Raw genomic sequence first — 53,769 nt, 5'->3', positions numbered from 1 at the left:
GCTGAAGCTGGCCCACCAGCTGAACCGCCACGATACGATCGGCATCGACCTGGTCGCCATGTGCGTGAACGACGTGCTGGTGCAGGGTGCCGAGCCCCTGTTCTTCCTGGACTACTTCGCCACCGGCAAGCTGGACATCGACACCGCCGCAGCGGTCGTGGGCGGCATCGCCAACGGCTGCACCGAGGCCGGCTGCGCGCTGATCGGCGGTGAAACCGCTGAAATGCCCGACATGTATGCCCCGGGCGAGTACGACCTGGCCGGCTTCACCGTCGCCGCAGTCGAGAAGAGCGAGCTGAAGGACGGCGCCAGCGTGGCCGCAGGCGACGTGCTGATCGGCATCGCCTCGTCCGGCCCGCACTCCAACGGCTACTCGCTGGTACGCCGCATCTACGACCGCGCCGGCCGCCCGGCCGACCTGGAGCTGGAAGGCGGGGTGAAGCTGGTCGACGCGCTGATGGCACCGACCCGCCTCTATGTGAAGCCGATCCTGGCGCTGCTGAAGTCGCACGGGGCCGCCATCCACGGCATGGCCCACATCACCGGTGGCGGCCTGACCGAGAACATCATCCGCGTGGTGCCCGATGGCCTCGGCCTGGACATCCAGGCCTCGTCCTGGACCCTGCCGCCGGTGTTCCAGTGGCTGCAGAAGGAAGGCGCGGTGGCCGACAGCGAGATGTGGCGCACCTTCAACTGCGGCATCGGCTTCGTGCTGATCGTGGCCGCCGACCAGGTCGCTGCGGTGTCCGAGGCGGTCAAGGCGCAGGGCCTGGACCATTGGACCATCGGCCAGGTGGTGACCGCTGAAGGCGCCGAGCGCGTCCACATCGGCTGAACCCGGCCCCGAGGAGCCCGCATGGACGCAATGCCCCCCGTGTCGCCCGCCCCCGCACCCGTGCCGCCGCGGCTGGCGACGGTACCGGCGTTCAGCGTCCAGGATGCCGACCACCTGCGCATGCTGGCCATCGCGCACTACGTGGTTGGTGGCCTGATCGTGCTGTTCTCGATGATCTTCATCCTGCACATCGTGATCGGCATCGCTGCGTTGAGCGGCGCGCTGCCGTTCGAGTCCGACGGGCAGACCGCCTCGCAGCAGGAGCAGCGTCTGGTCGGCTGGGTGTTCACGCTGATGGGCTGCGCGATCGTGTTCGGCGGCATAACCTTGGGGACATTCGTGATCTATGCCGGCCGCTGCCTGGCCCGCCGTCGCCGTCACCTGCTGTGCCTGATCGCGGCCGGCCTGGCCTGCCTGTTCACGCCGGTCGGCACGGTGCTGGGGGTGTTCAGCCTGATCACCCTGCTGCGCCCGCAGGTCAAGGCCGCGTTCGACGCTCCGGCCACGGCCGCATGACCGCCTCCGGCAATCCACCGCCGCTGCCGCATCAGACCCTGGCGCACCTGCAGCTGGCCAGCCACCTGCAGACGCTGAAGGTACTGTTCTACGCGCTGGCGGTTTTCCACTGGGTGGCCGCGCTGGCCTTCCTCGGTTTCATCGGCCTGGTCGCCAGCGCGCGCGGGCTGGACGATGGCGCGGTACTGGCCACCGTGTACGGCGTCGTTTCAGTGCTGGCTGCCGCGCTTGGCTTCGTGCAGCTGCACACCGCGCGCCTGCTGTCGCGCCGCACCGGGCTGGCCTGGTGCCAGCGCGCGGCCTGGCTGGCGGTACTGGCCGGCCCGCTGGGCATGGCCCTGACCGCCTATGCCTGGGTGTTCCTGTCCAGGCCGGACATGGCCGCCCTTTTCGACCGCGGCGACCATCTCCGCGTCTGAGCTTGCCGGCAGACGCTCCGCCCTCCCCTGATCGACTCCCCATGTCCGCGCCCGCGCTACCGACGACCGCCCCGCCCACCGCCTCCCGTTTCCCGGGCCCCAAGCGGCTGGCCTTTGCCGCCGTACTGGCAGTGTTCGCAATCAGCTGGATCCATCCGCTCTGGCCCACCGAGCAGGCCCTGCACAGCACGCTGACCGTGGTCGGGCTAGCCGCCCTGCTGTGGGTCGACCGCCGTGGTGGCTGGCTGGGCAACGGCGCGTTCATCGCGATCTGCGGCTTCATCGCGCTGCATTGCGTGGCGGCGCGCTGGCTGTACTCGAACGTGCCCTACGACGCGTGGGCGCAGGCGCTGACCGGCTGGTCGCCCAACGCGGCGTTCGGCTGGCAGCGCAATCATTTCGACCGCCTCATCCACTTCCTGTTCGGCGTCTGCTTCACGCCGGCGCTGCTGCAGCTGGCACGCCACGCGTGGCCGGCCCTGCGTCGGGGCCAGGCCTTCATCCTGGCGGTGATGACGGTGATGTGCGCCAGCCTGGTCTACGAGTGGTTCGAGTGGGCCATCGCGCTGGCCCTGTCGCCGGATGCCGCCGAGGCCTACAACGGGCAGCAGGGTGACATGTGGGACGCGCACGCCGACATGCTGTTGGCCACCGTGGGCAGCCTGCTGACCTGGCCGCTGATCCGCCGGAGCGCCCGGCAATGACCACGCCCACCCGCATTGCGGTGCTTGCCTCCGGCCGTGGCAGCAACCTGCAGGCCATCCTCGATGCGATTGCCGGCGGCCGCCTGCCCGCCGAGGTCGTCGGCGTGTTCTCCGACCGCCCCGCTGCCGCCGCGCTGCAGCGGGTCGACGCTGCCCTGCGCTGGGCGCATGCGCCGAAGGAATTCCAGGACCGCGCGGCCTACGAGCAGGCGTTGGGCGATGCACTGGCCGCCGTCGCGCCGGACTGGATCGTCTGCGCCGGCTACATGCGCATTCTCGGCGCCGCCTTCGTGCAGCGCTTCAATGGCCGCCTGGTCAACATCCACCCCTCCCTGCTGCCGCTGCACAAGGGGCTGGACACGCATGCGCGGGCACTGGACGCCGGCGACGCCGAGCACGGTGCCAGCGTGCACCTGGTCGTACCCGAGCTGGACGCCGGCGCCGTGCTGGCCCAGGTGCGGGTACCGGTGCTGCCCGGCGATGACGCCAACACCCTGGCCACGCGCGTGCTGGCGGTGGAGCATCCCCTGCTGATCGCCACGCTGCAGCTGCTGTGCGCCGGCCGCCTGACTGAACGGGAGGGCCAGCCGCAACTGGACGGTCACCCCCTGTTTAGCCCGCTGGCCCTAGATTCCGCCGGGAACCTGAACCGGTAACGCCCACGCACACGCCCCGCTGACTGCGGGGCTGGCATCCTGCCCACCTCCTGCGGCTCCTCTCTTCCATGAAGACCACGACCCTGCTGTCCACTTCACTGCTGCTGTCGCTCGTCGTGCTTCCCGGCGTGGGTTGGGGCCAGGCGCAGGCGCCTGCCGCCTCGCCCGCTCCGGCGCCGGTGCCAGCGGTGCAGCCGCCGGCCGAAGCGGCGGCCCCGGCCCTGCCGGCATTGGCGTGGGAACCGCCGCCACTGCAGCCGTTCAGCGCCACCTACCAGGCCTTCTACAAGGGCAAGGAGGCCGGCGATGCCAGCATGCAGGTCACCCATACCGGCGGCAACCAGTGGCGGGTCGACATGCAGGTGGTCGGCCGCCGCGGGTTCGCCAGCGTGCTGGGCCTGAACATCGAGCAGAGCACGGTCTTCGAGGAGCGCGCCGGCGCCTATGCACCGCTGAGCCAGAGCACGGTGCGCAAGGGCCTGTTCCTCGGCAAGAAGGCGGTCGGCACGTACAACTGGCAGGCCGGTACCGCGCAGTGGAGCGGCGACGTCGAGAAGAAGCGTGCGCAGCCGATTCCGCTGCAGCCGGGCGACCAGAGTGCCCTGCTGATCAATCTGGCGATCATGCGCGACGCCCGTCCGGGTGCCACCATGCACTACCGCTACGTGGACATGGGCAAGGTCCGCCAGCATGACTACCAGGCCGCGCCGCAGACCGAGAACGTCGAAGTCGGCGACCTGTCCTACAACGCGCTGCGGGTCTACCGGACCAACGGCGGCAACAATGAAACCATCCTCTGGATCGCCAACGGAGTTCCCACCCCGGTGCGCATCCTGCAACGCGAAGACGGCGAAGACCGCGTCGATCTGCGCCTGATCGAATACCAAGGAGTCTGAGCATGAGCACCCTGACCCGCCCCCTCGCCTGGATCGCTGCGGCCGCCCTGTCGGTGGCCAGCCTGCCGGCCATGGCCCTGCAGCCGTTCAAGGCCGACTATCTCGCCAGCTACATGGGCATGCAGGCCAATGGCAGCATGACCCTGAGCAGCGAGGGCGCCAACAAGTGGCGCTACACGCTGCAGGTGAAGAACCAGCTGGCGGACCTGAGCCAGAGCACCGTGTTCGAGGAAGTACGCGGCCAGCTGCGCCCGCTCAGCAGCCAGGACCGTTCGGCGCTGCTGGTCAAGAAGCGCAACGTGCAGGCCACCTACAACTGGACCAGCAACCAGGCCACCTGGACCGGCGACATCAAGCCGGACCGGGCCGGCCCGATCGCGCTGAAGGCCGGTGACATGGATGCCCTGCTGATCAACCTGGCGATCGCCCGCGACCTGGCAGCCGGCAAGCCGTTGACCTATCGCATGGTCGACGAAGGCCGCATCAAGAACATGACCTATCGCGTGGTCGGCAAGGAGTCGATCACCGTGGGCGGCAAGAGCTACGAAGCCACCAAGGTCTCGCGTGCCGACGGCAACAAGGAGCTGATCGCCTGGATCGTGCCGGAATTCCCGGTGCCGGCGCGCATGCTGCAGCGTGAGAGTGGCCGTGACGCGCTGGACCTGACCATCAAGGCGATGAACTGAGCGCCGGGGTCGGAGCCCTTTCCGATGGAAAGGGATCCGGCCCCAGGCACCGCGCAAAGAAAACGCCCGCTTTCGCGGGCGTTTTTCTTACTTCTTTTCCTCGGCCGCGGCCGGCTTGAACTCGGTGCGGCAGTCCACGCGGATCTGCTCGCCGGTGCTGCGCCAGACGAAGGTGCGGCAATGGCGGTTGCCCTCCTGGCTGTCGTTCACTGCAACGGCATAGAACGACTCGATGATCTCGTCGCGCGAGACCGTGCCATCGCCATTCCAGTCCATGTCCTTCTGCTCGATGCCCTGGGTGATGGCGATGTTGGCGTACCAGGCGTAGCCCAGCCACGCCAGCACGATCAGGACCAGGGCCAGCAGCGCCTTGCGGCGCGGGCTGAACTTGCCACGCAGGATCATGGCACGCGCCGGATGGTGGCGCCGAGCGAAGACAGCTTCTCTTCGATGTTCTCGTAGCCACGGTCAAGGTGGTAGATGCGGTCGATGGTGGTCTCGCCGCGGGCCATCAGCCCGGCCAGGATCAGCGACGCCGAGGCACGCAGGTCGGTGGCCATCACCGGCGCACCGCTGAGGTGATCGCTGCCGCGCACGATGGCGGTATGGCCTTCGACCTGGATGTCCGCGCCCAGGCGCAGCAGTTCGTTGACGTGCATGAAACGGTTCTCGAAGATCGTTTCATTGATCACGCCAACGCCGTCGGCCACGCAGTTGAGCGCCATGAACTGCGCCTGCATGTCGGTCGGGAAGGCCGGGTACGGCGCGGTGGTCAGGTTGACCGCCTTCGGCCGCTTGCCCTGCATGTCCAGGGTGATGGTGTCGTCGGTGGTCTCGATCTTCGCACCGGCCTCGACCAGCTTGGACAGCACCGCGTCCATGGTGTTCGGGCGCGCACGGTTGACCGTCACCTTGCCACCGGTCATCGCTGCGGCCACCAGGAAGGTGCCGGTCTCGATGCGATCGGGCAGCACTTCGTGGCGGCCACCGGACAGGCGCTCGACGCCTTCGATGACCAGGCGCGCGGTGCCCAGGCCTTCGATCTTCGCGCCCAGCGCGATCAGGCAATGCGCCAGATCGGTCACTTCCGGTTCCATCGCGCAGTTGTCGAGGATGGTGGTGCCTTCGGCCAGCACCGCGCCCATCAGCACGTTCTCGGTGCCGGTCACGCTGACCATGTCGAAGGTGAAATGGCCACCCTTCAGGCGCTTGGCCGTGGCCTTGATGAAGCCGTTCTCGACCACGATCTCGGCACCCAGCGCCTGCAGGCCCTTGATGTGCTGGTCGACCGGGCGCGAACCGATCGCGCAGCCGCCGGGCAGCGACACTTCGGCCGCGCCGAAGCGGGCCAGCAGCGGGCCCAGCACCAGGATCGAGGCGCGCATGGTCTTGACCAGCTCGTACGGTGCGACGTGCTGGTTGACCGGGCGCGGATCGACCACGATCGCGCTGCCGCGCGACAGCGTGCCCTGGTCGATGGTGACCTTGGCGCCCAGTTCGCCCAGCAGCTTCACCGTGGTGACCACGTCGTGCAGGTGCGGCACGTTGGTGATCTCCACCGGCTCATCGGCCAGCAGGGTCGCGCAGAGAATGGGGAGGACGGCGTTCTTGGCGCCGGAGATGCTCACTTCACCGTGCAGCGCAGCGCCGCCGGTCACAACGATCTTGGCCATGTATTGGGGATCTTCTGCGGTTCAGCCGGCTTCGGCCGGGGTCACGGTTTTCAGCGCCAGCGCGTGGATCGCGCCGCCCATCAGGTCGCCGAGGGTGGCATAGACCATCCGGTGGCGGGCCAGCGGCATCTTGCCGGCAAAGGCCTCGCAGACCACGGTCGCTTCGAAATGCACGCCATCGTCGCCACGCACGTCGGCGCGGGCGCCGGGCAGGCCGGTTTCGATCAGGTTGCGGATGGTGTCGGCGTCCAACGGGCTTTCCTAATAAAATGAGCGCTCATTCTACTTCCGCTGCGTGGCGTCCGCATGGCCGAGTCCCTCCTGCCCCCCCGTTCCGTCGATCCGGCCAGCCTGGTCGCCAGTGGCCGCCGCGTCTTCGAGATCGAACAGCAGGCCCTCGACGCGGTCGCCACCCGCCTCGGCGAGGCCTTCCAGCAGGCCTGCCAGGCGATCCTGGCCAGTCGCGGCCGGGTGGTTGCCACCGGCATGGGCAAGTCCGGGCACATCGCCCGCAAGATCGCCGCCACCCTGGCCTCCACCGGCACACCGGCGTTCTACGTGCACCCCGGTGAAGCCGGCCACGGCGACCTGGGCATGATCACCGAGGACGACGTGGTGCTGGCACTGTCCTACTCGGGTGAGTCGGACGAGCTGCTGATGCTGCTGCCGGTGCTCAAGCGCCAGGGCAACCTGCTGATTTCCATGACCGGCCGCCCGCAGTCCAGCCTGGCCACCGCCGCCGACATCCACCTGGACGTGAGCGTGCCGGCCGAGGCCTGCCCGCTGGCACTGGCGCCGACCTCCAGCACCACCGCTTCGCTGGCGATGGGCGATGCGCTGGCCGTGGCCCTGCTCGATGCACGCGGCTTCACCGCCGACGACTTCGCCCGCTCGCACCCGGCCGGCAGCCTCGGCCGCCGCCTGCTGCTGCACATCACCGACGTCATGCACACCGGTGAGGACCTGCCCAGCGTGGGTGCCGACGCCAGCCTCAGCGAGGCGCTGGTCGAAATGAGCCGCAAACGGCTGGGCATGACCGCCGTGGTCGATGCCGACGGTGTGCTGATCGGCCTGTTCACCGACGGTGACCTGCGCCGGGCGCTGGACAGCGCGCTGGACGTGCGGACCGCGAAGATCGCCGATGTGATGACCCGCAACCCCCGCACCATCGGCGCCGACCAGCTGGCCGTGGAGGCCGCCCGGCAGATGGAAACCCAGAAAATCAATGGCCTGATCGTGGTCGATGGCCAGGGCCGCGCGGTCGGCGCCCTGAACATTCATGACCTGTTGCGGGCCCGGGTGGTTTAACCGACAGTCCGTAGACCCCATTCAGTCTGTAACGCCCCACCCGAATCCACCGAGCCCGCCCCCCTGATGCCCTGGTCCCCCCTGCCCGCCTTCCCCGCCCACCTGCATGCCGCAGCGGCCCGCATCCGCCTGGCCTGCTTCGACGTGGACGGTACCCTCACCGACGGTCGGCTGTACTACGACAAGGACGGCAACGAGAGCAAGGCGTACTTCGTGCAGGATGGCCTGGGCCTGAAACTGCTGCAGCAGCACGGTATCCACCCCGTGCTGATCACCGCGCGCAACAGCCAGTCCGCGCTCAAGCGCGGCGCCGACCTCGGCATCGACACCCAGATCGCCGTGGGCGACAAGCTGGCCAGCGTGCAGGCGCTGTGCGCGCAGCATGGCATCGGCCTGGAGCAGGTGGCCTTCATGGGCGACGACCTGCCGGACCTGGCGCCGCTGGGTGCGGTCGGCCTGGCAGTGGCCCCGGCCAATGCCCACCCGTGGATCGCCGAGCGCGTCCATTGGCAGACGCGCGCCGATGGCGGCCGTGGCGCGGCACGTGAGCTGTGCGACATCCTGCTGGCTGCCCAGGGCCATGTGGACGCGGTGCTGGCGAGGTTCGGCGCATGAACCTGCCGACCCTGAACTGGCGCACCGTGCTTGGCATCGGCCTGCTGCTGGCCGCGCTGCTCAGCAGCTGGGCGGCCCTGCGCAACCGCGACAAGGGCGCGGCCGCGGCCGGCCAGGACGTCGGCGTGGACTACATCCTGCACGACTTCCAGATCGTCGCGCTGGATGAGCAGGGCAAGGAATCGACCACCCTGCGCGCGCCGTTGCTGGAACGCCAGCGTGGCGACCAGACCATCAACATCGCCACGCCGCTGTTCGAGATGCCGGACAAGGATGGCAAGCACTGGACCCTGCGCGCGGAGACCGGCTGGCTCAGCGCCAAGGGCGACCAGATGAAGCTGCGCGGCAATGTCGCCGGCGACAGCCCGGCCGGTCCGGGCGTGGTGCCGACCACCTTCCGCACCGACCACCTGGATGTCTTCCCGAAGGAGAATCGTGCCCGCACCGACGCGCGGGTGGTCATGACCCGCCCCGGCATGGAACAGTCCGGCGTCGGCTTCGAGGTGGATTCGAAGAACAACACGTATCATTTCCTCAGCCAGTCCAAGGGCCGTTACACGCCCCGACGCTGATTCCGCCGCCCTCCTGCGACGTCCCCGGACCGGCGCAAGGAAGGCAGCTCCCCCACCCGCCCCCGGGTTTCCGGGCGGCCCCACCGGTAGAACGGACCCCGATGAAGATTCCCTTTGCAGCCGTACTCGCGCTCGGTCTCCTTGTTCCCAGCGCAGCCTTTGCCAAGTCGACCGACCGCAACGAGAACATGAACATCGACGCCGGCGCCCAGTCGGGCGTGCTGACCGGCGACGGCAAGACCGTGCTGTCGCAGGGGGTGACCGTCACCCAGGGCACGCTGGACCTCCGCTCGTCCGAAGCCGAGATCTACCTGAAGGATGGCGAAGCCGTGCGTGCGGTGTTCACCGGCAAGCAGGCCACGATGAAGCAGCAGCTCGACGATGGCACCTGGATGGACGCGGTGGCCGATCGCATCGACTACGACATCAAGACCGAGATCATCACCCTGACCGGCAACTACAAGGTCACCAGCGCGCGCGGCACCAATGCCGGCCAGCGCATGGTCTACAACACCCGCAGCGGCGAGATGAACTCCGGTGGCGATGGCAGCCGCGTGCGCACGGTCATTCCGCCGAAGAACAAGAACGCGGCTGCACAGCCGGCCGCTGCGCCCAAGGCGGCGGCTCCGGCCAGCACGCCGGCCAAGCCGACCGGGAGCAAGAAGTAATGCTCGTCGCCAAGGGCCTGCGCAAGCGCTACAAGCAGCGCGAAGTCGTCAAGGACTTCGGGCTCACCCTCGACGCTGGCGAAGTGGTCGGCCTGCTCGGCCCCAACGGCGCCGGCAAGACCACCTGCTTCTACATGATCGTCGGCCTGGTCGCCGCCGATGCAGGCAGCATCGTGCTCGACGGCAAGGACATCACCGGCGACCCGATGTATACCCGTGCCAAGCAGGGCGTGGGCTACCTGCCGCAGGAACCCTCGGTGTTCCGCAAGCTGACCGTGGCCGACAACCTGCGGCTGGTGCTGGAGCTGCGCGAAGACCTGGATTCGGCCGGCCGCGAACGCGAATTGAACAGCCTGCTCGACGAACTGCAGCTGGGCCATGTGGCCGACCAGCTCGGTGCCAGCCTGTCCGGTGGCGAACGCCGCCGCTGCGAGATCGCCCGCGCCCTGGCCGCGCAGCCGCGCCTGATCCTGCTCGACGAACCGTTCGCCGGTGTCGACCCGATCTCGGTGGGCGAAATCCAGCGCATCGTCACCCATCTGAAGCAGCGCGGCATCGGCGTGTTGATCACCGACCACAATGTGCGCGAGACCTTGGGAATCTGCGACCGCGCGTATATCCTCGCCGAGGGCACCGTGCTGGCCCAGGGCTCGCCGGAGGCGATCCTGGACAACGCCGACGTACGTCGCGTCTACCTTGGGGATTCCTTCAAGTTGTGACCGCAGGCGCCGGGGCCCTTACCTTCCGTTCGGCACAGGCATGAAGACTCGGCTGCAGACATCGTTGGGACAGCAGCTGGTGCTCACGCCCCAGCTGCAGCAGGCCATCAAGCTGCTGCAGATGTCCACGACCGAACTGGAGCTTGAGATCGCCCAGGCGGTGGAGAGCAATCCGCTGCTGGACTGGGCCGACAGCAACGACAGCAGCACCGCCGATGACGGCGGCGGCAGCACCGGGGCCGACGCACCCGCCGAACGCACCGACACCGGCGACGACTGGGCGCCGGCCGAGCTCGACTGGAGCGCCGCCGGTAGTGGCGGCAGCTTCGACGATGACGATGACACCGGCAGCGCGGCCGAGCGCGTGGCCGAAACCGAGACGCTGGCCGACCACCTGCTGTGGCAGCTGCACCTGTCGCATCTGTCCGCACGCGACCGCAGTATCGGTGCGGCCTTGATCGATGCACTGGACGACGATGGTTACCTGCGCGAACCGTTGGCCACGATCGCGGAAACGCTGTTGCCAACGATCCATGCCGACGAGGACGAGATCCTGGCGGTGCTGCACCGCATCCAGCGCTTCGACCCGGTCGGTGTTGCCGCGCGCACGCTCGGCGAGTGCCTGCTGCTGCAGCTGGACGTGATGCCTGGCGACACGCCGGGGCTGGCGCTGGCGCGACAGATTGCCGCAGGCCCGCTGGAACGGCTGCCACGCAGTGGCGTCGCCGGGCTGGCCCATGAACTGAAACAGCCGCTGGACGAGGTCGAGACCGCAGTGACCCTGCTGCGCTCGCTGGACCCGCGCCCGGGCACGCAGGTTGCGCCGCTTTCGCAGGATACCTACGTGGTACCCGACGTGGTGGTGTGGCGGCAGAACGGCATCTGGCGCGCGGCGCTGGCCGGCCATGCCGGGCCGAGGGTAGTGATCCATCGTGGCTACGAACAGCTGATCCGACGTTGTGGCGAGGCCGACGCCGGTTACCTGCGCGCCCAGCTGCAGGAAGCGCGCTGGCTGCTGAAGGGACTGCAGCAGCGCGGCGAAACCCTGCTGCGCGTGGTGCGCAGCCTGATCCTGCAACAGGCCGGGTTCCTCGAATTCGGCGAGCAGGCACTGCGTCCGCTGACCCTGCGCGAGATCGCCGCCGAACTGGGCCTGCACGAATCCACCGTGTCGCGTGCGATCGCCCGCAAGTACGTGCGCACCCCGCGCGGCACCCTGCCACTGCGCGCCTTCTTCGCCTCCGGCATCGATACCGAAGGCGGCGGCGAGGCGTCCAGTACCGCCATCCAGGCGATGATCCGGCGCCTGATCGACGATGAGAACCCGCGCAAGCCGCTTTCTGACGCCAAGCTGGCTGAGCTGCTCAAATCGTCGGGAATTCCAGTAGCGCGGCGCACCGTGGCGAAGTATCGTGAAGCCATGAACATCTCCGCCTCGCACGAAAGGGTCAGAATCGCTTGACGCGCCGCCGCGCCCGGCGGAGAGGTTCATTGGCACATCCGAACACAGGAGAAACCCGATGCGCATCGAAACGTTTGGCAAAGACGTCGAAGTCACCCCGGCCCTGCAGTCCTATGTAGAGGAGAAGCTGGCCCGGATCGGAAAGCACTTCGACCAGCACTGCGAAGCGCGGGTGACCCTCAAGCTGCAGAAGACCGAACACCACGTCGACGCCAGCCTCAACATCCCCGGGCAGACCCTGCACGCCGAGGCCGGTGGCCAGACCATGTATGCCGCGATCGACCTGCTTGCGGACAAGCTTGACCGCCTGGTCATCAAGCACAAGGAGAAAAAACAGCAGCACGCACCGCTGCCGGTGGGCGACAATGGTGGCTGATCGCCACCGTTCCCCGCAGACATGCCCCTGACTGACCTCCTGGCGGCCGTGCAGACCCAGCTCTGCACGGCCTCCGACCGTGACAGCGTCCTGCAGGCCGCCGCCGGGTTGCTGGCCTGCCGCCAGGCCAATGCCGAACAGATCTATCTGAACCTGTGCCAGCGCGAAGCCCTGGGCAGCACCGCGATCGGCCACGGCATCGCCATCCCCCATGGCCGCGCGCCGGCCCTGGACCGCCCCCGTGGCGCCCTGCTGCGACTGGCGGCCCCGGTCGACTTCGGCGGCGACGAGCCGGTGGACCTGGTGTTTGCGATGGCCGTCCCGGCCCACTACACCCACCAGCACCTGATGCTGCTGTCCGAGCTGGCCGAGCTGTTCTCCGTGCCCGACATCCGCCAAGCCCTGCGTGAAGCGGGCGATGCCCGCGCGCTGCGCGAGGCGCTGGACATGACCCCTCCTGCGAGTGCCGCATGAATACCAGCATCACCGCCCGTGAACTGTTCGAACAGCAGCGCGAGCGGCTGGGACTGCGCTGGGCCGCCGGCAAATCCGGTGAGAAGCGCGAGCTGGAGGCCGGCAACACGGTCTCGCGGCGCCCTTCGCTGGCCGGCTACCTCAACGCCATCTATCCCAACAAGGTGCAGATCCTGGGCACCGAGGAACTGTCCTGGCTGGACGCGCTGGAACCGCGGCAGCGGTGGGAGACCATCGAGAAGATCATGCAGTCGCATCCGCTGGCGCTGGTGCTGACCCGCAACCAGGCGTGCCCGGAAGACCTGCGTGCCGCCGCCGATGAATCCGGCACGCCGCTGTGGCTGTCGCCCAAGCGCGGCCACGAACTGCTCAACCACCTGTCCTACCACCTGGCGCGCACGCTGGCACCCCGCGTGATCCTGCATGGCGTGTTCATGGAGATCTACTCGATCGGCGTGCTGATCACCGGCGAGGCCGGGTCGGGCAAGAGCGAGCTGGCGCTGGAACTGCTCAGCCGCGGGCACCGCCTGGTCGCCGACGATGCCCCCGAGTTCACCCAGATCGCCCCGGACGTGCTCGACGGCACCTGCCCCGAGCTGCTGCAGGACCTGCTGGAAGTGCGCGGCCTGGGCGTGCTGAACGTGCGCGAGATGTTCGGCGATACGGCTGTAAAGAAGAACAAGTACCTTCGGCTGATCGTCCACCTGACCAAGCCGATGACCGAACCCACCCCGCATGGCTACGAGCGCCTGACCGGCGACTCGGGTACCCGCCATGTGCTGGACCTGGATGTCCCGCTGATCACCCTGCCGGTGATGCCCGGCCGCAACCTGGCCGTGCTGACCGAGGCCGCGACCCGCCTGCATATCCTGCGCACCAAGGGCATTGATCCGGCGGCGATGTTCATCGCCCGCCACAGCAACCTGCTGGAACGGCGCACCCCCTGATTCCCCTGCCCCGCGAAGAGCCTGTCCATGAGCACCGCACCCCCTACCGCCCCGACCCTGATCATCGTCAGTGGCCTGTCCGGCTCGGGTAAATCCGTCGCCCTGAAGACCTTCGAAGACCAGGACTACTACTGCTCGGACAACCTGCCCATCCAACTGCTGCCGGACTTCGTGCGCAGCCTGCTGGCCAACCATGACGGCAGCGCGCCGCGCCGGCTGGCGGTAGGCATCGACGTCCGCGGCCAGGCCGACCTGAGCCAACTGGGCAACTGGCGGCAGCTGGCCACCGATGCCGGCGTGGAAGTGAAGGTGCTGTTCTTCGAAGCCAGTGACGAGGCGGTGCTCAAGCGCTACGCCGACACCCGTCGCCGCCATCCACTGAGCCAGCTGCGGCTGTCATTGCCCGAGGCCATCGCCCGCGAACGCGAACTGACCGCGCCGCTGCGCCGTGAGGCCGATGCGGTGATCGATACCAGCCACCTCAACGTGCACCAGCTGCGGCGGCGGATCATCACCGAGTTCGCGATGGGCCATGCCACCGGCCTGTCGCTGCTGTTCGAATCGTTCGCCTACAAGCGCGGCGTACCGGCCGAGGCGGACTTCGTGTTCGACGCGCGTGTGCTGCCCAATCCGCACTGGGACCCGGACCTGCGCGCGCTCAGCGGCCGTGAGCCCGGCGTGCGCGACTACCTGGAGGCACAACCGGACGTGCAGCGCTACCTGGCCCAGCTGATGGATTTCCTGGATACCTGGCTGCCGAAACTGGGCGATGGCACGCGCAGCTACGTGACCGTGGCGTTCGGCTGCACCGGCGGCAAGCATCGCTCGGTGTACCTGGCCGAGCGCATGGCCCGGCATGCGCGCGAGAAGGGCTGGGAAGACGTGGCCACCTACCACCGCGAACAGGATTGAGGGGGTCGGCCGGGCTGCGCCCGGCACCCGCCGGTAGTGCCGGCCGCTGGCCGGTAACAGCAACAGCAAAAGCGGCATTCCGTGGGATGGCGGGGCGGTGTGGGCAGGCAGGACACGCCGTGAACCCCTCCCTGGGGGCTCGATGGCGCCATCCATGGCGCCAACGGTCCTGCCTGCCCACACCGCCCCGCCTCTGACAGATTCCGTGTGCTGTTGGTGGGTGTCGACCTTGGTCGACACGGTAGATCCACGCCATGCGTGGATGAATCGCTTTCAGGCCTCGAAAAACGGATGGCGTCGGATCTCTTTTTCAGCGAAAAAGGGCTCGCCAGCGAGCAACACTGAATACGGGACACAGTACCCCTCGCCTGCTGCTATCGCCAATTCACCTTGACCTGTTAACGTGCGGTAATGACCTGTGGCATTCTCCTCGTAACACATCCCGGGGTCGGGACCGCCCTGCTAGACGTGGCGACCCGGCTGCTGCGGCAATTGCCGCTGAAAACCGAAGCTTTCGAAGTACCGTTCGACGCAGACCTGGACGCCCTGCTGCCACTTGCCTCGGCCGCCCTGCGGCGGGTCGACGGCGGTGAAGGCGTGCTGATCCTGACCGACCTGTACGGCGCCAGCCCCGCCAACCTTGCCGGGCAGCTGGCCCGGCTGGGGACCCCGGTTCGCCGGGTGTCGGCGCTGAGCCTGCCGATGTTGCTGCGGGTGATGAATTATCCGGAACAGGGACTGGATCAACTGCCCGCCACAGCCGCGGCGGGTACCCGTAATGGAGCGATAGTCGACGATGCTTGAACGAGAACTCACCGTCAGCAACCGCCTGGGCCTGCATGCCCGGGCCACCGCCAAGCTGGTGCAGACCCTGGCACCGTTCCGCTGCAACGTGACCATGGCCGCCAAGGGCCGTGAAATCAACGCCAAGAGCATCATGGGCGTGATGCTGCTGGCCGCGGGCCAAGGCACTCCGGTCACGGTCCGCATCAACGGCGAGGACGAAGCCGCCGCGATGGAGGCGGTGGTCGGCCTGTTCGAACGCCGCTTCGACGAGGACAGCTGAGCGTGCCACGCGCACGCGCCGGCCAGCTTCCCCCGGGCCAGCGGCCGGTACAACGGCTGGCCGGGCACGGCGCCGCCCGTGGTACGGCGATGGGCCGGGCCCGGGTGCGCCTGCCGCATGCGCTGGAAGTGGCCGAACAACGTGTCGCCCCCCACCAGGTCGAGGCCGAGCTGGCGCGCCTGCACCATGCCGTGGATGCCGCGCGCATGGAAATGCACGAGCTGCGGCAGCGCCTGCATGGCGCACTGAACCAGGAAGTGGGCGAGTTCCTGGACCTGCACGCGCTGCTGCTGGACGACCCCGAGCTGTTGTATGGCCTGGACGAACTGATCCGCAGCGGCCCGTACAGTGCCGGTTACGCCCTGCGCCTGCAGCGCGACCGCCTGGCCAAGGTCTTCGATGGCATGGACGATGCCTACCTGAAGAGCCGCATGGACGACCTGGACCATGTGATCGGCCGTATCCATGCCTTCCTGCAACCCGAACGCGCGCCGGCGATGAAGGGCCTGGCAGGCGAGATCCTGGTCTGCGACAACATCGCTCCGTCCGAGCTGGCGCAGCTGCAGGCGCAAGGCGTGGTCGGCATCGTCACCGCCGCCGGCAGCGCGCTGTCGCACAGCGCGATCCTGGCACGCAGCCTGCACCTGCCGCTGATCGTCAACGTCCCGCAGCTGCTCAGCCGCATCGCCGACGGCGACGTGCTGATCATCGACGGCGCCGACGGCAGCATCACCGCCAACCCGTTGGCGGACAACCTGCGTGACTACCGCACGCGCCTGAAGGAGCACGCACGCGAGCAGCGCGAGCTTGGCCGCCTGCGCAGCAAGCCCAGCCGCACCCGCGACCAGGTCGACATCGCCCTGCTGGCCAATGCCGAGTCGCTGGAAGACGTCACCCAGGCGCATGCGCTGGGTGCGCAGGGGCTGGGCCTGTACCGCACCGAATTCCTGTTCCTGCAGCGCAACGAGCTGCCGGACGAAGAAGAACAGTTCCAGACCTACCGGGATGCCGCGCTGGGCATGAGCGGCCGGCCCGTCACCATCCGCACGCTCGACCTGGGTGCGGACAAGGCCGATCGCACCGGCCTGACCCTGAGCAACGAAGAGAATCCGGCGCTGGGCCTGCGCGGCGTGCGCCTGTCGCTGGCCCGACCCAAAGTGGCCGACACCCAGCTGCGCGCGATCCTGCGCGCCTCCGCCTACGGCAAGCTGCGCGTGCTGGTGCCGATGATCAGCACCCGCGAGGAACTGCTGGCGGTGCGCCGGCGCATGCTCAAGCTGAGCGAACAGCTGCGCGCCGAAGGCCACATGGTGGCCGAACACGTGCCGCTGGGCGCGATGATCGAAGTGCCGGCGGCTGCACTGGCGCTGGAGAGCTTCATCGATCTGGTCGACTTCCTGTCGATCGGCACCAACGACCTGGTGCAGTACCTGCTGGCCGCCGACCGCAACAACGAGGCGCTGGGCGAGTTGTACTCACCGCTGCATCCCGCCGTGCTGCGGCTGCTGCAGATGGTGATCGAGACCGGCGCACGCCACCGTATTCCGGTCGCGGTCTGCGGCGAAATGGCCGGTGATGCGCGGATGACGCCGCTGCTGCTGGCACTGGGCCTGAGCGAGTTCAGCCTGCACCCCGGCACCCTGCTGGAAGTGCGCCGCGCGATCCGCGACGCTGACCTGGGCGCACTGCGCGCCCGCGCACCGAAACTGCTGGCCGCGCGTGACCGCCGTGCCATCGAACGCTGGCTGGCGCTGGTGGCCGATACGCCCTGATACCACCCGCTCGCCGGGCATGCATGCCTGGGGTCAGATCGCTTTTCCGCGGGAGAAGGATCTGATCCCGTCCCGTCGAAGGCCAAGAGGTTGCCGGCCAGCGGCCGGCACTACCGCCACCCGGCGGCTATGCGCTGAAACATCCCCTTGCGATAATGACGCGCTGAACACCCCTGTTGCCGCATCCTTGCCGGGATCGCGGCTTTTCTTATCCCGCGGGAGCTGCGATGGCTGAAGCCGTACGCCACGACAAGACTGCGCGCCAACTGCGGATGTTGTCCGATGCACTGGACAGCGGCCGGCTGGGCCCGGTGCGTCGGCTGGTCAATACCCTGGCCCCGGCCGAGATCGGCAACCTGCTTGAATCGCTGCCGCCGGGCAAGCGCGAAGTGGTGTGGGGCCTGGTGGATCCGGACGATGACGGCGAGGTGCTGGTCCACGTCGGCGACGACGTGCGCGAAAGCCTGCTCGCGGACATGGACCCGGACGAAATCATCGCCGCGGTCGAAGACCTGGACATCGACGATCTGGCCGACCTGGTCGAAGACCTGCCGGATACGGTCATCGACGAAGTCCTCAAGTCGATGGACCGCGAGAACCGCGAGCGCCTGGAACAGGTGCTGTCCTATCCCGAGGACAGCGCCGGCCGCCTGATGAACCCGGACGTGGTGACCGTGCGCGCCGACGTCAACGTCGACGTGGTGCTGCGCTACCTGCGCCTGCGCGGCGAACTGCCCGACCACACCGACCACCTGTTCGTGGTCAGCCGGCGCCATCAATACCTCGGCCGGGTGTCGCTGGCGGCCCTGGTGACCCACGAGGACACCACCCCGATCAACCGCCTGATCGATGACGAGCAGCCGGCCATCGACGTCGGCGAGAGCGACCAGGAGGTCGCCCGCCAGTTTTCCGACCACGACTGGATTTCCGCCCCGGTGGTGGATGAGAACAACATCCTGGTCGGTCGCATCACCATCGATGACGTGGTCGACATCATCCGTGGCCAGGCCGAGCACCAGGCGCTGGGCGCCGCCGGCCTGGACGAGGACGAGGACCTGTTCAGCCCGGTCTGGCGCGCGATGCGCCGCCGCCTGATGTGGCTGTCGGTGAACCTGTGCACGGCCTTCCTGGCCTCCAGCGTGGTCGGCCACTTCGAAGGCACGATCGACAAGCTGGTGGCGCTGGCCGTGCTGATGCCGATCGTGGCCGGCCTGGGTGGCAATGCCGGCACCCAGGTGCTGGCGCTGATGGTGCGCGGCCTGGCGCTGGGCCAGGTGGGCGCCTCCAACGCGCGCACGCTGCTGTGGAAGGAAGTGCGGGTGGCCGCGCTCAATGGCCTGCTGCTGGGCTCGATCCTGGGCATGATCGTGCTGGTCTGGTTCCACTCGCCGGGGCTGTCGGCGGTGATCGCCATCGCGCTGACCTGCAACCTGCTGTTCGCCGCACTGGCCGGCGTGCTGGTGCCGCTGACCCTGAAACGCTTTGGGTTCGACCCGGCGCTGGCCAGTGGCATCTTCCTGACCGCCGTGACCGACTCGATGGGCTTCTTCACCTTCCTCGGCCTGGCCACGCTGGTGCTGCTGCACTGATCCCTGCCGGGCCGGATCCCCGCAACGCGGAGCTCCGACCCACGCCCAAACCCAGGGTCGGATCCCCGCTGCGCGGGGCTCTGACCCGATTCCAACTGGACCCCCATGGCCACCACGATCGAAAACTATTTCCAGCCCGGCTGGCGCGACCAGCAGCACACCTGCCCGGCCTGCGAATGGAAGGGCAGTTCGCGCGCCATGGAGATGGAACTGGACGAGGACGCGACCGAGTACGCCTGCCCGGTCTGCGAAAACCCGTTGCTGGTGGTGCTGCACCCGGACCTGGCGCAGGTGCAGGCCGCCGCCGCCGAGGGCAACGCCGAGGCACAGGAGCAGCTGGCCATCATCGCCAGCGTGCCGCGGCCGCAGTGACGCAGCGCACGATGCCACGTTGACCTGCGCGGACTACGATGCGGCTGAACCCACCGCTTCTGGAACGCCGATGGTCCGTAGGATGATGCGCTGGCTGCCGATGCTGGCGGTCCTGATGATGGCCGGCTGCGCCTCGCAGCCGGACAGCGCGCGCGGCCGCTTCGAATCGCGTGCAGTGAAAGTGGATGGGCGTACCGCCTATTACCAGGTGTTCATTCCGGCAACCGCGGCGCGCACGCCTGGCGCACTGCCGGTGGTGCTGTTCCTGCATGGATCCGGCGAGCGTGGCGGCGACGGTGTCAAGCAGACCCATGCGGGGCTCGGGCCGCACCTGCGCAGGCACGCGGCCGACTTCCCCGCATTGGCCGTATTCCCGCAGGTGCCGGGCCACCAGGAATGGAGCGGGCGCAACAATCGCGTCGCGCTGGCCGCCCTGGACGCCACCATCGCCGAGTTCGGTGCCGATTCCTCACGGCAGTACCTGACCGGAATGTCGATGGGCGGCTATGGCAGCTGGAACATCGCGCTGGATGCCCCCGGGCGCTTCGCCGCGATCGTGCCCGTGTGCGGCGCGGTGCTGGCGCCGCGCGCGGTGCGCCCGACCCTGTTCGTCGAACGGGTGGCCCACGAAGCCGATCCGTATGCGGCCATCGCCCAGCGCCTGAGAGGCACGCCGATCTGGATCTTCCACGGTGCGCTGGATGACGTGGTGCCGCCGGATGACGACCGCCGGCTGCACGCCGCATTCCAGAGCGCCAACGCACGCGACGTGCGCTACACCGAATATCCGGACGGCAACCACAACGCCTGGGATGCCACCTACGCCGACCCGGCGATGTGGGACTGGCTGTTCGCGCAGAAGCGCTGAACCACGACGTCCGGTGGTTGCCCACCAAGGTTGGAACCCGCTTTCGGTGGGTGCCAACCTTGGTTGGGCACTATCTGCCCGCCCTGATCGGATTCGCCATCACATGCATTGCGTGCCGGAACAGCGATTCATGGGTAAGACCTTCCAGATCCAGACGCTGGAACGCCTGCATGGCGGTAACCGCAACGGCGTCATTGGCGAACAGAGCCGCCCGGCCAAGCACGTTCGTGGTGAGGATGTAGCTCTGGCCGATACTGGAATGACGGCCTGGCAGGAGACGGGTGCTGTTCATGCAGAAGAGCATGGGCGGGCGCATGTTCCCTGAACATCGGGAAATCACCTTCGCCCGGGTGGGCCAGTGCCAACCAAGGTTGGCACCCACCCCACCAGCAGTGCCAACCAAGATTGGCACCTGCCAAGGCGGGTCAGCCCAGCAGGGTTTCCAGCACGGCCATGCGCACGGCGACGCCGTTGGCGACCTGGCGCAGCACCCACGACTGCGGGCCGTCGGCCACGTCGTCGGTGACTTCCACGCCGCGGTTGATCGGGCCCGGGTGCAGCACTGCAGCGTCCTTGCCGGCGCGGGCCAGGCGCTCGCGGGTCAGGCCGTACTGGGCGTGGTACTGCTCCAGCGACGGCACCAGGCCTTCCTCCATGCGCTCGCGCTGCAGGCGCAGCATCATCAGCGCGTCGACGCCTTCGAGCATCGCGTCGAAGTCATCGCCGACCACGCAGCCCTTCAGGGTCTCGTCATCCGGCAGCAGCGACTGCGGGCCGCAGACGCGGATCTCGCCCACGCCCAGCGTACGCAGCGCATGCAGGTCGGTGCGGGCCACGCGCGAGTGCTTCACGTCGCCGACGATCACGACCTTCAACTTCGAGAAATCCGCGCCCTTGGCCTGGCGCAGGGTCAGCATGTCCAGCAGGCCCTGGGTCGGATGCGAACTGCGGCCGTCACCGGCGTTGATCAGTGCAGTGCCCTCGCCCGCCGCCTCGGCCAGTGCGGCCACGGCGCCATCATCGGGATGGCGTACCACGAAGCCGCGTACGCCCATTGCCTCCAGGTTGCGCAGCGTGTCGCAGGCGGTTTCGCCCTTGCGGGTGGACGACGTCGACGCATCGAAGTTCAGCACGTCGGCGCCCAGGCGCTGTGCGGCCAGCTGGAACGAGCTGCGGGTGCGCGTGGACGGCTCGAAGAACAGCGTGCACACCGCCGAGCCGGCCAGCACGTGGCGCTTGTTGCCAACGCGGCCGACCGCGGCGTCGCGGATCTGTCCGGCCCGATCAAGCAGTTGCAGCAGGGTTTCGCGCGGCAGGCCCTCCAGGGTCAGCAGGTGGCGCAGGCGTCCGGAGGCATCGATTTGCTGGGCGGTCATGGCGGGAGTCGTGCAGTCAGGGAATGGGGGTGGCGTCGTCCGGCGACGACAGCCAGCGGTCGATGATCACCGCTGCGGCCACGGCATCGAGGGCGGCCGCATCGCGGCGGCGCTTGCGCCCTTCGGCGCGCTCGACGGCGAAGCGGCGCGCGGCCTCGACCGAGCTGGAACGCTCGTCGATCATCACCACCGGCAGCTTGAAGCGTTCCCGCAGCTGGCGGGCAAAGCCCTGCGCGCGCTTGCGGTTGGGCTGGTCCTGGCCATCCAGCGTCAGCGGATCGCCGACCACCAGGCCGTCGGGCTTCCATTCCTTGAGCAGGCGCTCGATCGCGGTCCAGTCCGGGCCGTTGCCGTGCACATCGACCACGGCCACTGCGCGCGCATGCGCGGCGAAGGCACTGCCGATGGCCACGCCGATCCGGCGCGAGCCGACATCAAATCCCAGAACCGTGCCGTCGCGGCGGATGGCCGGAGCCGGAGGCGCCGCCGCGGGCGTGGTCGGCTCAGACATGGCCGCTGTAGTCGGTCAGCCGGAACAGGTCGACGCCGATGCGCGAGGCCGCTCCCTGCCAGCGCTGTTCCAGCGGCAGCTGGAACACCAGCTCGGCATCGGCCGGTACGGTCAGCCAGCTGTTCTCGGCCAGCTCGGTTTCCAGCTGGCCTGCCCCCCAACCGGCACAGCCGAGGGTAACCACGGCGTTGGCCGGGCCTTCGCCGCGCGCCATCGCTTCGAGGATGTCGCGCGAGGTGGTCAGGTACAGCCCTTCGCCGACGATCAGGCTGGAGTCCCACGCCCTTGCATCGTCATGGATGACGAAGCCACGTTCGGGATGCACCGGGCCGCCGTTGAGCACCATGCGCGCCTGCAGCTCACCATCGCCGGTGGCGATGTCCATCTGCGCGAGCACTTCGCCCAGCGTGTACTCGGACGGCTGGTTGACCAGCACGCCCATCGCCCCGTTCTCGTCGTGCTGGCAGATCAGCGCGACACTGCGGGCAAAGGTCGCGTCGAGCAGCGACGGCAGCGCGACGAGCAGGTGATCGGCAAGGGAGGTCGGCGTTACAGGCATGGCTGACATTCTAGCGGCTGGGCGCGCCGGGCGCCTCCACCCGGCGGTCACGGCGCGCATAATGACCTCCCCCCGCGCAGGAGTTCGACGTGTCCGGTTACTGCCTCATCGCCCCGGGCCATCCGGTGCACGACGACTACCACGCCAACGAATACGGCTTTCCGCAGCGCGACGAGCGCGAGCTGTTCGAGCGGCTGGTGCTGGAAATCAACCAGGCCGGGCTCAGCTGGGAAACGATCCTGAAGAAGCGCGAGGGCTTCCGCGCGGCCTACGACGGCTTCGAGGTGGACCGCGTGGCGGCGTATGCCGAGCAGGACATCGAACGCCTGCTGTCGGACCCGGGCATCATCCGCAACCGCCTGAAGGTGCTGGCGGCGATCCACAACGCGCAGGTGATCCAGCAGCTGCGGGCCAGCCATGGCAGCTTCGCGGGGTGGCTGGACGCACATCATCCGCGCAGCAAGGCCGACTGGGTGAAGCTGTTCAAGAAGACATTCCGCTTCACCGGCGGCGAGATCACCGGCGAGTTCCTGATGAGCCTGGGCTACCTGCCCGGCGCGCACGCCGCAGACTGCCCGGTGCATGCGCGGCTGCTGACACTGTCACCACCTTGGTTGCAGGCCACCGCACGCTGATGGATATCCGCCGGGCATGGCCCGGCGTCATCACCCGCGGCGTTCCGGGGTTGCCGGCCAGTGGCCGGCACTACCGTCGGATCGTCACACGCCCATGTAGCGGCCGGGGCGATGGTTGAACATCAGCACCAGGCTGAGCACCACCGCGCCGATGGCCGAGTACAGCACCTTCGACGGCGACAGCACGAAGAACGCGGCCACCATCAGGCAGGCGTCGTAGGACATCTGCACCTTGCCCGCGCTCCAGCCACGGGTGCGCTGCAGGTACACCGCCAGGATGCCGATGCCGCCGAGGCTGGCACGATGGCGGATGAAGAACAGGATGCCCAGGCCCGACAACGCGCCACCGACGATCGCCGAGTACAGCGGGTTGATGTGCGAGAAGTCGATCCAGCGCGGCAACAGGTCGGTCAGCACGCCACAGGCGGTGACCGCAGCGAAGGTCTTCAGGGTGAATTCCCAGCCCATGCGCCGCAGCGCCACCCAGTAGAACGGCAGGTTGACCAGCACGAACACCAGGCCGAAGTTCCAGCCCATCGCGTAGTGCAGCAGGAACGCCAGGCCGGCCATGCCGCCGATCATCAGCCCACCCTTGGCGAAGATGGCCAGGCCCAGCGAGGCCACCATCGTGGCCAGCACCATGCCCTGCACGTCCTCGGCGATCGAGTGACGCAGCGCTTTCTCATCGGCGGTGGTGCCGGCACTGTCGGGCGGAGGGGTCAGCGGACCAGCGGTGACCAGGTGGCCGTCAGCGTCGTCGCACGGCGCGGGGCCATGGGAAGGAAGGGACATGCGGGTGGGGGAACAGCAGGTGGGGAGCGGTATTAGACACGATCTGCATGACAGTTGCAGATGAAATCGTTCAGCTGAATGCGCCCCACTGTGCCCGCTCCGGCGCGGCTCAGCCCCTGCCGGCCAGATGGTGCGCCACCAGCGCGTTCGCATGGCCATGGCCCAGCCCATGCTCACTTTTCAGGAAGCTGACCAGTTCCATGTGTTTCAGGCCCGTCTGTCCCGCCAGCAGCCCCAGCCAGTGCGCCACCGGCTGCCCGTAAGTCCTCTCGATGGAGGGGAAGTAGGAGGCCGGGCCCTTGGGCTTGGTGTCAGCGCTCATGCGAAAGCTCCTTGCGTTGGATGTACCGTTACGACGAGCCGGGGATCCGGAAATCGACAGATCCGTTCAATCCGGGAGCCGTATCATCCCTGCATGCCCCGTGAAAACCTCAACGACCTGCAGGCCTTCGTCCACGTCGCCCGCGAGGGCAGCTTCACCAAGGCCGCCGCCCAGCTGGGCGTGTCCCAGTCCGCGCTCAGCCATGCCATGCGCGGCCTGGAACAGCGCCTTGGCGTGCGCCTGCTGACCCGCACCACCCGCAGCGTAGCGACCACCGAAGCCGGCGCGCGCCTGCTCGACACCCTTGGCCCACGCCTGGCCGAGATCGAGGACGGCCTGGCCGCGCTGGCCGAGTACCGCGAGCGCCCGGCCGGCACCATCCGCATCAATGCCACCGGCCATGCGGCCGAGTACATTGCCTGGCCACGGCTCGCGCCCCTCCTGCAGCAGTATCCGGAGCTGAAAGTGGAACTGGCCGCCGATTACGGGCTGGCCGATATCGTGGCCGAACGTTATGACATCGGCATCCGCCTCGGCGAGCGGCTGGCGCGCGACATGATCGCGGTGCCGATCAGCCCGCCGCTGCGCATGCGCGTGGTCGGCGCGCCCCGCTACTTCCGCCAGCACGTGGCGCCACGGCATCCGCACGAGCTGGCCGACCACAACTGCGTGACCCTGCGCCTGCCCACGCACGGCGGGTTGATGCCGTGGGATTTCGGCCAGGACGGCAACGAACTGAGCGTGCGCGTGAGCGGCCAGTGGACCTTCAACACCATGGGCATGACCCGCGCCGCAGCGCTGGCCGGCAGTGGACTGGCGTGGTTGCCGGAGGACCAGGTGCAGCCAATGCTGGCCGATGGGCGACTGCAGTCGGTGCTGGATGACTGGTGCCCGCACTTCGATGGCTACTACGCCTACTACCCGTCGCGCCGCCACGTGACCGTGGCGATGCGCACGGTGCTGGATGCGCTGCGCGGGCCTATGCAGGGGTGAGGGTCAGGGAGTGCGGACCAACGGTCCGCACCCACCTGGCGATCAACCCTTGGCCTGCGCCGCACGCTGCGCGTTGTAGCGCTCGCCAACGATCGACACCTCGTCCAGCGCCTGCGCGATGCGCTGCAGTTCTTCCGGCGCCAGCTGCAGGTCGACCGCGCCCAGGTTTTCTTCCAGGCGATGAACCTTGGTGGTGCCCGGGATCGGCACGATCCACGGCGCCTGTGCCAGCAGCCAGGCCAGCGCCACCTGCGCCGGCGTCGCGCCCCGTGCTGCGGCAATCGTACTGATGCGATCCACCAGCGCCTGGTTGGCGCGGCGCGCCTCCACTTCGAAACGCGGCACGCTGTTACGGAAATCGTTGGCGTCGAAGGTGGTGTCGGCGTTGATCGTGCCGGTGAGGAAGCCGCGGCCAAGCGGGCTGAATGGCACGAAGCCGATGCCCAGCTCCTGCAGCGTCGGCAGCAGTTCACGCTCCGGCTCGCGCCACCACAGCGAATACTCACTCTGCACGGCGGCGACCGGCTGCACCGCATGCGCGCGACGCACGGTGGCAGCGCTCGCCTCGGACAGCCCGAAGTGGCCGACCTTGCCTTCGGCGATCAGGTCGCGCACGGTGCCGGCCACATCCTCGATCGGCACGTTCGGGTCGACGCGGTGCTGGTAGAACAGGTCGATATGGTCGGTGCGCAGGCGCTTGAGGCTGGCTTCGGCGACGGCGCGGATGTTCTCGGGGCGGCTGTCCAGGCCGTCATCGGTGCGCGCGCCCTTGAATCCGAACTTGGTGGCAATCACCAGCCTGTCGCGGTGGGGCGCCAGCGCCCGGCCGAGCAGATCTTCGTTGGTGTACGGGCCGTACACCTCGGCGGTATCGAAGAAGGTCACGCCGCGCTCGACGGCGGCCTCCAGCAGGGCCACACCCTGGCTCTGCTCGACCGGCTGGCCGTAGGCATGGGTCAGGCCCATGCAGCCCAGGCCGAGGGCGGAAACCTTCAGGCCGCGGCGGCCCAGTTCGCGTGTCTGCATCGTCGTGCTCCAGAGGGGGAGTGCTGACGATACGCCTGTCGTGGCGCTGGATTGAGCCAGCCCGGCCGCAGTCGGTCATGACCGGAATTCATCAATCGCCTGTGGTGCCCGTCACTCCATGCCCTGCAGGGTGTCAGTGCAACCCGCCAGTTCCACCATCATCCTGCCGGTGTTGCGGAACGCCGGATCCCGCGGCACCCATCGTGCGAACCAACGCTGCTCGCCGTCCACCACGGACTCGAACATCCACGATGAGCCATCAAGCCCAGCGCTCGAATCTTCGCCCTGCAACAGCGCAAACGCGGCGGCGATGGCGTTCCATTCCTGCGCACTCAGCGCGCGCGGTGGAGCGCACGCGCCACCCTTGATGACGGTGGCTGGGCTTCCGGGTAACGATCCAGGAATCTCGAAATCGCGCGCACTGCGCCCGACGATCCACGCGTGGCCCGCTGCATTGCGCTGCGCGCGAATGAGCACGCCCGGGAAGAATGCAGGATCCCAGACGAAGCGATATGCCTGTGCCGGTACGCTGCCACAGCGGAACGACGGCTCCGGCAAGCCATCGAGGTCCCGCAACCGGGCATCATAGACCGTCCTCGCTGACCCGGTGAAATCGATGAACGGTGGCAGGTCGCCGCCGTGCTTCGTCGCAGGCGGTGGCAGCAGATACCAGGCATGCGCCTGCGGATCGTCGCAGCCCTCGGCCGCGGCAGCCGGTTCGGGGGTACGGGCACAACCGGCCTGCAGCAGCACGGCGATGGCCAGTATCACGCTCGTAGTCACACGCATGCAGGCCTCCCTGGCAGGTTCACGCGGGCGTGCATCCGGCGCCGCGGTCATCCCGGAGCAGCGGGCGCCCGCAGGCGCCCTTCCGGTCAACGGATCTCCGAGATCTCCACGCCATCCAGTCCCTGCGACAGGGTGCGCGCGTCGCCGCCCTGGCTGAGCTTGATGCGCAGGCGCACCTCGTTCTGCGAGTCGGCGTAGCGCAGCGCGTCCTCGTAGCTGATCTCGCCGGCCTGGTACAGCTCGAACAGGCTCTGGTCGAAGGTCTTCATGCCCAGCTGGACCGAGTCCTTCATCACTTCCTTCAGCTTGTGGATCTCGCCGTCGCGGATATAGTCCTGCACCAGCGGCGTGCCCAGCAGGATCTCCATCGCCACCTTGCGCGAGCGACCATCGGGGGACGGCACCAGCTGCTGCGCGACCACGCCCTTGAGGTTCAGCGACAGGTCCATCAGCAGCTGGTTGCGGCGGTCTTCCGGGAAGAAGTTGACGATGCGGTCCATCGCCTGGTTGGCGTTGTTGGCATGCAGGGTGCACAGCACCAGGTGGCCGGTTTCAGCGAACGCGATGGCGTGGTCCATGCCTTCGCGGGTACGCACCTCGCCGATCATGATCACGTCCGGCGCCTGGCGCAGGGTGTTCTTCAGCGCGGCTTCCCAGCTGTCGGTATCGATGCCGACCTCGCGCTGGGTGATGATGCAGCCCTCGTGCTTGTGCACGAATTCGATCGGGTCCTCGATGGTGATGATGTGGCCGGTCGAGTTCTGGTTGCGGTAGCCGATCATCGCCGCCAGCGAGGTCGATTTACCGGTACCGGTGGCGCCGACGAACAGGATGATGCCGCGCTTGGTCATCGCCAGCGTCTTGATGATCGGCGGCAGGCTCAGCTCTTCCACGGTCGGAATGCGCGTCTCGATGCGACGCAGCACCATGCCGACCTGGTTGCGCTGGTAGAAGCAGCTGACACGGAAGCGGCCGACACCGGACAGGCCGATGGCGAAGTTGCATTCGTGGGTCTTCTCGAATTCCTCGCGCTGCGCCGGGGTCATCACGTTGAGGACCAGGTCGCGGCTCTGCTGCGGCGTCAGTGGGGTCTGGGTGATCGGCGAGATCTTGCCGTTGACCTTCATCGCCGGCGGCATGCCGGCCGTGATGAACAGGTCCGAGGCGCGCTGGTGCGCCATCAGCTTGAGGAACGAAGTGAAATCGATGGTGGTCGCGGTGCTGTTCACGGCGGGCTCCCAAGAGGGCATGTACCAGGAAACGGTCGGTGGAGGAAACGGCACGGGGACGGCGCCGCACTGGTGCACGCCGCCCGTGGTTGTCCCGCCTTACTCGAACAGGCGCTTGTCCTTGGCGTACTCGCGGGCCTGGTTGCGGGTGATCAGGCTGCGCTTGACCAGGTCCTGCAGATGCTGGTCCAGGGTCATCATGCCGTACTGCTGGCCGGTCTGGATGGCCGAGTACATCTGCGCCACCTTGTCCTCGCGGATCAGGTTGCGGATGGCCGGGGTGCCGACCATGATTTCCCACGCTGCGGTACGACCGCCGCCAACCTTCTTCAGCAGCGCCTGCGAGATCACCGCACGCAGCGACTCGGACAGCATCGAGCGCACCATCGGCTTTTCGCCGGCCGGGAACACGTCGATGATGCGGTCGATGGTCTTGGCCGCCGAGCTGGTGTGCAGGGTGCCGAACACCAGGTGGCCGGTTTCCGCGGCGGTCAGTGCCAGGCGGATGGTTTCCAGGTCACGAAGTTCGCCGACCAGGATGATGTCCGGGTCCTCGCGCAGTGCCGAGCGCAGCGCTTCGTTGAAGCCATGCGTATCGCGGTGCACTTCGCGCTGGTTGATCAGGCACTTCTGCGAGGTGTGCACGAATTCGATCGGATCCTCGACGGTGAGGATGTGGCCGTATTCGTTCTTGTTGATGTAGTCGATCATCGCCGCCAGCGTGGTCGACTTGCCCGAACCGGTCGGACCGGTCACCAGGATCAGGCCCTGCGGCTGCTGGATCACTTCACGGAACAGCGGCGGGCAGGCCAGGTCCTCGAGGGTGAGCACCTCGGACGGAATGGTACGGAACACCGCACCGGCGCCACGGTTCTGGTTGAACGCGTTCACACGGAAGCGCGCCAGCGACGGGATCTCGAAGGAGAAGTCCACTTCGAGGAATTCCTCGTAATCGCGGCGCTGCTTGTCGGACATGATGTCGTACACCAGCGCATGGACCTGCTTGTGGTCCAGGGCCGGGATATTGATCCGGCGAACGTCGCCGTCCACGCGGATCATCGGCGGCAGGCCTGCGGACAGGTGCAGGTCGGACGCTTTGTTCTTTACGGAAAACGCCAGCAGTTCGGCGATATCCATGAGCGGCTACTCCCCAATAACGGCTTCGACTGGAAGGATCTTTCCCCGGGCGGCAGTATAGCCTCCTGATTCAACGGAACGCGTTACGTGGCCACTCCCCTGCCCCAGATCCTGAGCAACTTGCATGCCGCCGCCGAGGCGGCCGGCCGGCCTGATCCGCGCCTGCTGGCGGTTTCCAAGACCCAACCGGCCGAGGCCGTGGCCGCGCTGGCCGCGCAGGGCCAGCAGGCCTTCGGCGAGAACTATGTGCAGGAAGCGCTGGCGAAGATGCAGGCGCTGCAGCACCTGGCGCTGGAGTGGCACCTGATCGGGCACCTGCAGTCGAACAAGGCCGAGGCCGTGGCCAGCCATTTCGACTGGGTGCAGAGCGTGGACCGGCCCAAGCTGGTGGCTGCGCTGGCGCGCCATCGCCCGGCCGCACGCGGCCCGCTGAACGTGCTGATCCAGGTCAACATCGACGACGAATCCAGCAAGCACGGCTGTGCGCCGGAGGACGTCGAGGCATTGGCCGCCGCGATTGCCGCTGAGCCCCGCCTGCGCCTGCGTGGCCTGATGGCGATTCCCGCGCCATGGCCCGAGGCCGAGCGTCGCCGCGATGCATTCGTGCGCATGCGCACACTTTTCCACTCACTGGCCGCCCAGCACGCGCAGGTCGACACGCTGTCGATGGGCATGAGCAGCGACTACGCCGACGCCATCGCCGAGGGCGCCACCCTGGTGCGCATCGGCACCGCCCTGTTCGGCGCGCGCCCGCGCCCGGCCTGATCTTGCAAGGAGAGTTCCATGGCAGCTGATTCCATCACCTTCATCGGCGGCGGCAACATGGCGCGCAGCCTGATCGCCGGCCTGATCCGCCAGGGCGTGCCGGCCGCGCACATCCATGTGGCCGAACCGGTGGCCGCCCTGCGCGAGTCGCTGGCTGCCGACTTTGGCGTGCAGGTGCACGACAACGCAATCGATGCGGCCGCGCAGGGCGGCACCTGGCTGCTGGCGGTGAAGCCGCAGGTACTGCGCGAGGTCTGCCAGTCGCTGCAGGCGCTGGCCCAGGCGAACCGGCCGCTGGTGGTGTCGATCGCCGCCGGCATCACCAGTGCGCAGCTGGAGCGGTGGCTGGGTGGCAACCTGCCGGTGGTGCGGGCAATGCCCAATACGCCGGCCCTGCTCGGCGCCGGTGTGACCGGCCTGTACGCCACGCCGTCGGTGGATGCGCATCAGCACGCGCAGGCCGAACAGGTGCTGGCCAGTGCCGGCCGCACCGTGTGGATCGATCGTGAGGCGCTGATGGATTCGGTGACCGCCGTGTCCGGCAGCGGACCGGCCTATGTGTTCCTGCTGGCCGAAGCGATGGAAGCGGCGGGTATCGCCCAGGGCTTGCCCGCCGACGCCGCACGCACGCTGGTGGTGCAGACCCTGTTGGGCGCCTCGCGGATGCTGGATGAAGCCGGCGAAAGCCCGGCCGAGCTTCGTCGCCGCGTGACCTCGCCGAACGGCACCACCCAGGCCGCGATCGAGCGCTTCCAGGCGGGGGGGTTCGAAGCGCTGGTGGACAAGGCACTGCGCGCCGCGCAGGTACGCGGGCAGGAATTGTCTGCAGCGAATGATTGATTGCCCTGGGGCCAGACCCCTTGGCCGAGGGAAAGGGATCTGACTCCAGCTGCCACCCCACCTGCCCCGATGATCACGGCCCCAACGTGGCCATGACGAAATCGACGAAGCACTGCAGACGCGGGCGCGGGCGTCGATCAGGCAGGTAGATCAGGTGCATCGGCCGCGGTTCGGGCAAGTAGTCGCGCAGCAGCGGCTTCAGTCGCCCCGCTGCGATCTCGCCAGCCAGCAACGCCGTCGGCTGCAGCACCAGACCCGCCCCGGCCACCGCAGCTTCGCGCAGCGCGAAGCCGTCGTTGCAGGTCAGCCGCGCCTCCCAATCCACCTGTTCGCCATTGGCCAGCTGCCAGCCATGGCCGCCGCGCCAAGCCAGGTGGCTCAGGCAGTCATGCCCGGCCAGGTCCGCCGGCGTGCGCGGTGTACCACGCCTGCGCAGATAGGACGGCGCGGCGCACAGGCTCATCGCATACGGCGGCAGTGGACGCGCCACCACCTCCTGCGACGGCAGCGGCCCGACCCGGATCGCAACGTCGAAGCCGTCCTCGATCAGGTCCACGCGGCGGTTGCTCAGGTCCAGCTCGACGTTCAGCAACGGCTGCGCACGCAGCAGTCCGGACAGTACCGGCGCCAGCACGCAGCTGCCCCACGTGGTCGGCGCGCTGACCCGCAGCAGGCCGCGCGGCTGCACCTGCAGCCCGGCCACGTCCGCCTCGGCCTGCTGCACCTGCTCCAGCACCTGCCGGCATCCGGCCAGGTAGGCGCTGCCGGCTTCGGTCAGGCGCTGGCGCCGGGTGTTCCGTTGCAGCAAGGCGGTGCCCAGGTGCGCCTCCAGCTGCTGGATGTACTTGCCGACCATCACCGCCGACACCTGCAGCTGTTCGGCGGCAGCGGCAAAGCTGCCGCGCTCGGCAACCGCGACGAAGGCCTGCATGCAGCGAAGGGTATCCATTGCTAATCCACGGTTAGGAATCTGCAAAGCATACGCCGCTTACCTAACCCGCTTGTGACGGCGCAGACTGCGCTCACTCCCTCACGCAAGGAACGACCATGAAGATCCTCCTCGTCGGTGCCAGCGGCACCCTCGGCAAGGCGGTCGCCCGCCAGCTCGGCCAGCAACACCAGATCCTCGCTGCCGGCCGCCACAGTGGTGAGCTGCGCGTGGACCTGACCGATGATGCGAGCGTCGCCGAACTGTTCGCGCGTACCGGCGCGGTCGATGCGGTGATCTCGACCGCAGGCACGCTGCATTTCGGGCCGCTGCAGGAAATGACCCCGGCCCAGTTCAACGTCGGCCTGCAGGACAAGTTGCTGGGCCAGGTGCGGCTGGCACTGGCCGCCCAGCATCACCTCAACGCCGGCGGCTCGATCACGCTGACCAGCGGCATCGTCAGCGCCCAGCCCATCCGCGATGGCGTCAACGCCACGTCGGTCAATGCCGCGCTGGAGGGCTTCGTGCGCGCCGCCGCTTTGGAACTGCTGCCGCGCGGCCTGCGCATCAACGTGGTCAGCCCGAACGTGCTGATCGAATCGATGGCGGCCTACGGTCCCTACTTCCCCGGTTTCGAAGCGGTCAGCGCGCAGCGCGCGGCGCTGGCCTTCCAGCGCGCGGTGGAAGGCATCCAGAGCGGAGAGACCCTCACGGTCTGGTAAGAAAAAAGGGGACGGAGGGGATTAAGTCGTTTGTGCACTTGCGACTTAATCCCCTCCGTCCCCTTTTTTCATTCCCAGCGCATCGGGCCATCGCCGCGTTCGCCGAGGACATCGCCGGGGTTGGCCAGACGGCAGCGCTGCAGCGACAGGCAGCCACAGCCGATGCAGCCTGTCAGTTCATCGCGCAGCCGCTGCAGCATGTGGATGCGCTCCTCCAGCTCGGTGCGCCAGCGCGCGGACAGCCTGGCCCAGTCGGCCTTGGTCGGCGCGCGCCCTTCGGGCAGGCTCTCGAAGGCCCGACCGACCGCTTCCAGTGGCATGCCGACACGCTGCGCCACGCGGATCACCGCCAGGCGCCGCAGCACATCGCGGCTGTAACGGCGCTGGTTGCCCGAGGTACGCAGGCTGCTGATCAGCCCCTTGCGCTCGTAGAAATGCAGCGCGGACACGGCCACGCCACTGCGCTGGGAGACTTCGCCTACGCTGAGCTCCGGGAATGCCATTGCTTGACCTCAACTATGGTTGAGATGTCATGCTGCTGTCTTCGCCGCCCGTTGACAAGCGCGGCCCGCATCTACCCCCTATGACGCCAACGCTTTCACCCGCCACTACCGGCCTGCCGCCGGATACTTCGATCCTGTCCGCGCGCTACCGCGCGACCACCCTCGGCATGGTCGCGCTGGTCGCGCTGCATGCCTTCGAGGCATTGGCCGTCGCAGCCGCGATGCCGACCGTAGCCGAGGCACTCGACGGCCTGCGCCTGTATGCGCTCGCTTTCGGCGGCACCCTGGCCACCAGCGTGATCGGCATGACCCTGGCCGGTCGCTGGGCCGATCGCCACGGCCCGGCCCGGCCACTCTGGTACGGGCTGGCCTGCTTTGTGGCCGGCCTGCTGCTGGCCGGCCTGGCCACGCGCATGGGCCTGCTGGTGGCCGGGCGCCTGATGCAGGGCCTGGGCGCGGGCGCGATCTCGGTCTCGCTGTACGTGATGGTCGGCCGCAGCTACCCGGAGCACCTGCAACCGAAGGTGTTCGCGGCATTCTCAGCAGGCTGGGTGCTGCCGTCGCTGGTCGGCCCGGCGCTGAGCGGGCTGATCGTGCAGCATCTGGGCTGGCGCTGGGTCTTCCTGGCGGTACCGCTGCTGGCGATTCCCGCGGCGCTGCTGCTGCGCCCGGCACTGGCCCGCATCCAGGCCACCGGTGGCGCGGGCAACGACGCCGGGCGCGGCAACGTGGTGCGCTGGGCCAGTGGCGCGTCGCTGGCGGCGTTGCTGCTCTACGTCGGAGGACAGCAGCAGGGCCTGGCCGCCCTGCTCTGCATCGGCGTGGCGATGCTGGCGCTGCTGTTCTGCGTGCATCGGTTGCTGCCGGCCGGAACGTTGACCCTGCGCCGCGGGCTGCCCAGCGTGATCGCGCTGCGTGGCATTGCGGCGGCGGCGTTCTTCGCCTGCGAGGCCTATCTGCCCCTGCTGCTGCAGCGCGAGCGCGGGCTCTCTCCGAGTTGGGCCGGTGCGGTGCTCAGCCTGGGCGCCCTGGGCTGGTTCGCTGGCTCATGGCTGCAGGGTCACCAGCAGCGCGGCTGGTCACGCCAACAGCTGCTGCGCGCTGGCACGGCGATGATGACCGTGGGCATTGCCGCAACACTGGCGGTACTGTTCAGCGCGGTGCCGCTGCCGGTGTCGCTGGTCGGCTGGGCGATGACGGGCTTCGGCATGGGCATGATCTACGCCAGCCTGTCAGTGCTGACCCTGTCGCTGTCGGCGCCGCATGAGCAGGGCGCCAATACCTCTGCGCTGCAGCTGAGCGAGGCCCTGTCGGTGGCCACCGCGCTGGCGGCCTCCGGTGCACTGTTCGCCCTGTTCGTGGACAGTGCGCCGCACACCGGTTACCTGCTGTGCCTGGCCATCACCTTCGGCCTGGCGGTGATGGCCGCAGTGATCGCGCGGCGGGTGTAGGCACCCGCTTTACGGCAGTGCCGGCCGCTGGCCGGCAACCTCCATGTGCAGAGGAGTTCCCCGGGATTGACGGCCAACGGCCGCCATTACCGGGTGCCGCTCCCCACGTCATCGATGTCCCGGTGCAGGATGCGGCGCACTTCCAGCACGGCCTGCGGGGTCTCCTGCACGCTGTGGCCGGAAATGATCACCTTCTCCGACAGCGCGCCCGGCAGGTGCGCGCTCCAGTACGGCACCAGCCCGTCATCGGACTTCTCCACCGGCAGCTCCGGCTTGCGCTGGGCGATGATCGAGTGGTACTTCAGGCCCGTTTCGATCGGCAGCTGTGCGGCGGCCTTCACGAACGGATCGCTGGCCTTGAGGTTGTCGATGCTGTTGGGAATCTTCGGCTTGGCGGTGCCGTCCTCCTGTTGCTCGGCCTGCGCCAATGCCAGGAACACATCTTCGAATTTGCCAAGGATGGTCAGCGGCAGGCGCACCAGCCGGCCCAGCAGGCGCCCGACCTTGTTGCCGGCGATGTCCGTACCCTGGTGCGGGGCGGCGATGAAGATCGCACGCTCCACGTTCGGCTGCGCCTTGAAGTGCAGCAGCGGCCCCAGCTTGTTCTGGACGCGCTTGAGGCGCTCGCCCTTCAGGTCATAGTTGGCCAGCAGGTCGTTCCACAGCACGTCGCCCGAATCGCTGACCAGCAGGCGCGCCAGCACGCCACCCATGCTGTGGCCGATGTAGACCATGTCCTTCGATGCACGCGTGCTGCCGTTGGGGTCAAAGTGCTTGAGGGTATCGTTGAACGCGTTGGCGATCTCGTAGCGGTTCAAGGCAATCGGCGCGTTGGTCGGGTAATAGACCTGCCACACCTGGAACTGCTGGCGCAGCTCGGGGTCGCCCATGATCTCGTTGGCCAGGTTCACCCAGGCTTCCGGGCTGCTGGCCAGGCCGTGCAGCATGAAGATGATGCGACGGTTCGGATCCCACGGCTGCATCAGGTAGATGTGCGGCTCGCCGATGCCTTCACTCATGCCGAACAGGGTGCGCAGCGACTGCCGGGCGAAGCCGCTCTGTGCCAGCCACAGGCCGTAGGCGGCGGTGAAGTTGCCCGCCAGCGGCACCTGTTCGCCGTGCAGGCTGATGCGCTCGGTGGCTTCCGGCGAATACGCATCCAGCTCGACCCGGCGCGTGCGCATCACATCGTCCAGGCTGCTGCCCTCGAAACGCAGCAGCGCGGTGACGTTGATCGAGGACATCTCGCTGAATTCCGGTACCGAATCGTCATGCCGATGGCGGCGCCCGCGGCGCTCGTTGTCGTCAGCATCCGCCGCCGTTTCCGCCTTCGGCCCATCGCCCGCGATCACCGGCGCGACCAGCTTGGGCGGGTCCATCACCATCACCAGCTCGGCACCGAAGCCATCGCGGCGATAGGTACTGCGCAGGCCGACGAAACTGACCGTACCGGCCGGCACCAGCTGCGCGGGAATGCTCTTCAGGTTCAACTGCTGGTAGTTGGAGGCCAGCGACCAGCTGCCGACCGAGATCGGCTTCGTGTAGTCCTCGCCCGCCAGTGCCGCTGCACGCGCGCGCACGAACAGCACCACCGCCGCCTTCTCGGCCGCGTAGTTGTAGTAGTCGCGCACCTGCGTCTGCCGGTCCTCGAAGGCGCGGTCGGACGGCGAGCGGCCGCTGTAGAACAGGTACGCATACGCGTAGCGCGCGGCCTCCAGCCAAGCGTCCAGCGCCTCGTCGCTCATCGGTGGATCACCGGCGGCAGTCTTCTTCGGCGTCAGCGCCAGTGCGGCCTTCACCCACAGTTCGGACAGCGCCGACAGCCGCTGCTCGACGTTGAGGTCATCGGTCATCAGCAGCGTACTGCGGCAGACCAGGAAGTCCTTCTCGCATTGCGATTCGTCCAGGCCCGCCGCACTGAGCGTCTCGCGCGCGGCCGGGCTGAGCTTGCCGGTATTGAGCACGTCGGCACGCTTGTTGACCAGCGATTCGCTGGACTTGACCTGCTTGACGGTGACCATCGCGCAGCCGCTACTGCCCAGCAGCAGGATGGCGGCGAACAACACCGGCAGCGCACGCTGCCAGCGGATCAGGGGGAGTCGGGTCATTACTGCGGGTCCTGCTCGGTGCCGGGCACGCCCTGGCGGATCACGGTGGAGAAGTGGTCGCCGCTGCCCAGGTCCAGCGCACGCTGGGTGATGCGGCCCTTGTCATGCAGTTCGGCGTAAGGCACGCCCGGCGTGAGCGCGCCGACCTCCTGTGCGTACTCGGCCAGGTAGCCGGACAGCAGCAGGCGGTAGTCCAGCGGCAAGCGCGGCGCGATGTGGCGGGCCAGGTCGAAGACGATGGTGGTGCAGTTGCTGGTGAGCGTGTTGTAGAAGCCCGGCTTCGCGTCCAGTTCGCGCGCCTGCGCGATGTACGCGGCGAACAGTTGCTTCAGCTGCGCCTGGTCCATGCCGTGCAGGCGGTACAGATAGACATCCTCGCCACGCGCGTTGGTGCGGGTGCGGATGATATCGGTCTCCTCCGAGGCCACCAGGGTCATCTCGAACTTGCGGAAGAAGCCGCCCAGCGCAGAGAAGGATTCGCCGCGTTCCTTGCGGATCTCCAGCGAGAACACCACGTGGCGCCCGTCCTCGAAACCGAACGAGATCAGGGTGTGGGCGATCGCCGGGCCCATCCAGTACGACAGCACCAGGTCGGCCGAGCGCAGCTGGTCAAGGTCGTACGCGCGGCGCACCCAGTGCGCGTCGTAGTCGGTTTCGCTGCGCCAGGTGAAATCCCGCACGTTGTCGAGCACCACGTGGCGCCCGTCGAAGGACACCACATGCAGGCGCTGGGCCACGTCATCGGCCCAGACCCGGTCCTGGCGCGGGGTGAGCAGCAGCCACCACAGGCCGGCCAGTGCCAGCGATGCCGCGAACGCCAGGCCGAGCCGACGGCTGCTGCGGCCACGCGCGACCTGCCACGAGGCCCACAGCGCCAGCAGCAGCCACAGCAGGGCCACGGTGGTCGCCAGCCAGCCCGGCCCCGGCACCTGATAGGCCAGCAGGCCGGTCACCCACAACGCTGCCAGCGCCATGGCACTTCCTGTCATCCAACGTCCTGCGGCTCTCACTGGCATCCTGTCGCGGTCCCGAAGCCGCATAGTTAGCCACAAGCGGGTTCACCGTCGCATCTACGGCCCGTTCAGGGACCGCGGCGCACCGTCTGCGGCGACCTCTGCAGCCCGATGGATCACACAGGAGCAACGATGGGCATCACCTCCGTGGCCGGCGTTCCGGTCCAACCCCAGCACCGCGCCACCTGCCACTGCGGCACGGTCGAGCTGCTGCTCGACCTGCCGGACGGCATCGTCGATCCGCGCCGCTGCGACTGCTCGATGTGCCGGCGCCGGGGTGCCATCGCCGCCAGCGTCCCCCGCCAGGGCCTGCAGGTGGTACGCGGGCAGCGTCACCTGCAGAGGTACCAGTTCAACACCCATGTGGCCGAGCACTACTTCTGCGGCGTGTGCGGCATCTACACCCATCACCGGCGCCGCTCCAACCCCGACCAGTACGGCTACAACGTGGCTTGCCTGGAGGGCATCGACCCGTTCGCGCTGGGGGTGATCCCGGTCAGCGATGGGGTCAACCACCCATCAGACCGCACCGGCTAGTGGCGCGTGCGCCGCGACGGCGTGGCCACCTTCTGCCAGAGCGCCATGCCGCTGCGCCCCGCCCGCGCCGGGCGTTTCAGCCAGGGCCGGCGTGACGGTGCCTGTGGCGCGTCCTCGACCGGGGGAGGAAGGGGTCGACGGCCGGGCCAGAGATGGTCGAGCAGCCACATGGCAGGTCTCCGTGGGGGGACGGGGACGATCAAGACTAGGCCCGGGTGGGCATAGGCGACGTGAGCGGGACACGACAACGGGATGACGGCGGAGGCGGCGATGAGCCTGCTACACCCTGTTCCCGACCAAGGCGCCTGTGCGTTTCCGCAGCAACAGGTGCAACACGGCGGCACAGGCGGCGGTCAGCAGCGCCAGTACCCGAAGCAGGTGTGCCAGCGCCTCGCCACTGACCTGCCGCAAGTGCTCGTCCCCCATCGCAGGCAGCAGCGCCGCCGCCTGCGCCCGGGACCCGCTCGCCAGGTAAGCACCGGCACGCGCCAACGACGCCGGCGAAGCCCCTTGCAGCTGTTGATCGATCAGCAGCGCCAGCAGCGCCGTCACCGCGGCCAACGCGATGCCTTCGCCGGCCACCCGAACGGTTCCGAAAATGCCGGCGGCCATGCCGGCACGTTGCACCGGTACCACGCTCACCGACAGCCCATCCATGAGGCCCCACGGCAACGCCGTCCCTGCGCCGACCAGCATCAGCAGCGGCACCCATTGCGAGGGAGACGGGTGCGATGCCTGCCGCGACAACAGGCACAGGCCGGTGGCACACACCAGCAGACCCAGCGTGCACAGCCGCGCACTTCCCACGCGCTCCGCCCAACGCGCAGCCAGCATCGGCAGGACCAGCATCGGCGCGGACAGCGCCAGCATCTGCAGTCCCACCAGCGTCGCGCTCTGGCCATGCACGCCCAGCAGTTGCAGAGGTAACACGACCAGCAGCACCACGTAGCCGAAGCAGGTCGCCACCGGCAGCAGCTGGACGCCGAGGAACGCCGGTTGCGAGAACAGTGAGAGATCCAGCAATGGTGATGGGTGCCGTCGTTCGATAGTGACGAACACCCCGCCCAACAACAGCGTCGCCAGCAGCGCCAGTTGCACACGCACGGCGTGCAGGCCGAACTCGCCCAGCCACAGCAGGGCCAGGGTCAACGCCGCCAGCGTCAGGCTGAAACTCAGCATGCCGCCGATATCCAGTGGTCGGCGCTCGCCATGGCTTTCAGGCACCGCGCGTGCCCCTAGGCCGAAGGCCACCAACGTGAGCACACCGCCCGCGGCGAACACGCTGCGCCATCCCAATGCCTGCAGCAGCAGGCCCGCGAGCAGGGGCCCCAACGCCAGCCCCATGCCGAACGTGGTGCCCAGCAGGGCGAAGACACGGGCACGCGCCGGCCCCTGCCAGGCCTGTGCCAGCAGCGCCGTGCCAGATGCCAACGCCGCTGCAGCCGCCACGCCCTGCAATCCGCGCGCCAGATCCAACCACAGCAGCGCGGGAGCAAGGCAGACCACGGCCGTGGCGAGGGTGAAGCCCACCGTGCCCAGCAGGAACAGCCGCCGCCGGCCATAACGATCGGCCAATCCGCCTGCCGCGAGCAGCAGGCTGCCGAAGGTGAGCATGAAGGCGTTGGTCACCCAGGCCAGCGCGGTGGGCGATGCTGCCGCGGAACGCGCCAGCGCCGGCACCGCAACTGCACCGGCAGAGAAGGACAACGGCAACGCCAGCGCAGCCAGGCAGACCGCAAGCAGCGTCCAACGCTGCTGCGCGCGGGCAGGTACAGGGAACATCGAAACCGGGGCCATGCGGGCCTCCATCCATCAGGGGCATTGATGATGGACAGGCCGTTATTCCAGAAAAACGGGCTCGATGGACGTTGATTGCGGCCAGATGTTCCGCAATCATGCCCCTTATGGACTCCATCTCCGCCCTGCTCGCCTTTGTCCGCACCGCCGAGGCCGGCAGCATCGTCGGCGCTGCCCGCGTACTCGGCCTGTCCGCCTCGGCGGTCGGCAAGCGCATTGCCCGCCTCGAACTCGATCTGGGCACGCGTCTTTTCCAGCGCACTACCCGCCGCGTGCACCTCACCGACGAAGGCGAACTGCTGCTGCAGCGCTGCCGGCGTGCACTGGACGAGCTTTCCGAAGCGCAGGCTGACCTGGCGCAGCGACAGCACGCCCCCAGCGGGCTGCTGCGCATCGGCCTGCCCACCATCGGCTACCGCTTCCTGCTGCCGGTGCTGCCCGGCTTCCAGCAACGCTACCCGCAGGTGCAGCTGGAACTGGACTTCAACGACCGCATCGTCGACGTGGTCAGCGAGGGCCTTGACGCGGTGATACGCAGCGGCGAACTGGCCGATTCCAGCCTGACCGCACGGCGGCTGGGGAGCTTTCGCTTCATCCTCTGTGCGGCGCCGGGCTACCTGCAGGCGCACGGCACTCCCGGCGATGTGGGCGACCTTGGCAGGCATGCCGCACTGCGCTTCCGTTACCCCACCACCGGAAAGCTGCATCCGTGGCAGCTGCCGGGCATCGAAGGCGATGCCGGGGCGCGCCTTCCCACGGCGATGACCTGCAACAACATGGAAGCCGTGCTGGCCGCTGCGATCGGCTGCATGGGCCTGGCCTGGATGCCCGACTTCCTCGCCGCTGACGCGCTGGCCGATGGCCGCCTGCAACAGGTACTGCCCGCGCTTCCGACGCACCAGGGGCAGTTCTCGCTGCTATGGCCCGGTGGGCGCCATCCCAGCGCACGCCTGCGTGTGTTCATCGACTATGCCGTTGCGCATCTTTTCCGCGGCTCCCCCGGAAAAGGGGACGGAGGGGATTAAGTCGTAATCGGTCCTGCTATGCCTGAAACGACTTAATCCCCTCCGTCCCCTTTTTCCTAGCGGCTGAAGCGGCGCGCGCCTGCCACGCAGATCACGGCGACTACGGTCACTAGCACCATGCTGAGGCTGACCGACTCGTGCAGCAGCAGCGCGGCCAGCGCCAGGCCGAAGAACGGCTGCAGCAGCTGCAGTTGGCCGACGGCGGCGATGCCGCCCTGCGCGAGCCCGCGGTACCAGAACAGGAAGCCGATCAGCATGCTGAATACTGCCACGTAGCCCAGCGCCCACCATGCCGAGGCAGCCACCGCGGTGAACGAGGCCGGGCGCATCAGCACCGCCAACGGCAGCATCACCGGCAATGCCAGCAGCAGTGCCCAGCTGATCACCTGCCAGCCGCCCAGATGGCGGGCCAGCCGACCGCCTTCGGCGTAGCCCAGCCCGCACACCACGATGGCCGCCAGCATCAGCAGGTCGGCCTGCAAGGACGCCTCGATGCCGTTACGCACCGCATAGCCGACCACGCAGGCGCTGCCCAGCAGCGAGAACAACCAGAACGCCGGGCGCGGCCGCTCGCCACCACGCAGCACGCCGAACACCGCAGTGCTCAACGGCAGCAGGCCGAGGAACACGATGGTGTGCGCCGATGACGCATGGCGCAGCGCGAGCGCGGTCAGCAGCGGAAAGCCGACCACCACCCCGAGGCTGACCACCATCAGTCCCGGCAGGTCGCCGCGACGGGGCCACGGCTGGCGCAGCATCAGCAGCAGGCCAAGGCCGAGCATGGCGGCGATGGTGGCGCGCGCAGCCGTGACGAATCCGGCATCCAGCTGCAGCACCGCTACGCGCGTGGCCGGCAGGGAGCCGGCGAAGATCACCACACCGATGAAGCCATTGATCCAGCCACTCGCCGACCGTTCCACGCCTGTGATCCTGAAGTGCCGGGCGACGCCTGGCGGAGCCTGTATGGAAGCATCCGGCGCGGAACGCGCCCAGCTACAATCCAGTACAGTCGCAAGTAACTGTACTGCCCACACTTCCACTACAGTCCGCCATGCCGCCTCCGCTCACCCGCATCGAATCGGTCATCCAGGCCGTCCGCACCCGCATCAACGCGCGGGCCGATGGCCCCGGCACGCGCCTGCCTTCGGTACGTGCACAGGCGGCCGCGATGGGGGTGTCGGTCTCCACCGTGGTCGAAGCCTACGAGCGACTGGCCGCCGAAGGCCTGATCAGCGCGCGCGCAGGATCCGGCTTCTACGTCAGTGGGCCGGCCGCACCGCTTGCACTGGCCGAGATGGAACCCCGGTTGGAGCGCGCGGTGGACCCGTTGTGGGTGTCGCGGCAGTCGCTGGAAACCCCGCCGGGTCACCTCAAGCCAGGATGCGGCTGGATGCCCAGCGACTGGCTGTATCACGACGGCGTGCGCCGCGGCCTGCGTCGGCTGGCGCGTACCGATGCCATGCATCTGGTCGACTACGCCGGCCCGCTCGGGCTGCCCGCGCTGCGCCAGCTGCTGCAGAGGCGCAGCGCCACGCTCGGCATCGATGCACCGATGGAGCAGATTCTGCTGACCGAATCCGGTACGCACGCGGTCGATCTGCTCTGCCGTTTCCTGCTCAAGCCCGGCGACTGCGTGCTGGTCGATGACCCGAGCTACTTCAATTACCACGCGCTGCTCAAAGCGCACCAGGTGCAGGCCATCGGCGTGCCGTACACGCACAGCGGCCCGGACCTTGAGGCGTTCGCGCAAGCCCTGCAGGCGCATTCGCCGCGGCTGTACATCACCAATTCCGGCCTGCACAACCCGACCGGCGCGGTGCTTTCGGCCAACACCGCGCACCGCTTGCTGGGCCTGGCCGAACGCAGCGAACTGATCATCGTCGAGGACGACATCTTCGCCGACTTCGAACTGCAGCCGGCACCGCGGCTGGCCGCGCTCGATGGGCTGTCGCGGGTGATCCACGTCGGCAGCTTCTCCAAGACACTGTCGGCGGCTTCGCGCTGTGGCTACATCGCCGCGCGCCACGACTGGATCGAAGCGCTGACCGACCTGAAGCTGGCGACCAGCTTCGGCGGTGGCCATCTGGCCTCGCAGCTGATGCACATCGCGCTGACCGACAGCGGCTACCGGCGCCACATGCAGTCGATACGTTCGCGTCTGGTTGACGCGCGCCGGCACACGTTGCGGAAGATGCATGCGCTGGGCATCACTCCCTGGCTGCAGCCGGAAGCCGGCCTGTTCCTGTGGTGCCAGCTGCCCGATGGCCGCGACGCCGCGACGCTGGCGCGACGGTGCCTGCGCGAGGGCGTGGTGCTGGCACCAGGCAACGCCTTCAGCCAGTCGCAGCGCGCGGCCGACTATGTACGCTTCAATGTTTCGCAGTGCCAGGACCCGCGGATCTGGCAGGTGCTGGCGCGGGCGTTGCGTTGAGCTGGTAATGCGCGACCAGCGCATCCACCACCACGCGTACGCCCGGCAGCTGGCCGCGACGATGCGGCAGCAGCACGCTGGTGGTGACTTCGCCGGCATGCCACGCCGGCAGAACCTGCCGCAGGCGTCCGGTCGCAATCGCCGCAGCGCACAGGCTGTGCGGCAACACGGTGATGCCAAGGCCCGCTTCTGCCGCCGCGATCAGCAGCTGCGACTCATTGCCGACCAGCGCCACCTGCGGCTCCACCTGCACGGTACGGGCGTCGGCACTGTGCAGTGTCCAGCGCGTTGCGTGGCGCGCGGTCAGCAGGCCGGCATGCGCGCGTAGCTGCTCGGGCGTCTCCACTGCCGGCGCGGCTGCCAGGTAGTCCGGGGACGCCACCAGCACGATACGCTCGCTCCCCAGCGAACGTTGCACCAACCCGGAATCGGGCAGTGGACCGAAATGGCTGCGCAAGGCGATGTCGATGCCTTCCTGTGCCAGGTCGATGAAACGATCACTCACTTCAACTTCGATGCGCAGCCGCGGATAGCGTCGAGCCAACGCGGGCAGGCATGCGGCGAGTTCGCCCTGCACCACCGGAATCGAAGCACTGATGCGCACGGTGCCGCTGGGTTCGGCCTGGCGGTCACGGACGATGGCCTCGGCAGCCTCAACCTCAGACAACGCCGCGCGTGCGCGTTCGAAGAACGCCTGACCGACCTCGGTCAGCGCGAAGCGACGCGAACTGCGCTGCAGCAGCCGCACCTCGAGCTGTTCTTCCAGCAGCGCCACGCGCTTGCTCAGGGTCGAGCGCGGCAGGCCCAGATGGCGCCCGCCTGCAGCGAAGCCGCCCTGCTCCACTGCGGTCACGAACAGGGCCAGATCGTTGAGGTTGAGCATGCGCAACGTCCACAGATGTGGACTTCAGGATGCCATTCGTACGGCTTCCGGGGCAATGTCCACGCAGGCACGCTTTCCTCACCCGCCGCATCGCGGCTTGAACCGGAAACCTGCCATGACCCCGATCCTCTTCTACGGCGTGCCCTCGGGCTGCTCGTTCGGCTCCATCGTCGCCCTGGAATGGCTACGCCAGCCGTATCACCTGTGCCGCATCGACATGCCCGGCCAGGTGCAGAGCGAAGACTACCGTCGCCTCAATCCACTGGGTGAAACCCCGACCCTGCGCACCGCGCAGGGCGAACTGCTCAGCGAGAGCCTGGCCATCCTCAACCACCTGGCCGCGAAGGGCATCGCGCAGGGCCTGGGCTTCGCACAGGGCACGCCCGGCTTTGATCGCCTCAACCACCGGCTGGCCTATCTCAACACCAGCTTCTTCGGTGCCTACGCCCCGCTCTGGCATGCGCTGGAACACGACGAGGGCGATGACGGCGAGGCGCTGCGTGCCTATGGCACCACCAAGGTGCGCCACGCCCATCAGGCGCTGGAGCAGATGATCGGCACAGGCCCGTGGCTGCTGGGCGAGCAGCGCAGCTTCGCCGACGCCTACTTCGCCGGCATCGCGCGCTGGAACGATTACCACCAGGTGGTCGACCGTCGCGAGTTCCCCAGGGTGCAGCAGCTGTTCGAGCGCCTGCAGGACGACGCTGGCGTGCAGTTCGCCCACGCCATCGAAGCACAGCGGCCGGCTACCAGCAGCGGTGGCTTCCTCGGCGAGGTGCGGCTGGAAGACGTGCTTGAGGCCGCGGCGGCCTGAGTCCTGCCCTGCTTGTGCGGCGGCGGCGCGCAATGCCCCTTGCGCACCGCGCTACAGTGGTATGTCCTCCGCCGCAGGAATCCGCGCATGTCCACGTTCTCCGATCCGCAGGCGGTAGCCCGCTATGCCGAAGCACCGCTGCGCCAGGTGCCCGGCTTCCTCGCGTTGCAGCAGATGAGTCGCCTGCTGCTGGCCGAACACGTTCCTGCGCAGGGACGCGTGCTGGTGCTGGGCGCCGGTGGCGGGCTGGAGCTGAAGGCTTTTGCCGAGGCGCAGCCGGGCTGGCAGCTGCTGGGCGTGGACCCGGCTGCACCGATGCTGGCCCTGGCCGAGCAGACACTGGGCCCGCTGATGTCGCGCGTGCAGTTGCTGGAAGGCTACATCGACGATGCCCCAGACGTGCGTTTCGATGGTGCCAGCTGCCTGCTGACCCTGCACTTCCTCGACGCCGCGCAGCGCCTGCACACGCTGCGCGAGCTGCACAGGCGCCTGCAGCCCGGCGCACCGCTGGTGGTGGCCCACCACAGCGTGCCGCAGGATCCGGCCGGCAAGCTGCGCTGGTTGCAGCGCTACGCCGCGTTCGCCGAAGCCTCCGGCGTTGACCACGCCGATGCACGGCGCGCGATCGACGCCATTGCCGAGCGGCTGCCGCTGCTGGCCCCCGAACAGGAAGTGGCGCTGCTGCAGGAGGCCGGCTTCGACGATGTGGAGCTGTTCTATGCAGGCTTCAGCTTCAAGGGCTGGGTGGCGTGCGCCGGGTGATGCCTACGGCACCACGGTGATGCCGATGCGCTGCATCAACAGCGCCACCTGCTGCACGTCCAGTGTGGCGCCGCGCAGGTTGGTGCTGCGCAGGTCCAGCTCGCCCAGCTCGGAGTTGGTCAGGTTGCAGCCGGTGAAGTTGGCGCTGTTCCAGTCGATGCCCTCGAACTGGCCGCCGGACAGGTCCGAGCCGGCGAAGCTGGCGCCGCTGACGTTCGCACCGTCCCAGCGGTTCTCCCACAGTTCGCATTTCTCCAGCGTGACCCGCGAGAAATTGGCATAGCGCAGGTTCGACTTCTTGATGAACGCGCTGCAGAACCAGCTGCGCGTGGTGATCTGGTTCATGAAGCTGGCGTTGCTGAAATCCGCGCCCTGCGCACGGCACTCGCTGATCTCCAGGCCCAGTGCCTTGATGAAATTGAAGTGGCACATGCTGATGTCGCAGCTGCGGAAGCTGGCTTCCTTCAACGTAGCGCCGTTGAAACGGCAGCCGCTGCGACTGTCGGCGTCGTAGAAGCTGCAGTTGATGAACTCGGTGGCGGTCAGGTCCACGCCTGAAAAATCGCACTCGTGGAACTGCTGGTCGACCACTTTCTGGCCGGTGTACTGGTCCGCGCCGATGCGCAGCTTGCGGTGAACGGTGGGGGACATCGTGGATTCCTTGCCAAACGCCACGCCATGATGCCGGGCCGCGGGGGCGATCCACAGACACGGCCGCGGCCAATTCACCGGCAGTCCAGTTGACCTGTGTCCACACCGGTCAAATGCACGTTATTGCACGTTGATGCACGAACGTGCAGACTTGCAGCATGAGCTCCGATCCCAGCCCTCTCCCCGCCCAGCGCACCCGGCAGATCCTGGAGGAACTGCGCCAGCAGGGCCGCGTGGTCGCCGCCGAGCTGGCGCGCCGCTATGCCGTCTCCGAAGATTCGATCCGCCGCGACCTGCGCGAACTGGCCGCACAGGGCCTGTGCCAGCGTGTCTACGGCGGCGCCGTGCTGCCGCCGCCCAAGGAACGCCCGCTGCGCGAGCGGCTGACCCGTGACCGCGGCGACAAGGCCGAGCTGGCCGCCCGCGTCTGCGCATTGCTGCAACCCGGCCAGGTCGTACTGCTCGATGCCGGTTCAACCAACCTGGTGATCGCCCAGCAGTTGCCGGCCGCCCTCGGCCTGACGGTGATCACCAATGCGCCACAGATCGCCACCGCCGCCAGCCTGCTTGATGGCACCTCGGTGCAGCTGATCGGCGGCCGCCTGGCCAGTGGTGGCGGCGCGGTCGGTGCCGAAGCACTGGCCCAGGTGCAGCGCCTGCGTGCCGACGTGTACCTGCCCGGCCCCTGCGCGGTGGACGGCGACACCGGCGTGTGGGCAATGGATGCGGAAGAAGCCACCCTGAAGCGCGCGATGGTCGCGTGCAGCAGCCGCGTGATCGTCGCCGCCACTACTGAAAAGCTCGGTGCCCGCGGCCACTGGCAGATCGCCAGCCTGGACGAGATCGACGACCTGGTGCTGACCACCACCGCGCCGCCCGCATTGGCGGCACGCTTCCGCGCCGCCGGCATCGCGGTGCACCCCACTCCCCCCTGACCGTACCGCTCATGTCCCTTGCCAACCGCGCGCGTGCCGAACAGCACGCGACCCGCGCTGCGTTCTTCATTCCAGGCTTCGCCACCGCGCTGTGGGCCACGCTGGTGCCGTTCGCCAAGGCACGCACCGGGATCAACGACGCCACGCTGGGGCTGGTGCTGCTCTGCCTCGGTGTCGGTTCGCTGCTGGCGATGCCGTTGTCCGGCGTGCTGGCCGCGCGCCTCGGTTGCCGGCGGGTGATGGTGGCCAGCAGCCTGCTGATCTGCCTGACCGTGCCCGGCCTGGCGCTGGCCGGTTCGACCTGGACGCTGGGCCTGGTGCTGTTCGCGTTCGGTGCCGCCGTGGGTGCAATGGACTGCACGATGAACGTACAGGCCGTCATCGTCGAGCGCGACGCACGGCGCGTGATGATGTCCGGCTTCCATGCGTTCTTCAGCATCGGCGGCTTCCTCGGCGCGGCCACCATGACCGTGCTGCTGTCTGCTCACCTGCCTCCCTTGGCGTCCGTGCTGATCGGCGTTGGCGCCATGCTGCTGGTGATGCTGCTGTCGGCGTCGTACTGGCACAGCGAACGGATGCCGCACGACACACCGATGCTGGCCCTGCCACACGGCATCGTGCTGTTCATCGGCGTACTGGCGTTCGTCGCGTTCCTCGGCGAAGGTGCGATGCTCGACTGGAGCGCGGTGTTTCTCAGCGACGTGCGCCGCGTCGATGCCAGCCTCGCCGGCATCGGCTATGTGACCTTCACCCTGACCATGACCGTCGCGCGCCTGTTCGGTGATGCACTGGTGGCACGCGTAGGCCGCCAGCACGCGATCGTGTTCGGCGCGTTGCTTGCCGCCGCGGGCGTGCTGGTGCTGACCCTGGTCACGCCGTGGCAGGCATCACTGCTCGGCTATGTGCTGGTCGGCCTCGGCTGCGCCAACATCGCACCCGCACTGTTCTCGCTGGCCGGCCACCAGACCCGCATGCCCGGCGCGCTGGCCATCACTGCCGTTTCCACGCTGGGCTTTGCCGGCATCCTTGCCGGACCGGCGCTGATCGGTTTTGCCGCCAACCACTTCGGCCTGATCGCCGCGTTCGTCGGCGTAGCCACGGCCTTGTTGCTGGTGGCGATGTCCACGCGTTGGCTGCGGGTGTAGCCCAGGGCATCAGCGCCGCCTGCGCCGCAGCTTCATCCGCAATCGCCGATAGCCGATCACTGTCGCCGTGGCACACAACGCGGTGCCGGCAGCGCTCAGCAGCAGCAACACCGCCAGCCGCGCACCTTCCTGGCGCAGCATCGCCGGCAGGTCCCAGCTATGCAGGAAGTAGAACAGCCAGCGCCCCACCCGCTCACGATGCCCCATCGCCAGCAACGGATCGCCGGTCGCCAGATCGAGATAGACGCGTGTCGCCTCGGCATCACCGAAATCCACCACTGCCACCGGGAAGCGACGTACCGCTGCACCATTCATGGCCTCGGGCGCACGCGCGTAGAAGTACGCATCCGCTGCATGCTGCACCACGAAACCCTGCATGGGTGCAGCGGACAGCGCACGTACCCTCTGCTGCAACCACGCGGTCGGCAGCCACCGTGCGACATGCAGGTGCCCATTGCCGCCGGACACGATGCGCGTATCACCCCGCCCGTCCAGCAACACCGCGAACAGCTCACCACCGATCCGTCGCCACTGGATCTCCACCGGCTGGAAGCGCGCAGCTTCGGCCATCGCCAGAAGCTTCGCAGGATCACCCAGCGCACCATCCACCGCCACCGCGCCGCCACGGTAGTGCTCAACATCGATCGCTTCACCCGTACTGCTGAAGACACCCAATGGGTTCATCGACATCAGCCCGCTGAAGATCCAGGTGAACACGAAGGCGGACGCCATCAGGCCAAGCAGGTGGTGCCAGCGCATCCACGGCTCGACGTACGGCGTCTTCGCACCGGAACGATAGTGCCCACGGAAACGCCAGCGCCATACGCCCACCACGATGCCGCTGATCGCCGCCACCGTGCACAGCGCGGACAGCACGATCACCCCCCACGTCCACACCGGGTCCACCGACTGCATGCGCAGGAAGTACAACCAGTGCAGCCAAGCGCCCACATAGTTCCAGCGCTGCTGCACATGCGGGGCGTCCAGCACCACTTCGCCAGTACGCGAGGACACATACAGGTCACCCGGCTGCGCGCCGCCCACCTCGACGCGATACAGCGGTCGATGCACGTCCAGCGCGCGCGAATGCGTCCAACGGTCCTCGTTCACGCGCATCGCACCCACGAAGGCCTGCCCGCCCGCGAACTGTGCAGCGGATGCTTCAGCGCGCTGTGCCGACACCGGCAGCAGGGCCTGGCCGGTCACGGCAGACCAGGCGCCCACATTGCTGCCACTGCGCACCACATAGGCAGGCGCTCCACGCAGTGTGGTCAACGCCACAGCCTCCGGCTCGGCCTGCACAGCCGCAGGCAGTGTCGACAGCCCCTGCAGGTCGCGGGCATCACCCAGCAACGGCAACGCCGCCATCCGTTCGCCAGGTGTCAGCTTCGGATATCCGATGAACAGCATGACCATGCCGCTGACGAACCACAGCAGCATCAGCAGGCATCCGCCGATGCCCAGCCAGCGATGCACCAGGTAGGTCCAGCGCTTGGCGGTGGATCGCAACGTCATCGCCAGCGTCCTCAGAAGCCATGGTCGACGGTGAATTCGACGCGCCGGTCCGCACCCAGCAGCCACTGCGTGCTGGTGTAGTACGCGGTAGCGTAGTACGCCTTGTCGAACACGTTGAACAGCCGCGCGGACAGCTGCGTGCGCGGTGCCGCCTGCCAGGTCAGTGCCAGGTCGGTGGTGCTGTAGCCGGGCAGTTCCAGCGTATTGGCGTTGTCGGCGTAGCGCTTGCCGACGTAACGCACGCCCCCCGCCGCACTCCAATCCGGTGCGAACTGCCAGCTCAACCACATACTGGCCAGGCGCTCGGCCACGTTCGGCGGCACGTTGCCGTCGCGCGACACCAGCACCGCCGGCGAACCCGTGGATTCCAGGAAGTCCTCGAACTCGGCCTTCAGCACCGTCGCATTGGCATCGAGCGACCAGTGCGGCGCGACGTTCCAGCTCAACGACGCTTCAACACCGCGCGAGGTCAGCGCGCCCACCTGCACCCGGCGATCCGGTACCAGCGGATCGCGGCTGAGCAGCCCGGTCTTGCGGATGCGGTACGCCGCCAGCGTCCACTCGCCGCCGTCGAAGGCCTGCTTCAGGCCCACCTCGATCTGCCGCCCCTTGGCCAGGTCGAAGGCACCGTTGGCCGGGCTGATCATCAGCAGGCCACTGACCGGGTCTGCCGCCTGCGAATACTGCGCATACAGGCTCAGCGTCGGCTGCAGCGCGAATACCGTACCCGCACGCCAGCCGGTGCTGCTGTAGGTCTTCGAGAACGCGTTCTGGCCGCTGATCAAATCGGTGCGATCAATGCGCGCGCGGTCGTGGCGCAGGCCACCCAGCACCGACCAGCGCTCGCTCAGCGCCAGCCGGTCCTCCACGAACAGCGCGTACTGCTCGGCACGGTTACGATAGCGCGGCAGGTTCGGCGCGGCGCTCGCGAACTGGCCCGGCACCGGATCGAACGGATCGACCGGGCCCGAGCTGCCGGCATAGGTGTTGTTGGTGTGCTTGAAGTGCGCGCGGTTGGCATCCAGGCCCACCGCGAAGCCGTTCGCCCAACCGCCCACATGGCCCTGCACGCGCAGCGTCGAGGTCAGCCCGGTCTGGTCCTGATTGTGGGTGATCTCGGTATTGCCCGAGCGATCGATCAAACCGGTACCGCGGTTGTACACATAGGCCTCGGCATTGCGCCAATCGCGCTGGCTGTCGATCTGGTAGACGCGCGTGCGCCATTCCACGTTCGCGTTCGGCGTCCACAGCGCATCGAGCTGGGTCCAGCGGTCGCGGAAGCGGATCTCGCTGTCGTCCACGTTGTAGTTGCGGTGGCGCAGCGCCTCCAGCTGGCGGCCCTCGACCAGCGGCGTGCCGAAGGAGCGCATCGGTTGCTGGTAGCCCTGCGCATGGGTGAGCGTCAGCTGCAGGTCCGCACGCGGCTGCCACAGCAATGCACCGGAGAACGTCGCGTCATTGTTGCGCCCACGATCAACCCAGCCACCGCTGTAGTTGCCACTCAGATCCAGCCGGTAGGCCAGCTCGGGCGTCAGCGCGCCACCACTGCCGAAACCCAGGCGCGCGGTGTCCTCGCTGCCCACGGTCACGCTGATCTCATTTTCGATGGCACCACGCGAGGGCTTCTTCGGCACGATGTTGATCACGCCGCCGATCGCACCGTCGCCATGGATCACCGAGGCCGGGCCGCGCAGCACTTCGATGCGCTCGATCGACCAGGTATCGAACGGGAACGTGATGCCCACGCCGCCGTACTGGCGCAGCCCATCGTACAGCCGCATCACCGAGGCACCGTCGGTGAAGCCGCGGCTGGACAGCGCACTCAGGCCATTGCCCGGATGCGGCATGGCACTGATCGCACCCGCCCGGCTGATCGCATCGTTGAGGTTACTGTCGCCGCGCTGCTCCAGCTGCTCGCGCGAAATGACCGTCAGGCTGGCCGGTGTCTGCAGCACGCTCAGGCCCAATGCAGAGCCTGCGCTGGCAGTGGAGGACAGCTCGCCGCTGCGGGTGTCGACCACCCGCACGGTATCCAGCGTGGTCGGGGGTGCCGCGTCGGCGGCAAGCAGGGGCGCAGCATGCAGGAGCAGCGCGCACAGGACAGGCAGCGTCGCCCGGCGCAGGCACGCGGGGTTGGGGTTCGTTTTCATTTTTTCACGGCATGCAAGGCCACCCCGCAATGGCAGGGCAGCAATCAGAAAGGGACAGACACGCGCGTGCGGGCACCGGCCGTAGCCGGCAACCTCATGGAAGAACGTTCAATGCAGCGCGCGTGCGGCTCAGGCAGCCATCAGTGCCGGCGGTCCACGCGCGCCCAATGTGCCGCTGATCCGTTGCGGCAACGCCCGCACCGCGCCGCGCAGTGCGCGGCACACCGGTGCCATCGGCGCCAACAGCAGCACGGCCGCCACCAGCAGGGTGATCAGACGTGCAGCGATCAGGCAGTAATCGCAGTCCACGCCCATCTCATGATCGGCGTGTGGGTCGGCGGGCGGCTTCTTCGTGGCCCCGCCGTGCGGCATCGCCATCGCGTGATGGTCGTGGTGCCCTTCCATCGCGTGCTGTGCATGCTCTGCGTGCATCGCATGGTCCATGGCCGCCACCGGCGCAGCGGCAGCCACGTGACCGTGCGCCAGCCAGCGGCTCACCAGCGGGGCGAGCAGCACCAGCAGCATGGCAAGCCATGCCAGGGCCTGGAACCGGCGGTGGAGAGCAGAACGGCGCACGCCGCCATTCTACGGGGCCATGGCCAACCTTGGACCCCGTTCAGGGTTTGCCCCCTGCGACACGGTGACGCAGGGGCTCGCCTCCAGCGGCGACATGTGAATGCACCGCACCGCGGTACCTACGCTTGCAGGCCCCGCCTCGCCAACGTTAGGGTTCAGATGGCCACGGCAAGGAGCCAGAGGGATCCGCATGACCACCCGCATCACACAACGGCTGCGCATCAGCCTGCTCGGCCTGGCCGCGCTGCTCGCCGCCTGCGCCGACAAGGGGCCGCCCCCACCGCCAGAGCCGCTGGAACTCTCACAGCCCATCGCCGTGGACACGCCGGGCCAGCAGGTGCAGTTCGAGTTCGAAACCACGGCGCGCAATTTTGCCAGCTACCGTACCTATGCGGTGGAGCTGGATCTACAGCATGTTTCCCCATCGCCAGATGCTGCTTCTCCGCGCGACCTGCACATTCCTTTACGCGTTGGACTTCAGCAATGGTCCGGCGGCACGTGGCAGTCGCTGGCAAGCCCCGACGCCTACCAGATCGCACAGTCGCAATCTGGCCAGCCACTGCCAGACTGGCACCGCGATGCGGGACTGAACTATGCCCAGACCCAACGGGGCAGCGATGGCGCATACCGATTGCATGTCGCGTTGCTGCCGTTGCAGGCGCATAGCCGCTATCGGGTCCAGATCAGCACGGTTGAAGACATCGCACCGCTTCGTGGCGCAAGCGCCAGGATACTGATTCACGA

The 53,769-nt window shown here is 68.0% G+C and carries 59 protein-coding genes and 2 pseudogenes (2 of these 61 running past the window's edge); 38 read left to right on the top strand and 23 right to left on the bottom strand.

Annotation, left to right across the window (positions count from 1 at the left end; translation table 11 throughout):
* The 7 genes from purM to BLS66_RS17450 form a co-directional block, all read left to right on the top strand.
* Nucleotides 1-835, top strand: partial view of a phosphoribosylformylglycinamidine cyclo-ligase gene (gene purM / locus BLS66_RS17480; RefSeq protein ID WP_074726418.1) — the 3' portion only. Its footprint begins 224 nt before the window's first position; the window shows 835 of its 1,059 coding nt (coding positions 225-1,059); its start codon lies beyond the left edge, outside the window; it ends in the stop codon at nt 833-835.
* A 21-nt stretch (nt 836-856) separates the two neighbouring features.
* A complete protein-coding gene (locus BLS66_RS17475) occupies nt 857-1,351 on the top strand; it encodes a hypothetical protein (RefSeq protein ID WP_074726417.1) in 495 nt (164 codons plus the stop codon).
* On the top strand, nt 1,348-1,770 hold the full coding sequence (locus tag BLS66_RS17470) for a hypothetical protein (protein WP_057495026.1): 423 nt from the start codon (nt 1,348-1,350) through the stop codon (nt 1,768-1,770). Before BLS66_RS17475 ends, BLS66_RS17470 begins: the two co-directional genes overlap by 4 nt.
* A 41-nt stretch (nt 1,771-1,811) precedes the next feature.
* Nucleotides 1,812-2,474, top strand: a complete 663-nt coding sequence (locus tag BLS66_RS17465) for a DUF2238 domain-containing protein (RefSeq protein WP_074726416.1) — start codon at nt 1,812-1,814, stop codon at nt 2,472-2,474.
* Complete coding sequence (gene purN, locus BLS66_RS17460; RefSeq protein WP_049466105.1) at nt 2,471-3,130, top strand: phosphoribosylglycinamide formyltransferase; 660 nt, start codon at nt 2,471-2,473, stop codon at nt 3,128-3,130. Before BLS66_RS17465 ends, purN begins: the two co-directional genes overlap by 4 nt.
* 68 nt (nt 3,131-3,198) lie before the next feature.
* A complete protein-coding gene (locus BLS66_RS17455) occupies nt 3,199-4,026 on the top strand; it encodes a DUF3108 domain-containing protein (protein ID WP_049466104.1) in 828 nt (275 codons plus the stop codon).
* Between the two features lie 2 nt (nt 4,027-4,028).
* Complete coding sequence (locus tag BLS66_RS17450; protein WP_049466102.1) at nt 4,029-4,712, top strand: DUF3108 domain-containing protein; 684 nt, start codon at nt 4,029-4,031, stop codon at nt 4,710-4,712.
* Nucleotides 4,713-4,799: 87 nt separating this feature from the next.
* Here the strand turns inward: BLS66_RS17450 and BLS66_RS17445 are convergent, their stop codons facing one another.
* The 3 genes from BLS66_RS17445 to BLS66_RS17435 are packed head-to-tail and all read right to left on the bottom strand — an operon-like array spanning nt 4,800 to nt 6,637.
* Nucleotides 4,800-5,117 (bottom strand): hypothetical protein, encoded by a 318-nt coding sequence (locus BLS66_RS17445; protein ID WP_049466099.1) that lies wholly within the window; start codon nt 5,115-5,117, stop codon nt 4,800-4,802.
* Nucleotides 5,114-6,385 carry a UDP-N-acetylglucosamine 1-carboxyvinyltransferase gene (gene murA / locus BLS66_RS17440; RefSeq protein WP_049466097.1) on the bottom strand — a complete coding sequence of 424 codons (1,272 nt, stop codon included), beginning with the start codon at nt 6,383-6,385 and terminating at the stop codon, nt 5,114-5,116. Before murA ends, BLS66_RS17445 begins: the two co-directional genes overlap by 4 nt.
* Nucleotides 6,386-6,406: 21 nt before the next feature.
* Nucleotides 6,407-6,637 carry a BolA family protein gene (locus BLS66_RS17435; protein WP_021202589.1) on the bottom strand — a complete coding sequence of 77 codons (231 nt, stop codon included), beginning with the start codon at nt 6,635-6,637 and terminating at the stop codon, nt 6,407-6,409.
* Between the two features lie 54 nt (nt 6,638-6,691).
* Between BLS66_RS17435 and BLS66_RS17430 the strand changes: the two genes are divergently transcribed.
* From BLS66_RS17430 to BLS66_RS20805, 17 genes are all read left to right on the top strand, one after another.
* A complete protein-coding gene (locus BLS66_RS17430) occupies nt 6,692-7,693 on the top strand; it encodes a KpsF/GutQ family sugar-phosphate isomerase (protein ID WP_049466095.1) in 1,002 nt (333 codons plus the stop codon).
* Nucleotides 7,694-7,759: 66 nt separating this feature from the next.
* The gene (locus BLS66_RS17425; RefSeq protein ID WP_049398160.1) at nt 7,760-8,308 is read left to right on the top strand and encodes a KdsC family phosphatase; all 549 of its coding nucleotides are present in this window, start codon (nt 7,760-7,762) and stop codon (nt 8,306-8,308) included.
* Nucleotides 8,305-8,880 (top strand): LPS export ABC transporter periplasmic protein LptC, encoded by a 576-nt coding sequence (gene lptC / locus BLS66_RS17420; protein ID WP_049466093.1) that lies wholly within the window; start codon nt 8,305-8,307, stop codon nt 8,878-8,880. The genes BLS66_RS17425 and lptC overlap by 4 nt, the downstream gene beginning before the upstream one ends.
* Before the next feature lie 101 nt (nt 8,881-8,981).
* Entirely contained in the window at nt 8,982-9,548 is a 567-nt protein-coding gene (gene lptA, locus BLS66_RS17415) for a lipopolysaccharide transport periplasmic protein LptA (protein WP_049466091.1), read from the top strand.
* Nucleotides 9,548-10,267 (top strand): LPS export ABC transporter ATP-binding protein, encoded by a 720-nt coding sequence (gene lptB, locus BLS66_RS17410; protein WP_049466089.1) that lies wholly within the window; start codon nt 9,548-9,550, stop codon nt 10,265-10,267. Before lptA ends, lptB begins: the two co-directional genes overlap by 1 nt.
* A gap of 40 nt (nt 10,268-10,307) precedes the next feature.
* Nucleotides 10,308-11,729, top strand: coding sequence for an RNA polymerase factor sigma-54 (locus tag BLS66_RS17405; RefSeq protein WP_074726415.1), 1,422 nt, complete (start codon nt 10,308-10,310; stop codon nt 11,727-11,729).
* Nucleotides 11,730-11,787: 58 nt separating this feature from the next.
* Nucleotides 11,788-12,105, top strand: a complete 318-nt coding sequence (gene hpf / locus BLS66_RS17400; RefSeq protein ID WP_005415556.1) for a ribosome hibernation-promoting factor, HPF/YfiA family — start codon at nt 11,788-11,790, stop codon at nt 12,103-12,105.
* Between the two features lie 21 nt (nt 12,106-12,126).
* Nucleotides 12,127-12,579: a PTS sugar transporter subunit IIA gene (locus BLS66_RS17395; RefSeq protein WP_053462355.1), complete on the top strand. Its 453-nt coding sequence runs from the start codon at nt 12,127-12,129 to the stop codon at nt 12,577-12,579.
* Nucleotides 12,576-13,526 carry an HPr(Ser) kinase/phosphatase gene (gene hprK, locus BLS66_RS17390; protein WP_005408388.1) on the top strand — a complete coding sequence of 317 codons (951 nt, stop codon included), beginning with the start codon at nt 12,576-12,578 and terminating at the stop codon, nt 13,524-13,526. The genes BLS66_RS17395 and hprK overlap by 4 nt, the downstream gene beginning before the upstream one ends.
* A 27-nt stretch (nt 13,527-13,553) precedes the next feature.
* On the top strand, nt 13,554-14,438 hold the full coding sequence (rapZ, locus tag BLS66_RS17385; RefSeq protein ID WP_057495186.1) for an RNase adapter RapZ: 885 nt from the start codon (nt 13,554-13,556) through the stop codon (nt 14,436-14,438).
* A gap of 411 nt (nt 14,439-14,849) precedes the next feature.
* Nucleotides 14,850-15,242, top strand: coding sequence for a PTS sugar transporter subunit IIA (locus tag BLS66_RS17380; protein ID WP_010483657.1), 393 nt, complete (start codon nt 14,850-14,852; stop codon nt 15,240-15,242).
* A complete protein-coding gene (locus tag BLS66_RS17375; RefSeq protein ID WP_005408385.1) occupies nt 15,235-15,504 on the top strand; it encodes an HPr family phosphocarrier protein in 270 nt (89 codons plus the stop codon). Before BLS66_RS17380 ends, BLS66_RS17375 begins: the two co-directional genes overlap by 8 nt.
* A gap of 2 nt (nt 15,505-15,506) precedes the next feature.
* Complete coding sequence (gene ptsP, locus BLS66_RS17370; RefSeq protein WP_049469655.1) at nt 15,507-17,276, top strand: phosphoenolpyruvate--protein phosphotransferase; 1,770 nt, start codon at nt 15,507-15,509, stop codon at nt 17,274-17,276.
* A gap of 227 nt (nt 17,277-17,503) precedes the next feature.
* A complete protein-coding gene (gene mgtE, locus BLS66_RS17365; RefSeq protein ID WP_053462353.1) occupies nt 17,504-18,865 on the top strand; it encodes a magnesium transporter in 1,362 nt (453 codons plus the stop codon).
* Nucleotides 18,866-18,970: 105 nt separating this feature from the next.
* Nucleotides 18,971-19,237: a hypothetical protein gene (locus tag BLS66_RS17360; RefSeq protein WP_049469661.1), complete on the top strand. Its 267-nt coding sequence runs from the start codon at nt 18,971-18,973 to the stop codon at nt 19,235-19,237.
* 70 nt (nt 19,238-19,307) lie between these two features.
* Entirely contained in the window at nt 19,308-20,105 is a 798-nt protein-coding gene (locus tag BLS66_RS17355; protein WP_074726414.1) for a carboxylesterase family protein, read from the top strand.
* 130 nt (nt 20,106-20,235) lie between these two features.
* Entirely contained in the window at nt 20,236-20,430 is a 195-nt protein-coding gene (locus tag BLS66_RS20805; RefSeq protein WP_160321013.1) for a hypothetical protein, read from the top strand.
* A gap of 100 nt (nt 20,431-20,530) precedes the next feature.
* Here the strand turns inward: BLS66_RS20805 and BLS66_RS17345 are convergent, their stop codons facing one another.
* From BLS66_RS17345 to BLS66_RS17335, 3 genes are read right to left on the bottom strand one after another with little or no spacing between them, the layout of a single operon-like run.
* Nucleotides 20,531-21,481: an aspartate carbamoyltransferase catalytic subunit gene (locus BLS66_RS17345; protein WP_049469670.1), complete on the bottom strand. Its 951-nt coding sequence runs from the start codon at nt 21,479-21,481 to the stop codon at nt 20,531-20,533.
* A gap of 16 nt (nt 21,482-21,497) precedes the next feature.
* Nucleotides 21,498-21,992: a Holliday junction resolvase RuvX gene (ruvX, locus tag BLS66_RS17340; protein ID WP_049469673.1), complete on the bottom strand. Its 495-nt coding sequence runs from the start codon at nt 21,990-21,992 to the stop codon at nt 21,498-21,500.
* A complete protein-coding gene (locus tag BLS66_RS17335) occupies nt 21,985-22,551 on the bottom strand; it encodes a YqgE/AlgH family protein (protein WP_049469678.1) in 567 nt (188 codons plus the stop codon). Before BLS66_RS17335 ends, ruvX begins: the two co-directional genes overlap by 8 nt.
* Before the next feature lie 89 nt (nt 22,552-22,640).
* Between BLS66_RS17335 and BLS66_RS17330 the strand changes: the two genes are divergently transcribed.
* Nucleotides 22,641-23,186, top strand: a complete 546-nt coding sequence (locus BLS66_RS17330) for a DNA-3-methyladenine glycosylase I (RefSeq protein WP_049469681.1) — start codon at nt 22,641-22,643, stop codon at nt 23,184-23,186.
* 84 nt (nt 23,187-23,270) lie between these two features.
* Here BLS66_RS17330 and BLS66_RS17325 read toward each other — a convergent pair whose 3' ends face one another.
* The gene (locus BLS66_RS17325) at nt 23,271-23,978 is read right to left on the bottom strand and encodes a YitT family protein (RefSeq protein WP_049469684.1); all 708 of its coding nucleotides are present in this window, start codon (nt 23,976-23,978) and stop codon (nt 23,271-23,273) included.
* 109 nt (nt 23,979-24,087) lie between these two features.
* Nucleotides 24,088-24,300 (bottom strand): DUF4287 domain-containing protein, encoded by a 213-nt coding sequence (locus BLS66_RS17320; RefSeq protein WP_074726413.1) that lies wholly within the window; start codon nt 24,298-24,300, stop codon nt 24,088-24,090.
* 93 nt (nt 24,301-24,393) lie between these two features.
* Here BLS66_RS17320 and BLS66_RS17315 point away from each other — a divergent pair, with 93 nt between their 5' ends.
* Nucleotides 24,394-25,293 carry a LysR family transcriptional regulator gene (locus tag BLS66_RS17315; protein WP_074726412.1) on the top strand — a complete coding sequence of 300 codons (900 nt, stop codon included), beginning with the start codon at nt 24,394-24,396 and terminating at the stop codon, nt 25,291-25,293.
* A gap of 42 nt (nt 25,294-25,335) precedes the next feature.
* Here the strand turns inward: BLS66_RS17315 and BLS66_RS17310 are convergent, their stop codons facing one another.
* The 4 genes from BLS66_RS17310 to BLS66_RS17295 form a co-directional block, all read right to left on the bottom strand.
* A complete protein-coding gene (locus BLS66_RS17310) occupies nt 25,336-26,319 on the bottom strand; it encodes an aldo/keto reductase (RefSeq protein WP_074726411.1) in 984 nt (327 codons plus the stop codon).
* Nucleotides 26,320-26,430: 111 nt separating this feature from the next.
* The gene (locus BLS66_RS17305; protein ID WP_074726410.1) at nt 26,431-27,159 is read right to left on the bottom strand and encodes a hypothetical protein; all 729 of its coding nucleotides are present in this window, start codon (nt 27,157-27,159) and stop codon (nt 26,431-26,433) included.
* Between the two features lie 35 nt (nt 27,160-27,194).
* Complete coding sequence (locus tag BLS66_RS17300; RefSeq protein WP_042358565.1) at nt 27,195-28,358, bottom strand: PilT/PilU family type 4a pilus ATPase; 1,164 nt, start codon at nt 28,356-28,358, stop codon at nt 27,195-27,197.
* A gap of 78 nt (nt 28,359-28,436) precedes the next feature.
* Entirely contained in the window at nt 28,437-29,474 is a 1,038-nt protein-coding gene (locus BLS66_RS17295) for a type IV pilus twitching motility protein PilT (protein ID WP_004147099.1), read from the bottom strand.
* Between the two features lie 87 nt (nt 29,475-29,561).
* Here BLS66_RS17295 and BLS66_RS17290 point away from each other — a divergent pair, with 87 nt between their 5' ends.
* Together BLS66_RS17290 and proC are read left to right on the top strand one after the other, a co-directional pair.
* On the top strand, nt 29,562-30,239 hold the full coding sequence (locus tag BLS66_RS17290; protein WP_049469699.1) for a YggS family pyridoxal phosphate-dependent enzyme: 678 nt from the start codon (nt 29,562-29,564) through the stop codon (nt 30,237-30,239).
* A gap of 18 nt (nt 30,240-30,257) precedes the next feature.
* On the top strand, nt 30,258-31,079 hold the full coding sequence (proC, locus tag BLS66_RS17285; protein ID WP_074726409.1) for a pyrroline-5-carboxylate reductase: 822 nt from the start codon (nt 30,258-30,260) through the stop codon (nt 31,077-31,079).
* A gap of 73 nt (nt 31,080-31,152) precedes the next feature.
* Here the strand turns inward: proC and BLS66_RS17280 are convergent, their stop codons facing one another.
* The gene (locus tag BLS66_RS17280; protein WP_049469704.1) at nt 31,153-32,028 is read right to left on the bottom strand and encodes a LysR family transcriptional regulator; all 876 of its coding nucleotides are present in this window, start codon (nt 32,026-32,028) and stop codon (nt 31,153-31,155) included.
* A 71-nt stretch (nt 32,029-32,099) separates the two neighbouring features.
* Here BLS66_RS17280 and BLS66_RS17275 point away from each other — a divergent pair.
* Nucleotides 32,100-32,729: pseudogene (locus BLS66_RS17275) on the top strand (short chain dehydrogenase); the annotation flags it as partial.
* 68 nt (nt 32,730-32,797) lie between these two features.
* On the opposite strand, the gene soxR reads toward BLS66_RS17275, so the two are convergent.
* On the bottom strand, nt 32,798-33,232 hold the full coding sequence (gene soxR / locus BLS66_RS17270) for a redox-sensitive transcriptional activator SoxR (RefSeq protein ID WP_053462342.1): 435 nt from the start codon (nt 33,230-33,232) through the stop codon (nt 32,798-32,800).
* A gap of 29 nt (nt 33,233-33,261) precedes the next feature.
* Here soxR and BLS66_RS17265 point away from each other — a divergent pair, with 29 nt between their 5' ends.
* A complete protein-coding gene (locus BLS66_RS17265) occupies nt 33,262-34,683 on the top strand; it encodes an MFS transporter (protein WP_074726407.1) in 1,422 nt (473 codons plus the stop codon).
* A gap of 86 nt (nt 34,684-34,769) precedes the next feature.
* Here BLS66_RS17265 and BLS66_RS17260 read toward each other — a convergent pair whose 3' ends face one another.
* On the bottom strand, nt 34,770-36,791 hold the full coding sequence (locus BLS66_RS17260; RefSeq protein ID WP_074726406.1) for an esterase/lipase family protein: 2,022 nt from the start codon (nt 36,789-36,791) through the stop codon (nt 34,770-34,772).
* On the bottom strand, nt 36,791-37,765 hold the full coding sequence (locus BLS66_RS17255; RefSeq protein WP_049469258.1) for an Lnb N-terminal periplasmic domain-containing protein: 975 nt from the start codon (nt 37,763-37,765) through the stop codon (nt 36,791-36,793). Before BLS66_RS17255 ends, BLS66_RS17260 begins: the two co-directional genes overlap by 1 nt.
* Nucleotides 37,766-37,936: 171 nt before the next feature.
* Here BLS66_RS17255 and BLS66_RS17250 point away from each other — a divergent pair, with 171 nt between their 5' ends.
* Nucleotides 37,937-38,341: a GFA family protein gene (locus tag BLS66_RS17250; protein WP_074726405.1), complete on the top strand. Its 405-nt coding sequence runs from the start codon at nt 37,937-37,939 to the stop codon at nt 38,339-38,341.
* 279 nt (nt 38,342-38,620) lie between these two features.
* Here the strand turns inward: BLS66_RS17250 and BLS66_RS17245 are convergent, their stop codons facing one another.
* Entirely contained in the window at nt 38,621-40,138 is a 1,518-nt protein-coding gene (locus tag BLS66_RS17245) for an MFS transporter (RefSeq protein ID WP_074726427.1), read from the bottom strand.
* A 107-nt stretch (nt 40,139-40,245) separates the two neighbouring features.
* Here BLS66_RS17245 and BLS66_RS17240 point away from each other — a divergent pair.
* A pseudogene (locus tag BLS66_RS17240) lies at nt 40,246-41,170 on the top strand (LysR family transcriptional regulator).
* Between the two features lie 49 nt (nt 41,171-41,219).
* On the opposite strand, the gene BLS66_RS17235 reads toward BLS66_RS17240, so the two are convergent.
* Entirely contained in the window at nt 41,220-42,083 is an 864-nt protein-coding gene (locus tag BLS66_RS17235) for a DMT family transporter (protein ID WP_057495169.1), read from the bottom strand.
* 131 nt (nt 42,084-42,214) lie between these two features.
* On the opposite strand from BLS66_RS17235, the gene BLS66_RS17230 reads away from it, so the two are divergent.
* Nucleotides 42,215-43,594 carry an aminotransferase-like domain-containing protein gene (locus tag BLS66_RS17230; RefSeq protein WP_074726403.1) on the top strand — a complete coding sequence of 460 codons (1,380 nt, stop codon included), beginning with the start codon at nt 42,215-42,217 and terminating at the stop codon, nt 43,592-43,594.
* On the opposite strand, the gene BLS66_RS17225 is transcribed toward BLS66_RS17230, so the two are convergent.
* A complete protein-coding gene (locus tag BLS66_RS17225; RefSeq protein ID WP_057495167.1) occupies nt 43,533-44,477 on the bottom strand; it encodes a LysR substrate-binding domain-containing protein in 945 nt (314 codons plus the stop codon). The genes BLS66_RS17230 and BLS66_RS17225 overlap by 62 nt on opposite strands.
* A gap of 115 nt (nt 44,478-44,592) precedes the next feature.
* Between BLS66_RS17225 and BLS66_RS17220 the strand changes: the two genes are divergently transcribed.
* Nucleotides 44,593-45,291: a glutathione S-transferase family protein gene (locus tag BLS66_RS17220; protein ID WP_057495166.1), complete on the top strand. Its 699-nt coding sequence runs from the start codon at nt 44,593-44,595 to the stop codon at nt 45,289-45,291.
* Between the two features lie 87 nt (nt 45,292-45,378).
* A complete protein-coding gene (locus BLS66_RS17215; RefSeq protein ID WP_074726402.1) occupies nt 45,379-46,053 on the top strand; it encodes a class I SAM-dependent methyltransferase in 675 nt (224 codons plus the stop codon).
* A 3-nt stretch (nt 46,054-46,056) separates the two neighbouring features.
* Here BLS66_RS17215 and smqnr read toward each other — a convergent pair whose 3' ends face one another.
* Entirely contained in the window at nt 46,057-46,704 is a 648-nt protein-coding gene (smqnr, locus tag BLS66_RS17210; protein ID WP_074726401.1) for a SmQnr family pentapeptide repeat protein, read from the bottom strand.
* A 158-nt stretch (nt 46,705-46,862) separates the two neighbouring features.
* Between smqnr and BLS66_RS17205 the strand changes: the two genes are divergently transcribed.
* Both BLS66_RS17205 and BLS66_RS17200 read left to right on the top strand, forming a co-directional pair.
* The gene (locus tag BLS66_RS17205) at nt 46,863-47,639 is read left to right on the top strand and encodes a DeoR/GlpR family DNA-binding transcription regulator (protein ID WP_049469246.1); all 777 of its coding nucleotides are present in this window, start codon (nt 46,863-46,865) and stop codon (nt 47,637-47,639) included.
* Nucleotides 47,640-47,650: 11 nt separating this feature from the next.
* Nucleotides 47,651-48,784 carry an MFS transporter gene (locus BLS66_RS17200; RefSeq protein ID WP_074726400.1) on the top strand — a complete coding sequence of 378 codons (1,134 nt, stop codon included), beginning with the start codon at nt 47,651-47,653 and terminating at the stop codon, nt 48,782-48,784.
* A 9-nt stretch (nt 48,785-48,793) separates the two neighbouring features.
* Here BLS66_RS17200 and BLS66_RS17195 read toward each other — a convergent pair whose 3' ends face one another.
* The 3 genes from BLS66_RS17195 to BLS66_RS17185 form a co-directional block, all read right to left on the bottom strand.
* Nucleotides 48,794-50,299, bottom strand: coding sequence for a PepSY domain-containing protein (locus tag BLS66_RS17195; protein WP_074726399.1), 1,506 nt, complete (start codon nt 50,297-50,299; stop codon nt 48,794-48,796).
* Between the two features lie 11 nt (nt 50,300-50,310).
* Nucleotides 50,311-52,449, bottom strand: coding sequence for a TonB-dependent receptor (locus BLS66_RS17190; protein WP_074726398.1), 2,139 nt, complete (start codon nt 52,447-52,449; stop codon nt 50,311-50,313).
* Nucleotides 52,450-52,578: 129 nt separating this feature from the next.
* Nucleotides 52,579-52,974, bottom strand: coding sequence for a DUF2946 family protein (locus tag BLS66_RS17185; protein WP_057495159.1), 396 nt, complete (start codon nt 52,972-52,974; stop codon nt 52,579-52,581).
* Nucleotides 52,975-53,215: 241 nt separating this feature from the next.
* On the opposite strand from BLS66_RS17185, the gene BLS66_RS17180 reads away from it, so the two are divergent.
* Nucleotides 53,216-53,769 carry the 5' portion of a hypothetical protein gene (locus BLS66_RS17180; RefSeq protein ID WP_074726397.1) on the top strand. 22 nt of this gene lie beyond the right edge of the window, so 554 of the gene's 576 nt are visible here — the first part of the coding sequence; its start codon is at nt 53,216-53,218; the stop codon falls past the right edge of the window.

The organism is Stenotrophomonas pavanii (genome assembly GCF_900101175.1).
Taxonomy (GTDB): domain Bacteria; phylum Pseudomonadota; class Gammaproteobacteria; order Xanthomonadales; family Xanthomonadaceae; genus Stenotrophomonas; species Stenotrophomonas pavanii.
Note: the sequence above shows the minus strand (reverse complement) of the source record. Positions and strands in the feature narration are given on the sequence as shown.

What these genes read in the sequence shown, in the direction of transcription:
- BLS66_RS17205 (WP_049469246.1), top strand. Translation starts at nt 46,863, where the DNA reads ATGAGCTCCGATCCCAGCCCTCTCCCCGCCCAGCGCACCCGGCAGATC.
- ruvX (WP_049469673.1), bottom strand. Translation starts at nt 21,992, where the DNA reads ATGTCTGAGCCGACCACGCCCGCGGCGGCGCCTCCGGCTCCGGCCATC.
- BLS66_RS17260 (WP_074726406.1), bottom strand. Translation starts at nt 36,791, where the DNA reads ATGACCCGACTCCCCCTGATCCGCTGGCAGCGTGCGCTGCCGGTGTTG.
- BLS66_RS17300 (WP_042358565.1), bottom strand. Translation starts at nt 28,358, where the DNA reads ATGCCCTCTTGGGAGCCCGCCGTGAACAGCACCGCGACCACCATCGAT.
- BLS66_RS17475 (WP_074726417.1), top strand. Translation starts at nt 857, where the DNA reads ATGGACGCAATGCCCCCCGTGTCGCCCGCCCCCGCACCCGTGCCGCCG.
- BLS66_RS17470 (WP_057495026.1), top strand. Translation starts at nt 1,348, where the DNA reads ATGACCGCCTCCGGCAATCCACCGCCGCTGCCGCATCAGACCCTGGCG.
- BLS66_RS17325 (WP_049469684.1), bottom strand. Translation starts at nt 23,978, where the DNA reads ATGTCCCTTCCTTCCCATGGCCCCGCGCCGTGCGACGACGCTGACGGC.
- rapZ (WP_057495186.1), top strand. Translation starts at nt 13,554, where the DNA reads ATGAGCACCGCACCCCCTACCGCCCCGACCCTGATCATCGTCAGTGGC.
- BLS66_RS17320 (WP_074726413.1), bottom strand. Translation starts at nt 24,300, where the DNA reads ATGAGCGCTGACACCAAGCCCAAGGGCCCGGCCTCCTACTTCCCCTCC.
- BLS66_RS17265 (WP_074726407.1), top strand. Translation starts at nt 33,262, where the DNA reads ATGCTGCTGTCTTCGCCGCCCGTTGACAAGCGCGGCCCGCATCTACCC.
- BLS66_RS17190 (WP_074726398.1), bottom strand. Translation starts at nt 52,449, where the DNA reads ATGAAAACGAACCCCAACCCCGCGTGCCTGCGCCGGGCGACGCTGCCT.
- soxR (WP_053462342.1), bottom strand. Translation starts at nt 33,232, where the DNA reads ATGGCATTCCCGGAGCTCAGCGTAGGCGAAGTCTCCCAGCGCAGTGGC.
- BLS66_RS17245 (WP_074726427.1), bottom strand. Translation starts at nt 40,138, where the DNA reads ATGGCCCCGGTTTCGATGTTCCCTGTACCTGCCCGCGCGCAGCAGCGT.
- BLS66_RS17280 (WP_049469704.1), bottom strand. Translation starts at nt 32,028, where the DNA reads ATGGATACCCTTCGCTGCATGCAGGCCTTCGTCGCGGTTGCCGAGCGC.
- BLS66_RS17215 (WP_074726402.1), top strand. Translation starts at nt 45,379, where the DNA reads ATGTCCACGTTCTCCGATCCGCAGGCGGTAGCCCGCTATGCCGAAGCA.
- BLS66_RS17380 (WP_010483657.1), top strand. Translation starts at nt 14,850, where the DNA reads ATGACCTGTGGCATTCTCCTCGTAACACATCCCGGGGTCGGGACCGCC.
- lptA (WP_049466091.1), top strand. Translation starts at nt 8,982, where the DNA reads ATGAAGATTCCCTTTGCAGCCGTACTCGCGCTCGGTCTCCTTGTTCCC.
- smqnr (WP_074726401.1), bottom strand. Translation starts at nt 46,704, where the DNA reads ATGTCCCCCACCGTTCACCGCAAGCTGCGCATCGGCGCGGACCAGTAC.
- hprK (WP_005408388.1), top strand. Translation starts at nt 12,576, where the DNA reads ATGAATACCAGCATCACCGCCCGTGAACTGTTCGAACAGCAGCGCGAG.
- BLS66_RS17395 (WP_053462355.1), top strand. Translation starts at nt 12,127, where the DNA reads ATGCCCCTGACTGACCTCCTGGCGGCCGTGCAGACCCAGCTCTGCACG.
- lptC (WP_049466093.1), top strand. Translation starts at nt 8,305, where the DNA reads ATGAACCTGCCGACCCTGAACTGGCGCACCGTGCTTGGCATCGGCCTG.
- lptB (WP_049466089.1), top strand. Translation starts at nt 9,548, where the DNA reads ATGCTCGTCGCCAAGGGCCTGCGCAAGCGCTACAAGCAGCGCGAAGTC.
- BLS66_RS17335 (WP_049469678.1), bottom strand. Translation starts at nt 22,551, where the DNA reads ATGCCTGTAACGCCGACCTCCCTTGCCGATCACCTGCTCGTCGCGCTG.
- BLS66_RS17255 (WP_049469258.1), bottom strand. Translation starts at nt 37,765, where the DNA reads ATGGCGCTGGCAGCGTTGTGGGTGACCGGCCTGCTGGCCTATCAGGTG.
- BLS66_RS17455 (WP_049466104.1), top strand. Translation starts at nt 3,199, where the DNA reads ATGAAGACCACGACCCTGCTGTCCACTTCACTGCTGCTGTCGCTCGTC.
- BLS66_RS17360 (WP_049469661.1), top strand. Translation starts at nt 18,971, where the DNA reads ATGGCCACCACGATCGAAAACTATTTCCAGCCCGGCTGGCGCGACCAG.
- purN (WP_049466105.1), top strand. Translation starts at nt 2,471, where the DNA reads ATGACCACGCCCACCCGCATTGCGGTGCTTGCCTCCGGCCGTGGCAGC.
- BLS66_RS17345 (WP_049469670.1), bottom strand. Translation starts at nt 21,481, where the DNA reads ATGACCGCCCAGCAAATCGATGCCTCCGGACGCCTGCGCCACCTGCTG.
- BLS66_RS17310 (WP_074726411.1), bottom strand. Translation starts at nt 26,319, where the DNA reads ATGCAGACACGCGAACTGGGCCGCCGCGGCCTGAAGGTTTCCGCCCTC.
- BLS66_RS17450 (WP_049466102.1), top strand. Translation starts at nt 4,029, where the DNA reads ATGAGCACCCTGACCCGCCCCCTCGCCTGGATCGCTGCGGCCGCCCTG.
- BLS66_RS17195 (WP_074726399.1), bottom strand. Translation starts at nt 50,299, where the DNA reads ATGACGTTGCGATCCACCGCCAAGCGCTGGACCTACCTGGTGCATCGC.
- BLS66_RS17200 (WP_074726400.1), top strand. Translation starts at nt 47,651, where the DNA reads ATGTCCCTTGCCAACCGCGCGCGTGCCGAACAGCACGCGACCCGCGCT.
- BLS66_RS17315 (WP_074726412.1), top strand. Translation starts at nt 24,394, where the DNA reads ATGCCCCGTGAAAACCTCAACGACCTGCAGGCCTTCGTCCACGTCGCC.
- BLS66_RS17230 (WP_074726403.1), top strand. Translation starts at nt 42,215, where the DNA reads ATGCCGCCTCCGCTCACCCGCATCGAATCGGTCATCCAGGCCGTCCGC.
- BLS66_RS17305 (WP_074726410.1), bottom strand. Translation starts at nt 27,159, where the DNA reads ATGACCGCGGCGCCGGATGCACGCCCGCGTGAACCTGCCAGGGAGGCC.
- BLS66_RS17225 (WP_057495167.1), bottom strand. Translation starts at nt 44,477, where the DNA reads ATGCTCAACCTCAACGATCTGGCCCTGTTCGTGACCGCAGTGGAGCAG.
- BLS66_RS17445 (WP_049466099.1), bottom strand. Translation starts at nt 5,117, where the DNA reads ATGATCCTGCGTGGCAAGTTCAGCCCGCGCCGCAAGGCGCTGCTGGCC.
- hpf (WP_005415556.1), top strand. Translation starts at nt 11,788, where the DNA reads ATGCGCATCGAAACGTTTGGCAAAGACGTCGAAGTCACCCCGGCCCTG.
- BLS66_RS17375 (WP_005408385.1), top strand. Translation starts at nt 15,235, where the DNA reads ATGCTTGAACGAGAACTCACCGTCAGCAACCGCCTGGGCCTGCATGCC.
- BLS66_RS17355 (WP_074726414.1), top strand. Translation starts at nt 19,308, where the DNA reads ATGGTCCGTAGGATGATGCGCTGGCTGCCGATGCTGGCGGTCCTGATG.
- murA (WP_049466097.1), bottom strand. Translation starts at nt 6,385, where the DNA reads ATGGCCAAGATCGTTGTGACCGGCGGCGCTGCGCTGCACGGTGAAGTG.
- BLS66_RS17250 (WP_074726405.1), top strand. Translation starts at nt 37,937, where the DNA reads ATGGGCATCACCTCCGTGGCCGGCGTTCCGGTCCAACCCCAGCACCGC.
- BLS66_RS17425 (WP_049398160.1), top strand. Translation starts at nt 7,760, where the DNA reads ATGCCCTGGTCCCCCCTGCCCGCCTTCCCCGCCCACCTGCATGCCGCA.
- BLS66_RS17405 (WP_074726415.1), top strand. Translation starts at nt 10,308, where the DNA reads ATGAAGACTCGGCTGCAGACATCGTTGGGACAGCAGCTGGTGCTCACG.
- BLS66_RS17430 (WP_049466095.1), top strand. Translation starts at nt 6,692, where the DNA reads ATGGCCGAGTCCCTCCTGCCCCCCCGTTCCGTCGATCCGGCCAGCCTG.
- BLS66_RS20805 (WP_160321013.1), top strand. Translation starts at nt 20,236, where the DNA reads ATGGGTAAGACCTTCCAGATCCAGACGCTGGAACGCCTGCATGGCGGT.
- BLS66_RS17220 (WP_057495166.1), top strand. Translation starts at nt 44,593, where the DNA reads ATGACCCCGATCCTCTTCTACGGCGTGCCCTCGGGCTGCTCGTTCGGC.
- BLS66_RS17185 (WP_057495159.1), bottom strand. Translation starts at nt 52,974, where the DNA reads ATGCTGCTGGTGCTGCTCGCCCCGCTGGTGAGCCGCTGGCTGGCGCAC.
- proC (WP_074726409.1), top strand. Translation starts at nt 30,258, where the DNA reads ATGGCAGCTGATTCCATCACCTTCATCGGCGGCGGCAACATGGCGCGC.
- BLS66_RS17295 (WP_004147099.1), bottom strand. Translation starts at nt 29,474, where the DNA reads ATGGATATCGCCGAACTGCTGGCGTTTTCCGTAAAGAACAAAGCGTCC.
- BLS66_RS17465 (WP_074726416.1), top strand. Translation starts at nt 1,812, where the DNA reads ATGTCCGCGCCCGCGCTACCGACGACCGCCCCGCCCACCGCCTCCCGT.
- mgtE (WP_053462353.1), top strand. Translation starts at nt 17,504, where the DNA reads ATGGCTGAAGCCGTACGCCACGACAAGACTGCGCGCCAACTGCGGATG.